Below are 49,077 nucleotides of genomic sequence, written 5' to 3' on the forward strand. Positions count from 1 at the left end.
GGTTAGTCATCAAACATGGGTATTAAAATCATCGCCAGCAATAAGAAGGCCTTCCACGATTTCTTCATCGACGAGGTGTATGAGGCCGGTCTCGTCCTCACCGGGACGGAAGTCAAGTCGCTGCGCCAGACAAAGGTCAACCTGAAGGAGGCTTTCTGCCGGGTCAAGGACGGGGAGGTCTTCATCAACAACATGCATATCAGCCCTTACGAGCAGGGAGGGAGGGAGAATCCCGCCGATCCCACCCGGGTGCGCAAGCTGCTGCTGCATCGCGAAGAGATCGACAAACTGACCCGCAAGGTAGAGGAAAAGGGCCTTTCGCTGGTCCCGACCAAGATCTACTTCAAGAACAGCCGGGCCAAGATTGAGATCGGCGTGGGACGGGGCAAGAAACTTCACGACAAGCGCGAGAGCCTCAAAAGCAAGGAAGCCGACCGGGAAATGGCCAAGGCCCTCAAGAGCGCGAGGCGTGAGGAATAACTCCTCTTTAAACCTTGGATTTTTGGGCTCTGTGTGTCATAATGGGTCTTGCCGTGAGTGGATTCAGAATTATGGATTTACCTCTCACCCCTCACGGTTAACTCCTCACGAATTTAAGGGGGTGCCAAGGTTTCGACGGAGGTTGGAAGCGAAGGTGGCATGCCGGGGACGCCAGTTGGCCTCGTTAAAAAACTGGCACAAATACAAACGCCGACAACGACGTTTCGTACGCACTGGCTGCTTAATTGCAGCCTCGTCCTTTGCCTGATCGCCCGCGTAGGGTAAGGGACGTCAATTTAGTGGGCTAGTCCCGGCAAGAGTCCGTGCTGCCGGGGCGAAATCAAAGCGGAATCGCCTGACGGATATCCTGTCTGTGGGAGCTCCGCCAGGTTAAATCCAATATACAGACTACGCATGTAGAAGCCTTACGTGAAAGACGTTCGGACGCGGGTTCGATTCCCGCCACCTCCACCAGTCTTCGTTCAGCCATCCTCCTGGGATGGCTGAACTTCGCCTTGGCAAGCCTTTTTTGCCGAGGCGAACCTTTTAGGGGAAGACTGCCACGGCGTAGCTCAAAGAGCGAAGCCGGGCTACGCTTTCAGCTTCGCCCTGGCGAGCGGGGCTTTTTGCGAATGAAAGCCCACCCTGGCGAGCCGGGCTTCTCGAGTCTGCTGGCGCGCGGGCTTCTTGCGAAAGAAAGCCCTACTTGTGAGGGCATAGCCGCAGGCGACGCCCCACGCCCTGACAGCCGGGCTTAATCCGCTTGCTTCCCTTCCAGCAAGCCACTTATTTTCAATGAAATGAAGACTCCCTTCCACTACGTCTACATCCTGGTCAGCGAAACCGACAGTAGCCGGCATTACACCGGGCTGACACAGGATCTTGAAGCTCGCCTCCTGGCTCACAATGCAGGACAGGTTTCCCACACCACGAAGTTCCGCCCTTGGTGGATCGAAAACGCCTTTGCCTTCCGTTCCAGGGAAGAAGCCGCCGCCTTCGAGAGATACCTCAAGAGCCATTCCGGCAGAGCATTTGCCATAAAGCACTTCTGGGATCCTCTCCGACTCCGGGCGCGTGTTTGCAGATAAGCGGTTGTGGAGAACCCGGACGAACTGCTCCGGGGGATCGGCGAGAGCGGCTTCTAGTCGCTCCCCGTCACTCCCGGGCATGCCGCCACCCTCATGCGGCTGGCCGACCATCGCAAAGACCCCTTCGACCGGATCCTGCTGGCCCAGGCCATCACCGAGCGCTCTACTTTCTCACCGCCGAGACCTACTCCGACCTGCTGGTGAAGGTTTAGGCGCGATGCTGGCCTTCGTCCTCCACGAACACCACGCCTCTCACCTCCATCGGGGTTTTACCGACCTCGAACCACTGTTTATGAAAATTACCAAGACATATTTTTACAATTAAATTATTGTTGACTGACCGGTATGTCGGTGATATTTTCATAATAAAACTCTTGTTAATCGGTAGAAAATATGGAAACAGCACGACTTCTAGAAATCCTGGCCAGCTACAATCGCTTCTGGACGACCGGCCGTCTCGATGCCGGGATCAGGAGGGATTTGTTGCAGCGCTGCTTGTCGCAGGCGGACACCAAGGAAATCGTGGTCCTGAAAGGGGTGCGGCGCTGCGGCAAGTCGACCCTTCTCGGGCAGGTGATGGACGCGATTCTTGGGCGAGAGGTCAGACCGCAGCAGTTGTTGAGGGTCAACCTCGAGGAGCCTCTTTTTGCCGCCGAGGCGTCGGTGGAATTGCTGGAACAGATCTATCGCACCTGGAGGGAGCGGGTTTGCCCGGAAGGAAAGGGATATCTCTTCCTTGATGAGATCCAGAACATCCCCGGCTGGGAGGGATGGGTTCGCGGACGCAGCGACACCGAGGATGTGAAGATCTTCGTCACCGGCTCCTCGGCACAGATGCTCTCCCGGGAGATCGGCACCAAGCTGACCGGCCGGCAAATTTCTTTCGAGGTCTATCCGCTTTCCTTCAGCGAATTCCTGCGTTTCAAGGAAGTTGAGGTTCATTCGGAACTTGAATATATCTCAAGCAAGACCCTGATCCGACATCATTTTCTCGATTACCTGAAGTACGGCGGTTTTCCCGAGGTAGCGCTCAGGCAGGACGACGCCGACAGGGAACTGCTGCTGAAGAATTATTTCGAGGATATCCTCTACCGGGACATCGTGACCCGTCATGAGATCCGTGACGTGGCCAACCTGCGCAACCTGGCGGTCTTTCTCATGACCAACAACACCCGGCCGACCAGCGTCAACAAACTCAAGGGCAACTTTTCCATCTCCCAGGACAAGACCGAGAATTACCTCTCGGCGATCCTGGAAAGTTATCTGACATTCCAGCTGCAGAAGTTCAGCTGGTCCCTCAAGAGCGTCCAGCGGGCCGGGTTCAAGCCCTACGCCATCGACACGGGCCTGCGCAACCGAGTAGCTTTTTCCTTCTCCGCCGATACCGGGCGGCTGGTCGAGAACGTCGTCCACAACCACCTGCGGCGCTGCCACGAAGAAGTCTACTTTGCCGCCAATGGCGGCGAGACCGATTTCATCGTCAAGGAAGGGATGAGGATCGTCCGGCGCATTCAGGTCTGGTACGAGGATGCACAGCAGGCGGAGATTCCGGATCGCGAACTGGCCGCCTTCGGTAAGTTGCAAGGGGATGACGCGGAGTGCCTGTTGCTCACCAACGACCTGGAGATAGACATCGAGATCGGGGCGAAAAAAGTGAGATGTCTGCCGGTTGTTAAGTACCTGCTTTTGGGTTTAGGACGATGAAATGAGTCCTGGCTTTATCTAGTGAAAACTTCGAGTTATTAGGCACCAGTTTTTCCAACTTCTCCCATATTGTGCCCCGCGATTGAAAGGTACGAATTCAGCTGTAAATAATTCCGACAAGGCTCTGTAAAATAGACCATCGGAAAACTTGAAATGGTCCTCCTCCTCGTCTGAACCTGGGCATAACATCCTGACCAGGCTGTATTAAATCCAACGAAATCTAATAATTTGTTTATTGATGATGCCATAATTGTTTTAGAATCATTGTGAAACCTGCTCCAGGAGTAGCATGATATTTGCATAACTTAAATTGACGCTTTTTCCTCCTTTTTGAAAAGTGACTTGAGATGGAGAACGTTTCAGGGTCCGCCAGCATCAATGATGCCTTGCTTCCGGTCCTTCAGGAGATCTCCAACGCTATCGTTGTCGCCGACAACCTCAGCACCATCTCCCACCTCATGCTCGACCTGGCGATCCGGCACACCGGAGCGGAAAAGGGCTCCCTCATGCTCATTAACGGGCACCAGGAGCTCTATATCCACAGCGCCCAGGGGCTGGATTACCTGCTGGCCAGAAGTTACCGGGTCAAGCTGGGAGAAGGAATCGCCGGCATGGTGGCAAAAAGTGGAGAGCCGATGATGGTGGCGGACATCGAGGCGGACGAACGCTTTCGGGGGATCGGGAGGGACCGGTACGCCACGCGCTCCTTCATCTCCTGCCCCATCAAAGGCATGGAAAAGGTCTTGGGGGTTCTGAACATCAATGACAAGAGGGACGGCGCCCCCTTCACCGCCGATGACTTCGCTCTTGTCCGGATCATCGCCGGCCAGGCGGGGATCGCACTGAAAAAATCCCTCCTGGTCAAAAAGTTCAAGGACAAGACCGCCGATCTTGAAGAGGCCAACCGCAAGCTGATCGACGCCGATATCGGCAGGTCGGAGTTCCTGACCCGTATTTCCCACGAGCTGCGCACCCCGCTCAACGCCATCAAGGGCTCCGTCTATCATCTGCAGAACTCCGGCGAGCTTCAGCCTTTACTGCAGAAGGAATTCTTTGACATCATCGGCCGCGAGACCGGCAAACTGATCGCCATCGTCGAAAAACAGCTCGACTTCCTTCGCTTTGAGGACGAAGACCGCGTTCTGCGCAAAAGCATCATCTATTTGCGGGAAATTTTGACCGGCATTTGCCATTCCAGGACCCTGCGCAACGCATTAAGCAAAAAGAATATTCAGTTGGACCTCGATCTGGGGGAGGAGGCTTTCAATGTCGTTGGTGACAAGGTCATGGTCAATCAGCTTCTCATCAACCTCCTGGAAGGGTTGGCTCATTTTCTCGACCGCGGGAGCCGGATTGTTATTTCCGTACGGGAGACGGGCTCGATAGTGGCCCGCTTCCACGTTTCCTCACGTCTGCCCGAAGATTTTCTTAACCACCATTTCACGTTCAATGACCTGTTCCTGAACGAACAATCGGAAGGGGCGATAAAAATATTCCTGGCCCGGAAGGCCGCGGAGGCACACGGCTGGCAGTTGATCGGCGACAAGCAGCAGGATGATTTCTTCATCACGCTCACCATCCCAATGGTAAAACGCCACCGTGTGGAGGCTGCCATCAACGCCACTCTGGAGATGATCCTTGAGTTCACCTCGGAGCTTTTCGGGGCAAACACCTGCTCCCTGATGCTGGCCGACGAGCTCAGTGGAGATCTGGTGATCAATTGTGCTCGCGGCCTGGATGAGGAGATCATCAGAAGAACAAGGATTAGCGTTCCGAGCCGGATTGCCGGGTGGGTTGCCCAGGAAGGAAAGCCGCTGCTGGTGAAGGACATCGAGACGGATCCGCGCTTCCGCAAGAGGAACCTCGATGCCCAGTACAATACGAAATCTCTCCTCTCATTCCCCCTCAAGGCTGGTGAGCGTATTCTTGGAGTCCTGAACCTCAACAACAAGAAAAGCGGTGAGCCTTTCACGGATCGGGATCTGCGCGTCGGCACCCTCTTGCTCGAGCGGGTCACCGCTTTTGTTGAAAATCTTTACACCGACTCCTGGACCGACGAGGAGCTGGGAAGGCTGCTCCAGTCCCTTGACAGCCTCATCAATGCTGAAAGGAAGTACCCTAAGAAGGATTCCCGCCTGCCCTGGCTGATGGAGAGGCTATTGGAGCAGCTCGAGGTTGGCGAGGAGGAACTGGGGGTGGCGCTCTACATCTCCATGATTTACGACCTGGGGCTGATGCTGGTCGGCAGCGGGGTGCTGGAGAAGATGGCCCCTCTATCGCCCCTGGAAGAATCGAGCCTCAGGGCTCACCCTTACAGCACCCTGGGCCTTCTGGGAGATTTCGAGCCCTCCCAAACCGTCCGCAAGGTCATTCTGCATCATCACGAGCGCTATGACGGAACCGGCTATCCGGACGGTCTCAAGGGGGAGGAAATCCCTTTCCTCTCCCGCGTCATCGCCGTCGTCGACGCATACTGTGCCATGACAGAGGCGCGCCCCTACCGCTCGGTCCTCAGCGAGGAGGAGGCCTTGGGGGAGATTCGCAAGGGGGCCGGGAAGCAGTTCGATCCGCGGGTGGTGGAGGCGTTGGAAAAGGTCCTTTGAGACGGCGGGAGGACCGAAAAAAAAGAAGACCACAGGAAAGGCGGTGCAACTGGCACCGCCTTTCCTGTGGTCTTTCAGTCTTTGGAATAATTCGGATCAGACCTTTTGCAGTTTCCGGTATGCACCCAGGCCAATCAGGCCAGCGCCAAGAAGGATCATTGTCGAGGGTTCGGGGACTGGTGCAGGAGCACCGCCATTATTGGTAACAGTCGCTTGAATTGTCGTATTGGTTCCACAAAAAATATCAACACCACTTTCAAAATCAATCGTCAGTTCATTCCCATCCAGAAGGGTAAAGGTCCTTGGTATGTCAGTCCAGGTCAGGTACCCTCCCGATATAACGCCAAGAACTGTACCCCAAAGCCCATTGCCATTGCCTGTAGTATCCGCATCATCAGGTGTTATGAAGCCCAAGGTCGCTTCAACAGTAAAGTCTCCACCACCGGCTAATACAAACCCATCCAGATCAAGATTGAATTCAAAAAAATCAAAGGAGTAGCTCTCACCCTCTGCCAACGTGAAAGATTCACTTGCGAGTGATGGTGACAGAGTTGCGGTTAATGTCGCTGTTCCAGGCCATCCAGAGGACGTGGTGCCACTCAATGTTACGGCAGATCCTGCGAGGTCCGTTTCGAAATAGACAGGAGTAGCGCAGACAAAATTACTGATACTGAACAAAAGGACGGGAAGTAACAGCAGCACTTTCTTCATGTTTCCCTCCTGGGAAAGTTTTTTACTACTGCCTGTCTATTCTTTTTACGCACTATTTGTGCCAATTAGAAAAACACGCTAAAGTGAAGGGTTTTTTTCGATGGCTGATTTTTGTGTAAAGGATTTCGACAACTTTCTTCGGTCGGGGGCCTCCTGGTCGGGCAAGGAATCAATGGCAGCGGATGAGAACTAACCAATTGTGACAATGATTTCAGCTGGTGTCCACCGGAGGGCTTCGAGTGTAAGTATCATGACCCCGCCGAGAGACCCTAACATTCCTGATGATCTGCCTCGGGAATGATCAGGATTTCTGATCTGTCGGAAAAATTTACAAAGGCCGTAAAATAGAAGTCATGTCAAATAAAGTAACTTAAAAACAAATACTTATGCCTAGGCACGGATTCTGCAAATGAGATCAGGTAAAACGCTTCGGAGGTAAAAATCAGTCGAATCCTCGAACTTCGGAAAGGAGGGGCTCTAAACAGGTAGACCGCACCAATCAAACCCAGAAGAACAACCACCGAACATTGCAGAAAGGAGGCTAAACCAATGAGGAAGATATGTGGCGTATTGTTTGTGCTAGCAACATTTTTGTGGGCGACTCCCTCTGTTCAAGCCACGTCGCTGTTCGATTATCAAGGCTATCTTTCGGATACAAAAACCGTCGACGGGATCACGTCCACTGCTACCACAACCGGAGGCACACTGGCCTTCAATGACGGCTATGGGGTGGATGGGAACGGCTGGCCTGAAATAAATAATAATGAAACCCTTAATATCGAATTCAGTGAATGCGTCTTGGTGGAGGGGCTTCGCTTTACGCATTCAAACGGCACCAATAACGATTACGTTAAAATGTTGGTGGATGGAGTCGAGTTCGACTTTTCCTCAGACTTTGGTAGCAGTCACCCAGAGGAAATGTTCATATTGACACCATCCAGGGTAACCAATCCTGCAGACCAAGTGTTTGACCTAGACTTCACCGGGATTGGCGTTACCGGAACGAATTTCACCTTCCTGATACCAGCCGAATGGCAGGCCTCCGGAACCCTTGGAAGTGAGTACGTCCTTGGCTCCATGACTGTAGCGCTGTGCCCCGTTCCCGAGCCTTCAACCATGCTCCTTCTCGGTGCGGGCCTGGCCGGCCTTGCGGGAGTGACCTGGAGGCGGCGGAAGAACGGGTAAGGTTTGGATCAAAATGTAAAACCTTCCAACATACAAATGATTCTGAAGGCCTATCCGGAGGACGGTTCCTCCGGATTTTTTTTGTCTGTTCGGCTGCTGTAGGAACAGTGCAGATTCCCATCTTTCCAGTGAGGTGCTGAAGCAGTTGCGGCCTGTCGAGAAAATTTACAAATCCTAATAGTTGTGTTTTTTTTCTTAAGATAATGTAGTAAAAACAAATACTTGAAAATTTGGCTTTGCTTATGCACTAAGGTGGTTGTGCATGGAAAGAGAACTCAGAAAAGTCAAGACGGCATTATGGATCTTCGAAAGGAGGTGGTTCTGAGAGAGGAAAAAATGGGAAAAAGGGAGGCGTGATAGAGGGAGATATTCCGGGCAGCATACCATTCAAAGGGAGGACAAAAATGAAAAAAATCTTTTTTGCCGGATTGTTTTTCACACTTATTGGTTTGACTAGTCTTGCCGGAGCGAGCGGCTATCCTTTCGAGGATCTGATTGACACATGGAATGTACTTGGGGTAGACGTTGACGCAGTTCCGATTTTTCAGTTGGCCGGGCCCCTGGAATACACTCATGATATAAATGATTCCGTCAATTTCGGTGCTGGCCACGTGGTGACCGAGGCTTGGCTGGAACTCGACTTCACTAATGATATTAAAGACTTTGTCTATGGTTTTCCACTTTTTACCGAAAATATTACAGTCTATTGGGATGGAAATGAATGGGTTGTTGGAGAAGTGGATAACGGCCAATATACTCTTGGGCTCGACATCAGTTTCTTGAATACGGATGGTCTTCTGGATATCTCCATCGAGGTTTCGAACCCGTATCATATTGCTGAAGCTTGGCTCGATCATTCGCGCCTTTACGGTTGCGCCGTCCCCGAACCCAGTACCTTGCTCCTCCTCGGCGCGGGCCTGGCCGGCCTTGCGGGGGTGGCCTGGAAGCGTCGGAAGAACGGGTAAGTTTTAAAGCTTCGACGAAAAAAAGTGAAATATTCCGACTTCCAACGATTCTGAAGCCTTATCCGGAGACAAGTTCCTCCGGATTTTTTTTGCACCGAATTGAGAGGTTTGTGTTGGACAATATCGCTCGATAGTCTCTTGGTGTCGAATAATTTTACAGTTCTCTTTATAAGGGGGTATTAGCAAATTTTTTGATGTAATAACGGTCACTTAACAATTGGATCGCAATTTGCATAAAAATGAGACTAAGTGCAAAGGCAGATGGCTGATGTCGATCCGATTGGCTATCGCGCTGTCCTGAATAGAACATAACCATGTTGCCAAAGCAGGGGAAAGGAGATCACCATGAAGAGAATGTTTTTAATCTTATCCGGAGTGGCTTTAGTCTTTGGATTGACGGTCAATGCACATGCCTTGATGTTCGATTTCACCGGGTCTCTTGAGACGGGTACCAGCTCAATGGTTTTTTCTGAATCCGGGGTTGAGTTGACTGTGACGGCTGAAAGACAGACCGGAGATAGCATTCTGGTGACTAGGAATCTAACGGGCGGCTTGGGGGCATTAACCGATAGCGTTGACGATCCCCTTCTGGATTCCGTCGGTCCGAACGAAAGACTTATCTTCACTATAACCCAGTTGCCCGTCGGGATCGACGCCCTGATTCTGGAAAGTATCTATTTCAATGCATATAACGCCGGCAATGAAGACTTCGGTATCATTATTGATGGGGTCGACATGCTCGGGAATGAATTCAGTTCACCAACTGATCTTTGGAATGTGGCAAACGATTTGACCATGGAGCAGAGGACGATCAACAGTTTCTTTAGTATCCGGGCGACGGATGCAGGTGGTGAAGAAAACTTTCGCATCGGAAGTATGGAATTTACTCTGTACACCGAGCCAGCGCCGGTTCCCGAGCCTTCCACTCTGCTCCTTCTCGGCGCCGGTTTGACGGGACTTGCCGTCTTCCGGAAGTTTAAGAAGTCTGCCTGACATCTCCAAGCGGCCGGTGAACGGAAAAAGGGATGCGAGAGAGCTCGCATCCCTTTTTCTGTGATTGTCGGTTTTTTCAATCACCAGAAACGCCACTGCCCCGTCTGCAGCACATAGATCCCCAAGGCCAGGTTGGCCACCGCATGAGCCAGGATGCACTGGGAGATGCTTCTTGTGTAATAAAGGAGCAGGTTGAAGGCCGCTCCCGCCATCATGCCGGCGAGAAAGTAATTGTGCTCAAGCCCGAACAGGACGACCGTTGCCAGGAATGAGGCCCAGGAAAAAGTTCCGATCGGGACCCTCGAAAATTTCCCGTCGATGATGTAACGCAGCAGAAACGAACGCCAGAAAAGCTCTTCCATCACCGGCACGACCAGAACGGCTCCGGCGAGGCGCACCGCCGTCATTCCCGTTCGTGAAGTGTCGTCGAAAACATTCGGATTGAAACCTGACGGCGCCCCCTGCGTGCCGAAGCTCCAGTCCATGTTGACCCACAGCCAGAAAACCCCCAAACCCACAAGCAGGCTTGCGACTGTCTGGGTAGGCCTTCCTAGGTCGCCAAGGCGCATCTCCCGGTAGTGCTTGCGAAAGAAGATCAGGACTGCCCCCACCGCAACCGCTTTCACCGGATAGATCCAGTAGATGGCGTGGGTTCCCACCTGGAGGATATCCTTGCCCTGCAGGAAGCGGGCGAACTCCTCCAGGCCGATGAAAAGCATGAACAGGGCAAAAGGGAAGACGCGGGAAAAGGTTTCTTTTTTCAACAGGGGCCTCCTGGTCGGGCATGGGATCGAATGCCAGCGGATGGGATTGAGCCAATAATGACATGATATTCACTGATTTCCACCGGACGGATGAAACATCCCGACAAATGATTTCCCCTCCCCTGGTGGGAGGGGATTAAGGGGAGGGGGCAGGCCAATCACCCTCTCCCCCCTCTCTCATCGAGGGAGGAGTGAGATGGTCGGAAGTCCTGCTTCAGGGATGATTCCAACCTGTCGGGAAAATTTACAAGGGCCTGCAGAGGGATGGTGTTATTGAATAAAACACATTAAAAACAGATAGTTATCTCCGGGGCACAGGTTATGCATTAGGATTTGTCAAAACGCTTTCGAGCAGGTTAACCATTGGACTTCGAAAGGAGGTGGAATGAGTAAATATAGAAGAAAGAGGGCGGGAGCACTCTAAATGGCAACAAGCCGAGAACGAGAATTTCATTTCCGAAAGGAGGACAGTGTATGAAAAAAGCAATCTTATCAGTTGCTTTGCTGGCGGCAGGATTGTTTCTGTACAGCATGCCGGCTCAAGCCGTTCAGTTGTTGAGCGAGGATTTTACAGGGGTAACGATCGCCGACAGTCTGAGCGTCAACCTTGTCACCGCAACCACCACTGACGACAACCTGAATACGTGGATCGATTTCCCTAATTCAGATCGATGGGCCATAAATACCACGAATCCGTATGGAACGGGTGATATTGCCCAGCATTTGGTTCAGGATCCGGACCAAACCAATATTATGTTCTACGCCTTCGAGAACCCTTGCACCGATGGGGGAACGCTAACCCTGGATTTCGACTATATCCTAACTTCCGCCAGGGGGACCGTCACAATCCTGGGCATGAATTACGGTACGCATGACCTTCAGCCTTTTCTCCCGATTGTGGACGGCGTAGACGGGGTCTTCCTCCTTAATGAAACGCTGAGTACCACGACTAATTCCCTCACCTCTGCCCATTTCGAAACGTTCGTTGCCGGCTTGGGCGATTACGATGTCCTTGCCTTTGGAATCACCATGGGAGGAGGAGGCGGATATCGCTTCATCGATAACATTGAGCTGAACTGCGCCCCCGTCCCCGAACCCAGCACGCTGCTCCTCCTCGGCGCAGGCCTGGCCGGCCTTGCGGGGGTGACCTGGAGACGGCGTAGGAATGGGTAAGGTCCCGACTTGCATTTCAGATCCTCGGGGCAAAATGTAAAATATCCCGACGGAAACTTTCCTTGAAGATCGATACTGAATGCTTATCCGGAGAGCCGTTTCTCCGGATTTTTCTTTGTCTGATTATGACTGTAAAAAATTCCGACAGAAACTGAATTCCTCTCTCCACGGGAGGCTTGATCCCGGGCAAGCGATGTTTCATCCGCGGGTATGTTGCTTTTTTATTGATTTATAGTATCCATTTACATGCAGGGTGTTTTTGGGAAAGAAAAACTAAAAAAGTACGAATTATCCGGGTTTTATGCCGGTCATTGTCTCCAATTTTGAAATATTTTACGGAGTCCCGATTAATATCAGATACTTAGCCTTAGACGGTGATCATTAAGCTCTCTTTTTGTTGTGGCATGGTCCATTTTCCAGCTTGCCTTTCCCGTTTATTCATCATGGGAAAAGCGAACCAGGGATAATTGGAAATATACAGGCAGGGTCGTTTTATTTTAAAATTCGGTACGTTCGAGGACTTGGGGGCATTGTGAGTTCTTTTGATTTTACCGTTGACCGGCAATTACGGGTTGTCGGCATAAACAGGGGGTTGGAAATAGCCAGGACCGATTCTTCGGAGTCGTTTCTGGGACATCTCTATCACGAAGTACTGCCCCTGATTTTTTACGACGGCGCCGAGGCGGTCGGCCAAGTTGTTCTCAACGGCCAAGCTCTCACCTTGAAGGACCACCGCATCGCCTGTTGGCACCAACATTCCTATGCCGATATCGACATCAGCCCTCTTCTCGACGGCGCCGGCAAGACCACCGGTGCCTGTGTGAACATCACGCTGCGTGAAGGTTGCAGCCTGGTTGCCCACCTTAAAAAATCCCAGCACCTGATCGAAATCGGCAAGAACGCCGCCATTCTTTCACACGGTGTAAGGAATCCGCTTAATGCCATCAAGGGAGCGGTGGTTTATTTAAAGAACCGCTACAGCCAGGAAGCTACCCTGCTCGAGTTCACCCGGATCATGGAGGAAGAGATCTCCCAACTCGACCGCTTCATCACCGGTTTTCTCAGCGGCTCGGCCGGCGAAGCGGAGAAACGGAGCACCGACCTCAATGAACTGCTGAAGAAGATCGAAAAACTCATCTCCCTGCAAGCCAGGACCTCCGGCATCGAACTCGCCTTCCGTTATGGAAAAACCCTCCCCTTGAAGATCGATTCCTTTCAGATCGAGCACGCGATCCTCAACGTGATCAATAACGCCCTCAATGCCCTCTCCCCCGGCGGCAGGATCATGGTTGAGAGTCGCGCCGAGGTGACGGAGGGAGCTTCTTTCATGGCGGTGGAGATCTCCGACAACGGCCCCGGGATTTCTGGAGGGACCGATGAGAACTACCTGTCCCCGCTGCAGGAGTCGGCGCGTAGCCGTGGAAAGGGGTTCGGGTTGTTCATTACTCGTGAGATCCTTCAGCATCACGGAGGGAAGCTGGAATTAACGAGCCGGAAAAATCAAGGTACCACGGTCAGGCTGGTGCTGCCGGCAGCAGAGGGGAATCACATATTATGAGCGAACCTGGCGGCGGGAAGGTACTGCTGGTCGATGATGAGCCCAACGCGCTGCGAGTTCTGTCCGCCATCCTGAGTCAGGAGGGCTATGAGACCTGTCAGGCTAAAAGCGTCGCGGAGGCGATGAAAAGGCTCTCCAGCGACCTGGATGCCGCCATCACAGACATGCGGATGCCGGACAGGGACGGGATGCAGTTTTTCGAGTACGTGAACCAGCATTTCCCCGATCTGCCGGTCATTTTCCTGACCGCCTACGGCACGGTCGACTCGGCGGTCCAGGCCATGACCCGGGGGGCATTCTACTATGTCATCAAGCCCCCAGACTATGCCGCTCTCAAGGGGATCCTGGCCCGGGCGGTGACGCAGCGGCGTCTGAAGCGGGAGGTGGAGCAGCTGAAAAGCCGCCTTGCGGCCCAAGACAGAATATCCCCGATCAACGGCAAGACCCCGGCCATGCAGAGGGTTCTCAAGCAGGTCGTCGCGATCCGCGATTCCGAGTGCAGCGTCCTCGTCTGCGGCGATACCGGAACCGGCAAGGAGCTGATCGCTCGGGCCCTGCATTTTCAAAGTTCCCGGAAAAGCCAGCCCTTCGTCGCGGTAAACTGCGCCGCCATTCCCGGACAGCTGATCGAGTCGGAGTTGTTCGGCTACGAGAAGGGGGCCTTTACCGGCGCACTGAGGAACCGAATCGGCCGGGTGGAGGAAGCCTCCGGCGGCACCCTCTTTCTCGACGAGATCGGCGAACTGGAACTATCGGTACAGGCCAAGCTCCTCCGGGTTCTGCAGGAGAAGGAGATCGTGCGGCTTGGCAGCAATCGGAAGGTCAAGGTCGACTTCCGCCTCATCTCCTCCACCAATCGGGACCTCGCTTTCGAGGTGCAGTCGGGCAACTTCCGGGAGGATCTCTTCTACCGGCTCAACGTGGTGAAGATCGATCTTCCCCCCCTGCGCGAGCGCCGGGACGACATTCCCTTCCTGGTCTCTGAGTTTCTAAGCGAGTTCTGTGCCCGGGAAAACAAAACGCTCACCATTTCCGGGGAGGTTCTGCAGGTCATTCAAGATCACTCCTGGCCGGGGAACATACGCCAGCTTCGCAATATCGTCGAACGGGCGGTTGTTCTTGCTCAGGGGCCGGAGATCACGATACAGGAGCTGCCACAGGAGTTCTCTCTCACGTCCCCGAGGAGACCCTCTTCCGAGCAGGTCAGAACTCTGAAGGAAATGGAGGTCCAGGCCGTTCGGCAAGCCCTGGAACAGTGCGGCGGCAACAAGTCGAATGCTGCCAAGATGCTCGGCTTCTCCCGCAAATCCTTATATAAAAGGCTTCGGGAATTCGGAATATCGTAAAGCCGTCACCTTACTCCCCAGTCCCCAGCCCCCAGCCCCTCGTCCCTCGTCCCTCGTCCCATGCACTTTGACACACCTGTCTCCATTGGAAACACATAATTGACTGGACTTGTTTCTCCTGGAAACGATCCCCGTGCCCCATGGGACGAATAATCTTCTTTCCTCTGACGGATCGAGGGGTTACAGCATTGGCATGCCGTTTGCCTATATTGAGAGCGAGTTAACATTCAGCACCTGCAAAGGGGGATAGGAATGGTGTCGGAGCGAAGCAAGATTCCGATAAAAAAGATCCTGATTGTCGATGAGGAGCGGTTCTGTCGAGTCTGCACAGCTCTTCTGGGTTTGGTGGGAATCGAACCGGCCCGGATCGTCTGCCGTACACGCTTCGACTCCGACCATAGCCTCGAAGGCTACGAGCTCGTCATTACGAGTTTTCCCTATGATTCGTGCCTGCTCGAACGATTGCAGGTGCAGGATATACCGGCAATGGTCTTTTCCGACTGTCTCAGCGGGGAACTTCTCGACAACCTCAAGAAGTCAGCCAACATAGGGTGCATGATCAAGCCCATCGATTTTGAGAGGTTCAAAGAACTGCTGGGCAAACTCCTGCAATCCGTCAACAGCTTAGGAGGGTGCCAAATTGTCTAAAATCAAATCGTTTAAAAAAGTCTTCTGCCTGGCTCTGTTGCTGCTCCTCGTGTCCGGCTGCCGCAGCCAAACCAAGGAGGAACTTCTGCGGGAGGGGATGAACCTCATCAAAGAGGGAAACCTGAAAGGTTCGGTGGTTTTGCTCAAGAACGCCCTCGAGAAGGATCCCAACTACATCGAGGCCAGATACGAGCTGGCCAAGGTCTATCTGCGCAGCGGCATTTACGAAAGGGCGGAGAGGGAATTCCTGAAGGTCCAGATGCAGGGAGCGACTCTTCCCGATCTCCCGCTGGAGATGGCCGAGCTCTACCTGCAGACCCAAAAGCCGGACCAGGCCATTGCCCAGGTGTTGGAATTCCTGGAAAGCCGTTCCGAAACGGCCGTGGCCGCCGACCTGCTCGGTCAGGCTCATCTCCAGAGGCAGGAAATCAAATCGGCCGAGCAATGCTTCCGGCGTGCGATGCAGCTTGATCCGAACGACGCTTCGCCACGGCTTCACCTCGCCGGCCTGCTGATCCATCAGGATGTGGCTGCGGCTCGGAACCTGTTGGAGGAACTCCTGCAGCAGGACGACAGGAACAAGGGTGCTCACTACCTGCTCGCGCAGCTCGAAACTTCGGTGGGTGACTACGGCCGTGCCCTGCAACTCTATCAACGGCTGTGTGAGATCGACCCTGAGGACCCTCAGGCTGTCTATATGACCGGCCTGTTCAAGCTCCAGCGCGGAGAACTGGACGAGGGGGAAAAGATTGCCGACGACATGCTCAAGCGCTGGCCCAAGCTCTTTCACGGCCCCCTGCTCAAAGGCATGGCACGCTTTCAGCGAGGCGACTTGAACGGGGCGGTCGCCGATCTGCAGACCTCGCTTCAGACCGGTCAAAGCCTGCTTGCCTACTACTTTCTAGGCCTCAGCTACTACCAACTGGACAAACTGGAGCTGGCTCTGAGCCAATTTCAGAAGATGATCGACCTGCGGCCCGACGCCATCAAGGCTCGGATGATGGTGGCCACCACCCTTCTCAGGCAGCAGCGGGAAGACGACGCCATCACCGAGGTGAAGAGGGTTCTGCAGCTTGACCCTGAAAACGGGGCCGCCTACAGCCTTCTCGGCAGCGCCTTGATGACCCAAGGGAAGGTGGTTGAGGCGATGAGCGCCTTCGAGCGGGCTACCGAACTCGATCCGGCCCTGATCGACGCCCACATCAAGAAAGGCCTGTTCCATGCTTCCCGAGGTGATCTTCCGGAAGCGGAGGAGGAGATCGCCGCCGCACTGGACGCGGCGCCCGAGATCCTCGATACCAGGATGCTTCTCGCCACCAATTACCTGCGGCAGAAAAACTTCACCGCCGCCGAAAAGACTCTCAAGGAAGGACTGGATGGCAAGAGTTCCGACGCCATCCTCTATAACTATCTCGCCGCTTCCTCCTTCGCCCGAAAAGATCCGGAGGCGGCCGTCGATTACCTGCAGAAAGCAAAGAAGGCAAATCCGGATTTCTTCGCCGCCTATTACAATCTGGCCTCCTACTACGCCGCACAGAGAAAATACGACAGCGCGCTGGAAGAGTATGGCGCTGTTCTCGAGAAGAACCCCGGCGACCTGAAAGCTCTCATCCAGTCGGGACTTCTCTATGAGTTGAGCGGCAAGGAGGAGCAGGCCCTGACTGCCTTCCTGAAGGCAAGGGAAATCGGGAAGGCAGAGGGGGCCATGGCTCTTGCCCAATACCATCTCGGCAAGAAGAGGAACGAGTTGGCTTTACAGGTCCTGGATGAAGCGCGGAAGTCGTATCCGGCCGAGCTCGGAATCCTGGAGTACCGTGGGAAGGTCCTGTTGAATCTGAACAGATACGAAGAGGCGGAGAGGATCTTCGGTGAGCTTGAAAAAGTGGCGCCGGGCAGGTGGGTGCCGTTTATGGTGGAAACCTACCTGCGCAGCGGCAACCTGAGCCGGGCGGAATCGCTGGCCCGGGAGATGACGGAAAGAGAGCCCGCCTCGCCCCAGGGGTTCCTCCTTCTGGCCCAGACCCATGAGCGGCAGAAGGACCTGGACAAAGCCCTGGAGGTTCTGCGGAAGGGGCTTTCCGGCAACCCGGGGGATCCTCAGATTCCGCTGCGGATCGGGGGCATCCATGAGAGAAAAGGGGAACTCGAGCGGGCCCGGAAGGTCTATGAAGATATCCTCGAGAAATTCCCCCGCTATCATCCCTCTCTCTTCGCCCTTGGCGCCATCGATGATCGTCTGGGAAACCGGCAGCTGGCGGAACGGCGGTACAGGGAGGTGCTGAAGGTCGCGGCCAATTTCACGCCGGCTCTCAACAACCTCGCTTATGTTCTGGCCGAAAACGGCAGCAGTGAGGAGGCCCTGGAGCTGGCAATGCGTGCCTATCGAAACGAGCCTGGAAATCCCGGGATTGCCGATACTCTGGGCTTTGTCCTGCTGAAGAACGGCCGGGCCGAGGAGGCATGCCAGCTGCTGGAGAAGGCGGCGGCCGGACTTCCGGATAACCCCACGGTCTGCTACCACCTGGCCCTCTCCTATCAGGAAGTCGGCAAAAGGGGAGAGGCGGTCGAGTGGCTGAAGAAGGCCCTGACCCTGGGGGATTTCCCGGAGATGAAGCAGGCTCAAGCCCTGCTCAAGAAAACGCATCTCCTGGTCGAGGGGAGTTGAAACATCTGGAAGGGCCGCCCCCGCTTTGGGAGCACCCCGTCGCCGCAGATTCCGCTGTTTTAACCGAGACGGCTGCCATGCGGCCCTACTGATCGAAGGGAAGTTCTGAGGAGGACCATGAGCAAGACATTAATCATCCTGCTGGTCGGGGACTTTCTGTTGGCGCTCCTTACCAACTCCTGCTTTCTGCTGCCAGGCATCCAATCCGGCGGCGGGGAAATTTCGACAGCCGGTGTCCTGAGCCTTTCCGCCTTTGCCTCGGTCCCGGTTCTCACCACCTACTTTTCCGGTCTCTACAGCGACGATAAGGGCTTTCAGGTCAAGGAAATCCTGTTGCGGATCGCTGCCTCACTATCAGCTGCGTACATCCTGCTTCTCCTCATCTTCCACCTTTTCCTCTCGGCAACGATTACGCCGGAGTCGCTGCTTCTTGTCCTGGCCGCTTTCGGAGTCTTCCAGTTCATCTGGCACAACCGCTTTTTCCTGCTCCTCCGAATCCCGGGAGTGGCGCGAAAGGTCCTGGTAATCGGGGTGGGGCCCCAGGCCCTCAATATTGAAAAGATGCTCTGGGAGACCAACCACAATTTCGTTCTGGCCGGCTTCATCCAACTGGCCGGGGAGGCGTCGGTCATTCCCGCCGCTCATATCCTCGGCCAGGGGGAGGATCTGGTGGAGACCGCCATCCGGGAGCGGATCCACAAGATCGTCGTCTCCCTCTCCGAGCGGCGCGGGGTCCTGCCGGTGCGCGACGTCCTCAAATGCAAGCTGAACGGTATCGCCGTCGTCGACGGCCTCTCCTTCTACGAGCAGGTGACCGGCAAGCTGATGATCGAGAACATTAACCCGAGTTGGTTCATTTTCTCCGACGGTTTCCGCATGAGCCCTTTCATGCACTTCTACAAGCGGGGCTTCGACCTCTTATTCGCCCTCTTCGGAATTCTCATCTTTCTGCCGCTCCTTCCCCTCCTGGCATTGCTGATCAGGCTCGACTCGCCCGGGCCCGTTCTCTTCCGTCAGACCAGGGTCGGGGAGAAGGACCGGCATTTCACCCTGTATAAGTTCCGTACCATGCGCGAGGATGCCGAAAGGCTGACCGGCGCAGTCTGGGCGCAGAAGGATGATCCCCGGGTCACCAGCGTGGGGCGAATCATCCGCAAGACCCGTCTCGATGAGCTTCCCCAGCTCTTCAACGTCCTAAAGGGTGATATGAGCTTCGTCGGCCCCCGGCCGGAACGACCGGAGTTCGTCGATGCGCTCATGGAGAAAATCCCCTACTACTCAAGCCGTCACTGCGTCAAGCCCGGCATCACCGGCTGGGCCCAGGTCCGCTACCCCTACGGAGCTTCGGAAGAGGACGCCCTGGAGAAGCTGCGGTACGACCTTTACTACATCAAAAATTATTCCCTGTGGCTGGAGTTTCTGATCATCCTCGAAACGGTCAAGGTGGTCCTTTTCGCCAAGGGAGGGAGGTAAGGCCATGCGGTTTCTATCGGTTCTTGTTTTTGTTCTGTTCCTCAGCGTTACCGCCGCGGCCGGCGACTATCTGATCGGTGACGGCGATATTTTACATGTTTCGGTCTGGGGGGTGCCGGAGCTGAGCGGCGCGGTGACCGTCCGCCCGGACGGGAAGATCACTCTGCCCGCGGCGGGGGATGTTCAGGCCACCGGCCTGGCGCCTTCAAAACTTGGCGAAAAGCTCACCGATGTGCTTGGAGACTTCGTCAAGAAGCCGATTGTCACGGTGACAGTCAATGGCATCACCAACAACCGGGTCTACGTCTCCGGCGGCGGAGTTCCCGCCGGCGTGCACAGCCTCCCCGGGCGCACCACGCTGTTCAAGTTTCTCTGCAGCTTGGGATCGCTGGAAGATGCCGATCTGCACCACGCCTATCTCCTGAGGGACATGAAGAAGCTGGAGGTCGATTTCTACACCCTTTTCCTCGAGGGGGACTTTGCTCAAGACGTCGAACTTCGATCCGAAGACATTCTCTTCATTCCGGAGGACCGGTTCAACAACGTCTATATTTTGGGGGCGGTCAAGGAGCCGAAGTTCCTCCTGTTCCGGGAAGGGATGCGAATCCTCGACGCCATCCTTGAGGCTGGTGGGTTCACTGAATACGCCAAGGAGAACGCGGTGACAATCCTCCGCAAGGACGGAAGTCGTGTGCGGGTCAAGGTTGGCGACCTGATGAAGGGGAAGGATGTCGCCTTTAACCTGCACCTGAAGCCGGGAGACTACGTGACAGTCGAGGAAGGGCTTTTCTGAGGATGACAGCGCCAGATCGACTTATAGCCGATAGTTCATGGCTCAAAGGTTTTTGAATCTGTCAAGAGCCGGGAGTCGGGGGCTGAAAGGGGAAAATCGATGGACCAGGGCTTCAATGAACTTTTCAAATATCTGCAGATCGTCTACACGCGGAGGTACCTCTGTCTGCTCATAGCGTTGACGGTCATGACCGGTATCATCGCCTACAGTTATTCCCTGCCGAGGAAATACGAGGCGGACAGCACCGTCTTCATCGAAGAGAACGTCATCAAGAATCTGGTCAAGGGAATTGCGGTCACCCCCGAGATGGAGGACCGGGTCCGCGTACTCAAGTACGCGCTGGTGAGCCGGGACATCATCTCCAAGGTTCTCGCAGAGCTGGAGATCGACAGTACGACCCACAACGATTCCGAACTACAGGCTCTCATCACCAGCCTGCAGGAACGGATTCAGATCAGCGTCAAGGAAAGAAATGGCCTCTTTACAGTCTCCATCGTCGACGATAACCCCCGTTTTGCCCAGGGATTTATCAATCGGCTGATCAACCGCTACCTGGAGGAGAATCTCTCCGCCAAGCGGGAGGAGTCATATGGTGCGAGCCGGTTTCTCCACGAACAGCTGGCCCTCCAAAAGGAAAAGCTCGACAAGGCGGAGGATACCATTATCGAGTTCCGCAAGAGCCAGGGGATCTTCCTGTCAAGGGATGAGAAATCCCTGCTCGAGGACATCAATCAGTATCAGAAGGAAATCGTGATGCTTCGGTTGAGCAGCGATACGCTGAAAGCCAGACGGCAGCAGCTGTCCGGTCAGCTCAAGAGTCTGGACCCGACGGTGGCGATCTTCAGCGAGAAGCAGGTCGAAGACCGGATCGCTACACTGGAGAGGCGGCTTGGGCAGCTCCTTCTGGCCTATACCGAAAACTATCCCGAGGTGATCAGGGTAAAAGCCGAGATCGACGCGTTGCGCCAGGGGGGCGAAAAAGGCGAGGAAGGGTTGACGGAAAGTCGGCTGACGGCAGTCAATCCGCTCCACCAGGAAATCCAGCAGCAGAGACTGACTGTCGAGGCTGAGATCAGCTCCTTGGTAGCCAGGCAACGGTTGCTGAAGGAACTGATCATCGCCAGGGAAGGCGAATTGAAACACATTCCCGAGAACCGCAAGCAGTTGGCAGTCCTTGAGCAGGAGCGGGACTCCCATCGAAAACTATATGAAGATCTGCTTGCCCGCCTGGGGCAGTCGGAGGTCTCCAAGCAGATGGAGATCGGCGGCAAGACCACCAACTTCCGGGTCGTCGATCCGGCGGTTTTCCCCACTGTACCTGTTTCCCCCGACATGGTTCGAATGATCCTCCTGGCAATCGCGGGTGGTCTCGCCGCAGGAGTGGGGGCGGCTATTTTTAGGGATTTCCTCGACGGGTCGGTCAAGAACGTCTCGCAGTTGCAGGAGTTGGGCGTCGAGGTCCTGGCGGTGATCCCCCGCGTCATCATCCCACAGGCCGAAGCCAGACGTCGACGAAAGGACATCCTCGTCTTCAGCGCAGCCTCCGTCTACCTGGTCGGAGTCGTCTGTTTGCTCGCCTTCGAGGCAGCCAAGAGGATTGCGTAATTAGGGACGCGGAACGTGGGATGAGGAACGAGGTTTAGGTTCAAGATTCAAGAGGCGTGGCAATTGACAAGTGACAAGTGACTCGGGCTAGCCAGGGCATAGCCACAGGCGACGCCTGGACCGGGACTTATATAAAGGACATTCCATGAGCCGAATCGAACAGGCCATAGAAAAGGCCGCCCGACTGCGGAAGGAGGGGGATGTAGTGCATCCCCTTCCGGAGTGGTCGGAGCGGCCGCAGGATCGGGATCAGCTTCTGCGGGCGGAACCGATTCCAATCACCAGTCCTTATCTGGTTGCGACCAATGGCCATGTCGCGGCCGAGGAATATAGAAAGCTGAAGTCGCTGCTGCTCAGACTCAACCCCCGTGAGCAGACCGGAAAAACCCTGGCGGTGACAAGCGCGGTGGCGGAGGAGGGGAAATCAATCACCTCTCTGAATCTCGCCCTCGCATTGGCACAGGATTATGACCACACCGTGCTGTTGGTCGACACCGACCTGCGCCATCCCTCCCTGCATCGATATCTGGGGCTCAAGCCCGAAGTCGGGCTGGTGCACTGCCTCAAGGAAGGGAAGGATCTCGGCAAGGTGTTGATCAAAACCGGCCTCGGAAAACTGGTTTTGCTGCCCGCCGGCGGCACGGTGGATGATCCAGTGGAGCATTTCGCCTCCGGCCGGATGAAGGACCTCATCCGAGAGATGAAGCATCGTTATCCGGACCGCTATGTCATTTTCGACACCCCCCCGGCTCTCCCTTTTGCCGATGCCCAGGTTCTCGCAGCGGCGCTGGACGGGGTGATCTTCGTGGTCCGGGAGGGGCATGCCCGGCCCGGTCAGGTCAAGGAAGCTCTCGGCAACCTGAAAGGAGCCACTCTGCTCGGCACGGTCTTCAATGATGTCAGCTCCGCCCCGGGTCAGGGGGCCTATTACTACAATTACCGTTGAAGTGGCGGGGAAAGGTCGGTTTTGAGGCGCCCATTGCTCTGTATTCTTCTGATGCTCATCGTGACATTGGTCGGCGCCGTTCAGGTCTCGGCAAGGATGAAGCTGAGTCCGAGTCTCACATTGAGGGAGGAGTACAACGACAACGTTTTCCTGCAGGAAGACGAGGAGGATGACTTCATCACTACAGTGGCACCTTACCTTTCCATTTTCCTCGACAGGAAGAGCATAGACCTTGAGGCGAGATACGGGTTCGAGTTTCGGCTGTACAGCGATCGGTCGGAACTCGACGAAACCGACCCGAGCACTGCGCAGCGGGCGTTACTGAAGGCGGACCTTTTCCCTGAGAATGATTTCACGGTGAATGTTCTGGACGAGTTCCGGCGGGTGGTGGTGGATGAACGCCGCCCTTCGACTGAGGAGAACGTGGTGGTCAACAGGACCAACTCAAACAGATTCCGGGTCAATCCGCGCTACCGCTACCGGCGATGGAAGACCTTTACCGCCACGGCGACCTTCCACTATGAGAAGCTTTCCTATGACGATCCTGTTGAAAACGATGACAGTGCAGGAAACGACTCCGATCGATATGGCGGCGGTTTGGAGCTGGAGAAGCGAATCTCGGAGAAGCTCACCATCTCCTCCGGGTATGACCATAGTACCTACCGCTCGGACACTGCAGCCGATTACCGGAGGGATGACTTTTATGCCGGCTTCGTTCACCGTTCTAGTCCCAAGCTGACGTTGAACGCCCGGGGCGGAGTGGCAGTCATCGACCAGACCGAAGACGACGAAATGACGGTGCAGTTGCTCAACATCGCGGCGAATTACGCCCTGACCGAGGAGATTGGCTTCGGTCTGGGCTATGAAGAGACGGTTGACGACTCGGTCGACTCCGGACTCGTCAATATCCGAACGGTAAAGGCAACCCTTAAGAACAACCGGCGCATCCCGACGATTGCAACCCTGACCTTGGAAGAGGATGAATATCTCGATTCGGACCGGGAGGACCTCTCCATCGGCTTGGTCGTTCAGATGAACGTGCTTCTCCGGAACCGCATCAGCATACAGGCCATACCCTACGTCACCTGGTTCGAGTTCAAGCCCGAAGAAGACCAGTCGCTTCGTTATGGGATTGGACTCAGCGCTCAGAGGGATTTCAAATACGGGCACCTGCGCTGCGGCTACAACTACCATGCGAGCCAGGACAGCGAAATCTCGGATGATTACCGGAACAATGTTGTATTTCTGGAGGTGGCGGTCAGGTTCTAGGTTCAAGGTTCAGGTAAATGCGTGAGGAGTGAGGAGTGACCTGGGACGAGGGCTTGCCAGCCATAGCTGCAAGGCGACGGCTGGACCCGGGACGAATGCCAAATAACCAATAACTAATAACGGAACCCAAGATGTACGAATCCTTCTTCGGTCTGCATTCCAAGCCCTTCGATCTTGTGCCGGATCCGCGGTTTCTCTACCTTGGCCGGGCGCACCAGAAGGCCTTGAATTACCTCCGGTACGGCATCGAGGAGGGGGCCGGATTCGTGCTACTGACCGGCGAGGTCGGCTCCGGGAAGACGACCATCATCCGCAACCTGATCGGCGAGCTGGACACCGGCGTCTGCCTGGCCATGGTCTTCAATACCCGAGTGAGCGGCGAGCAGCTGCTCTCGCTGATCAACGACGACTTCGGACTGGAGACCGTGGGGAAAGACAAGGTTACCCTGCTTCGCGATCTCAATGATTTTCTCATCGCCCGCCATGCCGAAGGCTGCCGCTCCATTCTCATCATCGATGAAGCACAGAACCTCTCTCCGGAGACCCTGGAGGAGGTCAGGCTCCTTTCCAATCTCGAAGCCGCTCACAGCAAACTGCTGCAGATCATCCTGGTCGGACAGCCGGAGCTGCAGAAAGTCCTCGCCCGCTCCGACCTTCGCCAGCTTCGGCAGCGGATCAGCATCAACTGCAACCTCGACCCCCTGAACCGCCAGGAAACCGAAAACTACATCCTGCACCGCCTGGAACTGGCCGGCAATCGGGAGGCGGTTCGTTTTGCCGAGGGCGCCTTCGACGTCATTTTCAAACACAGCCGCGGGACCCCCCGACTGATCAACATCTTCTGCGACTTCCTGCTGCTGGCCGCCTTCGCGGAGTCGACGACCGTCCTCCATCCGGAGCTGGTGGAGGAGGTGGCGGGCGAGTTCTCGACCAGGGAAGCCTCGATCCGGGAGAAGGACCCGACTGCTTCGGGTCCGCCCATGGGGGCGGAAGAGAACGGATCCTGGAAAGACATCCTGTCGCTGATCGAGGATTTGCAGGATCGTCAACAGAAGCTGATGGGGCGCTTCGTCCTTCAGGAGAAGATGATCAAATCCCTGATAGACGGCCAGCGGGAGGTCGCCAAGCAGAAGGCGGAAAACCTCCGGATGGAGGAGACTCTGAGCGGGATCTCACGGCAACTTTCGGATCTGCGGACGGGCCTGCGCTTCAGTTCCGGGATAAGAAGTGAGCTCCCGGAAAAGGAGCCGGAGAAGAAGGGATTCCTGGAGCGGCTCTTCGGAGTGTGAACGCATGGAGACAAATATGATCAACCTTCTCACCATCGACGTGGAGGACTACTTCCATGTCAGCGCCTTCGAGGCGGTATCGCCGCCATCAATGTGGGAGAGCTGCGAATTCCGGGTCGACCGAAACACCGTGAAGGTTCTGGCGATTCTGGCGGAGTCGGAGGTCAAGGCGACGTTCTTCGTCCTCGGCTGGGTGGCCAGAAGGTTTCCTGAGCTGGTGCGGCGGATCGCGGCGGAAGGCCATGAGATAGCCAGCCACGGGTATGGTCACCGCCGGGTCGGTACCCAGAGCCGAGCTGAGTTCCGTGAAGACGTCTACAGCAGCAAGACCCTGCTGGAGGACCTGAGCGGGCAGGAAATCCTCGGTTATCGGGCGCCCAGTTACTCCATCGGTCTTAATTCCCTCTGGGCTTACGACGAGCTCATGGAAGCGGGGTATCTCTACGATTCCAGCGTGTTCCCGGTAGCACACGACTTCTACGGGATTCCCGACTGGCCGCGTTTTCCCTTCTGTGTGGTCCGTGGCGGCGAAGGACAATGGGCTCCCGATGAAAGTGGGGCGGAGGCTCCTTTTCCAGACTCCGGCTGCCGGATGCTGGAGATTCCCATCACCACCCTGAACCTTTGCGGCCGCAACCTGCCCATTGCCGGCGGCGGCTATTTCCGCCTTTTCCCCTATGAAGTGACCCGCTGGGGATTGCGGCGCATCAACCGTCATGAGGGGCTGCCATTCGTCTTTTACATCCACCCCTGGGAACTCGACCCGGAGCAACCGCGGATGGCGGGAGCGAGTTGGAAGAGCCGGATGCGGCATTATCTGAATTTGGGGCAGACTGAGGGACGGTTCCGGAAGTTGCTTGAAGATTTTTCCTTTGTGCCGGTTCGGAAATCGCTGGCTGCAGCAGAAGACAGAGGAGAGGATTGTCTGCCCGTCAAGATGCCGCGGGTTCCAGTCCCACATCCCATTCGTGCTGCATTAGGCAATAGTTGAAAGATCAGTTTCATATCATTTTAAATTGCAAAGGAGATTGCTTATGAAGGTCGGAATACTTGCCGGAGGTGTAGGGTCGCGATTGTCAGAAGAAACCCAGTTAAAACCCAAGCCATTGGTTGAAATCGGAGGGATTCCCATTTTATGGCACATCATGCAGCATTATGCCCATTATGGATTTAAAGAATTTTACATTGCGCTTGGCTATAAAGGCGAAATGATCAAAAAGTATATGGTGGATTATTGTCATTTAAATAGCAATCTTACAGTCGATTTAGAAAATGGTGAGGTGTCGATGCATGATGGCGATCGTTGTAGTTGGAAAGTTCATCTGATCGATACCGGCATCGATACCAATACCGGTGGCAGAATAAAGCGTCTGGAGCCTTATTTGGGCGATAGCACCTTCATGCTGACATGGGGGGATGGCGTGTCGGACGTCAATCTTCATGATCTTCTCTCATTTCATCGGACTCACGGGAAATTCGCTACGATGACGGCGGTACGGCCACCGGCCCGCTTTGGACATATCGAAATGGAAGCGGATAACAGGGTGGTTGAATTCTCGGAAAAACCTCAGACCGCCGAAGGCTGGATCAACGGGGCTTTCTTCGTCCTGGAGCCGGAGATATTCGATTATATCGAGGGAGACAGCACCCCGTGGGAAAAGTCACCCATGGAGAATTTGGCCCGGGACGGTCAGTTGATGGCATTCCAACACACCTCTTTCTGGCAGTGCATGGACACCCTGCGCGACAAGGTATTGCTGGAGAGCCTGTGGAATTCTGGTAACACCCCTTGGATGAGGAGGTAGGAAATGAAAGTCCTGGTAACGGGTTCCCATGGCTACATAGGCACAATATTGGTCCCCATGCTGCTGGCCGAAGGGCATGAGGTGACGGGCCTTGATTCCGATCTATACCAGCGGTGCACCTTCTGCGGCGACATCCCCCGGATCCCCGTCCTCAAAAAGGATGTGCGAGATGTCGAGAAGGCCGATGTGGAAGGGTTTGAGGCGATTATCCATCTGGCCGGTCTCTCCAATGATCCCCTTGGTGATTTTCGCCCGGAGTTGACACAGGATATCAATGAAAGGGGTTCTGTCAGGTTGGCAGAAAAAGCAAAGGAGGCGAAGGTGAAGCGCTTCCTGTTCGCATCTTCCTGCAGCAACTATGGTGCCGGTGGCTCTGATTTTCTCACCGAGAAGACGACCTTCAATCCGGTGACCCCCTACGGTTGGTCGAAAGTCCGGGTAGAGGCCGCGCTGTCCCGGATGGCCGATGAAGACTTCAGTCCCACTTATCTGCGGGCCTCCACCGCCTATGGTGTCTCCCCCCGCCTGCGTTTCGATTTGGTGGCGAACAACCTCACCGCCTGGGCCTTTACAACAGGCCGTGTTTACCTGAAAAGTGACGGAACCCCATGGCGTCCCATCGTCCATATTGAGGATATCTCCAGAGCATATATTGCGGTCCTTCATGCGCCGAGGGAAGTTGTCCATAATGAGGCGTTCAACGTCGGTCTGACGACCGAAAACTATCAGATATGTGAAATTGCCGAGTTGGTGCGGGAGACCGTGCCGGGGTGTTGCATCGAGTACGCCCCGGAAGCCGGTGCAGACAAGCGTTGTTACCGGGTGGACTGTAACAAGATCGCCCATACTTTGCACGGGTTCAAACCCCAATGGACGGCACGACGCGCCATCGAGCAGTTATATGAGGAATACAAAAGCGTCGGATTGACGCTTGAGGAGTTCGAGGGGCCTCGATACATGCGAATCGGTCACATCAAGTATCTGCTTGGAGAGGGGCTCCTGGATGAGAATTTTCGCTGGACAGGGCAGCAATATGCTGAAGCCGTCGGAGGGGAACAATGAAAGAAATTTCTTTGAAATGCCGTTCCTGCGAAGCTGTGGACCTTCATCCTATTCTCGACCTGGGCATCACTCCGTTGGCCGACCGCCTGGTGCCGGCCCAACTGCTCCATGAAGCTGAACCGGTCTACCCTTTGGAGGTCGCTTTTTGTTCCTCGTGCGGATTGATGCAAATTCTGGAAACCGTTCCCCCCGAAGTATTGTTTTGCAACGACTATCCCTATTATTCCTCGATTTCCGAATACCTGCTGAAGCATACCCGGGACAACGTGCTCGAAATGATCGAAAAAAGAAATCTCGGGAATAAAAGCCTGGTCATCGAACTGGCGAGCAATGACGGATATCTGCTCAAGAATTACGTCCAGCAGGGGATTCCCGTACTGGGGATCGATCCGGCGGACGGACCCGCCAGGGTCGCGGTGGAAAACGGTGTCACCACTCTAAACACCTTCTTTACGCGGGATCTGGCCATCGAACTGAAAGGGGCGGGCAAGCTGGCTGATGTTATCCATGCCAACAACGTCCTGGCCCATGTGGCCGACACCAACGGTTTTGTGGAAGGGATCGCGCTCCTGCTCAAGGGAGACGGAATGGCTGTCGTCGAAGTCCCGTACGTCAGAGACCTGGTCGACCACTCCGAATTTGACACCATCTATCATCAGCACCTCTGCTACTTTTCGGTCACCGCGCTTGACCGGCTTTTCCGTCGGCACGCCCTGTTCCTGAATGATGTGCGGCGAATCGACATCCATGGCGGCTCCCTCAGGCTGTATGTGGAAAAACAGGATAGACCCGGTCCGATGGTGCAGCAACTGCTGGGCGAAGAGAAGGCTCTGGGTATAGACCGGGTCGACTACTACAGCGAGTTTTCCAAACGGGTTCAGGAGATCAGGGATTCGCTGCTGGCCCTGCTGAAAGACCTTAAAGGAAAAGGCAGCCGTATTGTTTGCTATGGGGCGGCTGCCAAGGCTTGCACCTTGATCAATTATGCCGGCATCGGCACCGACCTGGTGGATTATGTCGTGGATCGCAATGTGTACAAGCATGGCCGCTACATGCCCGGGCACCATCTTCCCATCTTCGGCACCGAAAAACTGCTCGACGAGATGCCGGAATACGTGTTGCTGCTTTCCTGGAACTTTGCCGACGAAGTCCTCGAGCAGCAGGCCGAATACCGCCGACGGGGAGGGAGGTTCATCGTACCGATTCCTGCTCCGAAGATCGTGTAGGTCTCCGCTGGAAAACTGCAGTTGCAAGATTTTTCAATCTTTTCAAAGAAGGAAGAAGTCCATGGCTGCAGAGCATCTTTGCCCCAGTTGCGGTGAAAAGAAAATGAAGGTTTTCCACCAGGCGTCTCAAGTGCCCTCCAACAGCTGCATCCTTCTCGGCTCCCGTGAGGAAGCGATCAGCTACCCCAAAGGAGACATCAATCTGGGCTTTTGCCTTGAATGCGGGTTTGCCGCCAACACCTCTTTTGACCCGGGCCTCACCGAGTACTCCGGTCGATACGAGGAAACCCAGGGATTCTCTGCGACTTTCAATGCGTTTCACCGAACCCTGGCCCGCCAACTGATCGACCGACATCAACTGTGCAATAAACACATCCTCGAGATTGGCTGCGGAAAGGGGGAGTTCCTGCTTCTTCTGTGCGAGCTGGGCAATAACCGCGGCACCGGTTTCGATCCGGGTTATCACGAAGGGCGCCTGACCGGTCCGGCAGCCTCCAGGGTCACCTTCATCAAGGACTTTTATTCCGAGAAGTATGCCGACATCCAGGCGGATTTAGTCGTCTGCAAGATGACCCTGGAACATATCGGGCCGACCGGTGAGTTCGTCCGGATGATCCGCCGTGCCATCGGCGACCGGCTGGAGACGACCGTATATTTCCAGGTGCCCGATACGACCCGGATTCTTCACCAATGCGCCTTCGAAGATATTTACTACGAGCATTGCTCTTATTTCAGCTCGGGTTCCCTGGCCCGTCTCTTCAGGGCCAGCGGTTTCAATATCATCAGTCTCGATACCCAGTATGACGGTCAATATCTGACTGTCGAAGTCCGTCCCGCGCGAGAGAATTCCGAAAGACCGATTTCTCCGAGAGAGCGGGATCTGGCTCAGATCAAGAAACACGTTTCAACCTTTCCCATCCGCTTCGAAGAAAAAGTCCGGCGGTGGCGGCAGAAACTTGATTGGAACAAGCTCAATGGGCGCAAAGTGGTCCTTTGGGGGTCGGGCTCAAAGGGGGTGGCCTTTCTGACCACCCTCGGGATTACCGATGAAGTTCAATACGTGGTCGATGTCAATCCGTATCGTCATGGGTATTTCATGCCCGGGAGCGGACAGGAAATTGTGGCCCCGGAGTTTCTCCGGGAGTACCGACCCGACCTGGTGGTGGTCATGAACGCCATCTACTGTGACGAGATCCGCGGGCAGCTGCAGTCCATGGGGCTCGAGCCCGACATGATGGCAGTCTAGAGAGAGGATGATCCGATGCCAAGCCCTGATCCGACATCTTGTCCGGTATGCCGCTCCCGGCGGGTTTTTGAAGTTATCAGGATCGACCGGGTTCCGGTCTGCTGTAACGTGCTCTGGAAGACCCGGGAGGAGGCGCTGCGGGCGCCGAAGGGAGATATCCATCTCCACTTCTGCCAGGAATGCGGTCACCTGTTCAATTCGGCTTTCGACCCCGCCCTGATGGAGTACGACAGCGGTTATGAGAATTCCCTCCATTTCTCCCCACGATTTCAACACTATGCCGAAGCTCTTGCCGCCGATCTGGTAGAAAGGCATTCCCTGAAGGGGAAGAACATCGTGGAGATTGCCTGCGGCAAAGGGGACTTTCTCCATCTATTGTGCAGGCTTGGGGATAATCGAGGATTCGGTTTCGACCCGAGCTATGAATTCGACCGGCATGAGCCTGCAGGGGACGTGACGATCTTCCGGGACTACTTCGGGAAAAACGCGTTTCCGTGGACGGCCGATCTGGTCTGTTGCCGGCAGGCTCTGGAGCACATCCGGTTCCCAACCGACTTTCTTGCCGAAATTCGGAAAGCTATCGGAGAAAAGACCGGAACGGCGGTTTTTTTCGAAGTGCCCAACTCCCTGTACACCCTCCGGGACCTCGGGATCTGGGACATCATCTACGAGCACTGTTCCTTCTTCTGGGCCGGCTCACTGCGGCAAAGCTTCGAGCTGGCAGGATTCAAGGTGACTCAGGTTGGGGAGGCCTTCGACGAACAATTCCTTTGCATCGAGGGTTTTCCAGCCAAAGACCAAACCCCTTTCCCGGTGCGGTCACCGGATCTCGATGAAGTACGAAAATGGGCCGCGATATTTGAGGGGGCTCACCGGAAAAAAGTCAGTCTCTGGAAAGAGCGCCTCAACGATATGGCAAAAGCCGGAAAGAGGGCCGTTGTATGGGGCGGAGGGTCCAAGGGGATTGCCTTCCTCAACCTGTTTGAAAACCAGGGAACCATTGAGTATGTGGTCGATGTAAATCCTCAAAAACAGGGAAAGTTTGTTCCTGGAACGGGGCACGAGATCGTATCTCCGAAAATGCTCATCAAGGACGAACCGGAGGTGGTTGTTTTGATGAACCCGATCTACCGGGAAGAGGTCTTCGCGATGCTTCGGCAGTTTAGGGTTAGTGCGCAAATCATTGTCGCCTGAGAAAGCTTCTGAGGCAGAGGTTGGCGTACAGCACAGGCAGTTTTCTTGAAGGAGGCGCAAGGTGAGTGAAAGTTACGGATCAAGGTTTCGAAATCTGCCGGAATTATTATCCTTGTTCATCATCGTTATAGCGATGGGTGTTTTCCCTGTTCCGTCTTTCGCTTTGACATCTGATGATTTCAATCACCCCAATCTCGATATCGGTCTCTGGAATTTCGTCGACCCGCTCGGGGATGCGACCTTGATGGTCGACGGGGCGGGTTCGGGTGACGCTCATTTGCTGATTTCGGTTCCCGCAGGGCAGTCTCATGATGTATGGACCGCGGGCAATCTGGCCCCAAGGATGATGCAGGCTACAGAGGACGAGGATTTTTCCGCCGAGGTCAAATTCGGATCGGGGGTCACCATCCCCTATCAGATGCAGGGGATTCTTGTCGAAGAAGACAGCGGAAATTTTATCCGGTTTGATTTTGTATCCGGCACCTCCGGAAGCAGGCTTTTCGCAGCGGTTTTTATCAATGGGAAACCCAGCGTCAAGTTGGACAAGATAATTCCAGGGGATCCCCCTCTTTATCTGCGGGTGGAGCGCTCAGGCGACACCTGGTACCCCTATTATTCTTACGACGGATTCAACTGGCAACTTGGGAAGAGCTTTACCCATCCGATGGTTGTGAACGGTATCGGGATATTTACCGGTAACGCCGGAAGCAATCCACCTGCCCATACTGCCGTGATCGATTATTTTTTCAATTCGGAAAGCCCTGTTGGCAGCGAAGACGGGGTAACTGATCCAGATACCGTTCCCCCTCTCCAATATGGCATAGTCGCTGTTCCCCGCGATACGATGTTCCAGCTTGCCTGGAAAACGGACGAATCCGCTCAAGGGATCGTGGAGTATGGAGTTACCGACAGTTACGAACTCGGGTCGGTTGTCGATCCTGCCTTTTCTTATTCACACGATCTGATCATTTCGGGGTTAAATCCTGACACCAATTATTATTATAGGATTATTTCACGAGATTCATCAGGTAATGAGAGTTATTCTCCAAACTTTATTATCAAAACAGAAAAAGATCCTCATAATTGTAATATTGAAATATGGTATGGCAAACAACAATCATTTGGAATGCTAGGTTTTCCACAAAGATGGGTCAACATATTGGGTAATGTCAATGGCTGTACAGATAATATAGATCTTGGGTATAGCCTTAATGATGGTCCGTTATATCCTCTATCCATGGGTCCTGATAGTTACAGACTAGCTTCACCAGGAGACTTCAATGTCGAAATAGCAATCGAAGACCTTTTGACCGGTGATAATCAGCTCATGATTGAGGCAATCGAGGAGTTCGGATATTCATTTTCTGAAACCATCTCAATTTATCGGCATCATGGCAATATCTGGCCTCAGGTCTACGCCATTGATTGGAGTTCAACGGGCAATATCCAGGATGTCGCTCAAGTTGTGGATGGCTTGTGGGCGTTGAAAGAGAGCAGCATCCATCCAGTGGTGCTCGATTATGACCGGCTGGTGGCGATCGGCGATATGACGTGGCGGGATTACGAAGTCACCGTCCCTGTCACCATCCATGGGATCGATCCTTCCGGTTACAGTGCGCCGAGTTATGGGCCTGGAGTCGGTATCCTGATGCGATGGAATGGTCACTATGATTGGGGCGGGTGGCAGCCGAACATCGGCTGGTGGCCCATGGGTGCTCTGGGTTGGTATCGCTGGCAAGGAGAGCGCTTGCAAATCATTGGCAGCAAGGGCGGTTTAATCGCCGAGGATACCAGCGGAAAGAAACTGAATTTCGAAGTCCGATACCTCTTTAAAATGAGGGTTGAATCATTGCCGGAGGGGGGCTCGCGGTACAGTTTGAAAGTCTGGCCGGAGGGGGAGGTGGAACCCCCGGGTTGGGATCTCATGCCCATAAACAACAGTCCAGCTGATCCCGGCAGGGGCTCTTTTCTGCTGGTAGCCCATCATGTAGACGCAAGTTTCGGCAATCTTTCCGTGACTCCGTTATTGCCGATGAATGATGGAACCCCTCCGGAGATTAGCAATGTAAAAAGCGTCTCGGGCACCACCCAGGCGACCATCAACTGGAGCACGGACGAGCCGGCAACTTCCTGGGTGAGCTACGGGCCGACTGCGGGATACGAAGAAGGCGACGCGGGCAACGATGTTCTGACGACGCTGCACGCGGTCACCCTGAGCGGGCTGACCCCCGGCGCCGAGTATCACTACCGGGTCCGCTCCGTCGACGCAGCGGGCAACGCCGCAACCTCCGGGGATCTGGTCTTCACCACCGCCGTTGAGGGGGGGGGCGGAGGCTCGGCTATCGTCTCGGACGATTTCAGCGCTTCGACCCTGGACACAGGGGTATGGACCCTGGTGGATCCGGTGGGGGATGCCGGCCTGGCGATGACCGGCGCCCAGGCGTCCCTGTCGGTACCGTCCGGCGTCTCGCACGATCTCTGGACGAGCGGCAATTTTGCGCCTCGACTCATGCAGGCAGCCGTCGATACGGATTTCGAGGTAGAGGTGAAATTCGAATCGGCCGTGTCATCGAAGTACCAGATGCAGGGGATTATTGTCGAGACCGACAGCGATCACTATCTTCGGTTTTGCCATTACTCGGACGGCAGCGCTACCCGGATCTTCGCGGCGAGTCTCTGGGGAGGGGCGGCCACCGTACACAAGAGCATGGTCATCCCCGGCGGCGCTCCGCTGTATATGCGGGTGAAACGCAGTGGTGACCAGTGGACGCAGTCCTACTCCCGGGATGGGATGAACTGGTCGAATGGAGCCGCTTTTGCGCGTGCCATGGCCGTCACGGGTGTGGGCGTCTATGCGGGTAATGCCGGCGGCAGCGCTCCGGCCCATACCGCGGTGATCGACTATTTCTTCAATACCGCCTCTCCCATCGTCCCTGAAGATCCAAATGGCGCCGTCCTTCTGATCATCGACATCACCGGAGGCGGCAGCGTGCAGAGAAATCCCGATCGGGCGTCGTACTCTCCAGGCGAAACGGTGGAATTGACCGCGGTGCCAGATCCTGGCTGGAGTTTTGTCGGGTGGGGCGGGGCGGCGTCCGGCAGCCAGAACCCTCTTCAGGTGGTCATTTCCGAAAACTTGAATATTACGGCGACATTCGAAGTGGAGGACGATACGACCCCGCCGGCCCTGAGCAACATCTCCTCAGGCGCTCCGGCAGCCAGCCAGGCGACCATCAGCTGGAGCACGGACGAGCCGGCAACCACCTGGGTGAGTTACGGGCTGACTGCGGGATACGAAGAAGGCGACGCGGGCAACGATGTTCTGACGACGCTGCACGCGGTCACCCTGAGTGGGCTGACCCCCGACACCGAGTATCACTACCGGGTCCGTTCATTCGACGCTGCCGGCAACGCCGCAACCTCCGGGGATCTGGTTTTCACCACCGTCATGGAGGGGGGCTCCGGGGGCTCGGTCATTGCCTCGGATGAATTCAGCGCTTCGACCCTGGACACGGGGGTTTGGACTCTGGTGGATCCTGTGGGGGATGCCGGCCTGACGATGACCGGCACCCAGGTGTCCCTGTCGGTACCGGCCGGCGTCTCGCACGACCTCTGGACGAGCGGCAATCAGGCTCCGCGCCTGCTGCAGGCCGCGCCCGACAGCGACTTCGAGGTCGAGGTGAAATTCGACCGGATGGCGAGCCAGAAATACCAGATGCAGGGGATCCTGGTCGAACAGGACGCCGATCACTATCTGCGTTTCGGCAGTTATTTCGACGGAAGCGCTGTTCGCCTGTTCACCGCCAGCCTGTGGGCAGGGACGGCCCAGGTCCGGGGCAGCAGGGTGATTGGCGGGTCGGCCCCGCTGTATATGCGTGTGAAACGTTCAGGGTCGCAGTGGACGCATTCCTACTCCTTCGACGGGATCAACTGGCAGAGTCCCCACACGTTCAGTTTTCCGATGACGGTGACGGCTGCCGGGGTGTATGCCGGCAACGCCGGATCCAGTCCGCCGGCCTTCACGGCACTGATCGATTATTTCAAAAATGTCACGTCCGCGCCATGACAATGTCGTCCTGCCCGCATTTCGCGAAGAGGGGATTATGCCGATAATTACCGTGGGTATGCCGGTTTACAATGGGGAGGAATTCATAAGGGATGCTCTCGACTCCATTCTTTCCCAGACGTTCCCGGATTTCGAGTTGATCATTTCTGACAATGCATCTACGGATGGCATGCAGAAAATCTGCCGTGAATATGCTGAATCCGACGCCAGGATTCGTTACGTCAGAAATCCGGAAAACATAGGTGCAGCCAGGAACTACAACCAGGTCTTCCGAATGGCCCGAGGGAAATATTTTCACTGGGCCGCCCATGACGATGCCTTCAGGCCGGAATACCTTGCAAGATGTCTCGAAGTTCTTGAGAAAAACCCTGATCTTGTTCTTTGCTTTACCCAGGAGGTCGGCATTGATGAGCGGGGTAACACTCTGGCTGAACGGCCATACCGACTGGACACTTCTCTGGCCCTGCCTGAGGACCGATTCCTTGAACTTTTGAAAATGCATCGAGGCTCACCCCCGATCTTTGGTTTGATGCGGGCAGATATTCTGCGCCAAACATCGCTGATTGGATCTTATGACGGTTCGGATCAGGTTCTTCTTGCCGAACTGGCTCTTCATGGCCGGTTCCGGCAAATTGGGGAAAACCTTTTTCTACATCGGGAACACGCCGGACGATCCGTTCACCGGCACCGCGGCCGTCATTCCGTCACCGTCTGGTTCGATACGGCCAATGCCGGGAAAATCGTTTTTCCCCGGTGGCGATGGTTCTGGGAATATTTCCGGGTGATTCGGAAATCTCCGATAACTCTGCATCAGCAGTGGCGCTGTGCCCTGCATGTGCTTCGCTGGGTTCGATTCAGGGATAATGTGGAGAAAATGATAGAAGATATCCGAATAGGCAGCAGAAGTTTCGCAGCGCTTCTCCGTTACAAACTCTGGAGTTGATCCTCGTCGAAAACAATAAATCTAATAAGTGAAGAGACACAAATGAGCAGTAAGCCGGTCCACGAATGAACAATATTTTAAAAGGATCAACGTGAGTAGAGCTGCAACCATATTGCGCAACGTTTCCAGTAACTGGGTGGGGTTCGCTGTCAATGCGCTGGTGACCCTGTTGCTGACCCCTTTCGTGCTTCGTGAGCTGGGAGAGGCGCGTTACGGTGTGTGGATACTGACGTCGAGCGTGATCGGTTACTACGGGTTTCTGGATCTTGGATTCAGGGGTGGGGTGACTCAATATCTTACCCGCTATCTGGCTGTTCGTGACCATCGCAGGGCAAACGAGTGCCTCAGCAGTGCAGTCGTGGCTTTTTCCTTGTTCGGCGCCTTTCTGGTTTTTCTCAGCATGGGAGCGGCCCACGTTGCGCCTCACGTATTCAATTTTCCCCGGGAACTGGAATCCGAGTCGTTCTGGTGCATCCTGATTGTCGGTTTGAGCAGTGCCATTCAATTTACGTTTTTCCCTTTCGCGGCGGTTTTCCCGGCCACGCAACGCTTCGATCTGGCCAATCTCATCGGGATAGGAACACGGCTTTTGACGGCGGGAGGCATTTTTGTTGCGCTCATAAAAGATTATGGGCTCATCGGAGTCAGTTTGGCGACCTGCGGAGCCAGTTTGGTCGACTATCTTATTCGCTGGCGTGTAGCGCTCCGGCTCGTCCCCGGTTTGAAAATTTCCTGGCGACTGGCACGGCTGGATCGGTTAAGGGAAATCGCTTCATTCGGTGCCTGGAATTTTCTGATTTCCGTCAACACCTACGCTTATGAGCACATGCCCGCTATTTTGATTGGCGCATTCATGCCTATCGCAGCCGTGGGTCACTACGCCCTCGCGACAGGTCTCCTTAGAAGTGTAAATTCAGTACTGTCTCCAGTGGGGCGAGTGCTCTATCCAGCGGCAGTCGAATTACATGCCATGGGGGATAGCGACGGGCTTCAACGCCTTTATCACAAAGGCTCCCGCCTTTTGATTCTGGTTATGATTCCTGTCGTCCTTACAGCCATGTTCTGGGCAGAAGATTTTTACCGGCTATGGATCGGGGAGAAATATTTGGGAGGGACCGATTTTCATTCCGTGGCTTTACTTCTGCAGATTTTATTGATCAGTACAATAACTGGACATACCTCTAATATCGCTGCACAGGTTTTGTCAGGATCCGGGTATATACGCGTTTTATCCATCGTTTTAATGGGTGGTTCCATCATCAACCTGACGATCAGTTTGATCTTGATTCATTATTATGGGCTTGCAGGGGTGGCCGCATCGACGGCCATTGCCTCAATCATTGTGAATTTTTTTATAATTCCAATGCTGGCGCAAAAGCTTGTGAGTCTTTCCATAAAGGATTTCTTCTGCAGCGCTTGCGTGCGACCCGTGGCGGTGGCTGTCTTGTTGGTGGTCCTTATGACGTGTATCCGGCTTGCAGGAAAGCCTTCAAGCTGGTTCGATCTGATTTTCCAGGGGGTGGGTGCTGTTATGGGGTCAATAGTTGTGGTTCTTGGAGTGGGAGTCACTACCGACGAGCGACACCGCTTTTTAGTACATCCCCTGGCACGCCTCAGGGATAAAGTGAGAGCAGGGCTGGAGGCCACAGGATATTGATACGAGCATCGGAGATGACCCGTGCCATCCATAGTGAATCATGTAGGTCAAAGGGGATCTTTCCATGTCATATGCACAAACGAGTGATGCAGCTTCCGTGAAGCCGAGTGTCGCGCCCGTCCTGATTGTGACACCTTGGTATAAGCCTACACTCGGTGGAGTTGCTGAAGTAGCCGATCGCTTACATCGTCTTTTAGCATTGAAAGGGGTTAGAACGCACCTGTTTGTGTGTGACCATACAAAGTCTCAGAAGTTCATTGAGTCTGTTCCCGGTTGTGAAAAGGCCTGGTATGTAAAGATGCCAAGCTATATCTTTGACAACCCGAGTTTGAAGTCCGCTCTGGCCTCAATAGTGCGGGGGATATCAGCCCTTCGGCTACTTTCCAGATTTGTTCGTGAAAATGAGATACGGACGATAATCCTTTTGTTCCCCGGGGGGTATGCCTGGCCGTTTCTTGTTTTGAGGCGATTCTCACCGGTTCGGATCATTGCCTCATATCATGGCAATGACCTCACCAGATATGAATCCTTCTCGCCATTATTGCGATGGCTTAATCGCAAGATTTTACTGTCTTCCGACGCCATAACCGTCTGTGCCGAGCATTTGGCCGAGCATGCCCGGAAAATAGCGACTCCTCATAAATTAGAAATCCAGCTGATAACAAATTGTGTCGACACGGAATTTTTTACACCTTCCGCAGATTATCTTGAGCATCGTGCCAATCCGGTCACCTTGATCCATGTTTCGAATTTCAATCCGAAAAAAAGGACCAAGGATATTGTTCGAGCTTTCGCAATGGCCTCCATTCCTGCGGAAACCCGCCTTGTTATGGTAGGAACGGGACCCGACCATGAAGCCGTCCGCGAGTTGTCGAGATCCCTGGGCGTCGCGGACCGCATTGAGTTCGCAGGCACAAAGAAGGATGTAAGGCCCTTTCTGTGGAAGGCGGATATTTTTGTTCTGGCTTCCGATGACGAAGGTGCTCCATTGGTTCTTCTGGAGGCGATGGCTTCTTGTCTGCCGTGGATATCGACACCGTGGGGGGCCGCGGCGATTCTGCCTCCGGGAGAATGTGGTCTTGTGGTGCCGCCCGGGTCCCCTGAAAAATTGGCAACGGCAATGGAAGAATTGGTCAGGGACCACGAAAGAAGGCAGGTTATGGGCATGTGCGGTAGAAGTCGTGCCGAGGCGGATTTCAGCGTCAATGCCTACCTCGAAAGACATTGTCAATTGATTCGAACGGTCGAGGGTGCCGTATAAAGAAGGAGCGTCCCTGGACATACGGGAGCGGGATTGTAATCATGCGAATCCGTCAGGCCAAAGACATTGATCATACTTCCTGGGACGCCTTCGTTCTGGATCATCCGGAAGGTTTGCCGTACCAGCTTTATGCCTGGAAAAAGGCTGTGGAGAAGGCTTACGGATTTCGGGGAGTCTATTTGCTGGCGGAAGAGCATGGGCGGATTTGCGGCGTCCTGCCATTGGTGTGGATGAATGTTCCCCTGCTGGGTCGGAAGCTGATTTCGCTCCCTTACTGCGATGTCGGGGGCGCCCTCGCATACGAGTCGGCGGTGGCGGCGGCACTGTTTGCCGAAGCGAGGAAGCTGGCCAGCTTGATCAAGTTCAGAGCTGTCGAGATCAGGTCGGCTGTTCCCACCTCTCTGGGTTGCGTTCGAAATTCTTTTCCGATCAAGAAGGTCCGGATGGTCCTTGAACTCCCCGGCGACTCAAGGACTCTGCTCGCCGGTCTGAAGTCGAAGCTCCGCAGTCAGGTCAACAAGCCGTTGCGAGACGGCTTGAAAGTCCGCCTCGGCGGCCTTGAACTGGTAGGAGATTTCTACCGGACTTTTACTGAAAACATGCGTGATCTTGGCTCTCCCGTGCACAGCCGGGAATGGATCGAGGCGGTGGTGGGATTCTTCGGGGAAAGGGCGAGGGTCGGCGTGGTGTACACGCCGGGTGGGCTGCCGGCCGCGGGCGGCATCATCCTTCTGCACAGGAAGACTGTTTCCATCCCCTGGGCCTCCTCCCTGCGCCGGCTGAATCACTTAAATCCCAATATGCTTCTTTACTGGGCGTTCCTTGCCTTCGCCGCGGATAACGGCCATTCCCGGTTCGATTTCGGCAGGTCCACTCCGGGCGAAGGGACTTACAAATTCAAGGAACAATGGGGGGCTCGGCCCCAGCCCCTTTTCTGGTCTGATCTTTTGACGGCGGGTGGAAAAGAAATCGCCAAGTTGGCGGTTAAACGAGGCCGGATGGAGGCGTTGTGGCGCAGATTGCCTTTGGAGATCTGCAATTCCCTGGGTCCGAAAGTTCGACGGTGGATAAGTCTTTGAGGAAATACACAAAAGGGGAGATATGGACCTGTCCTTTGTCATTTTGACCTGGAATTCCAGCGCGTATATCAGCCGTTGTCTGGATTCAATCTTTACCAGTCTCGATACTGCAGGATTGTCCTATGAAATCCTGGCCGTCGACAACGGCTCAAAGGACGACTCTCCCCGGATTCTGAGGGGGTATGAAAAAAAGAACCCGGGAGTTCTTGTCCCGATTTTTCTGCGGGAAAACGTCGGGACCACTGTATCCCGCAACATGGCCTTGCGAAAGGCCCGTGGTACGTATTTATGCGTGATGGACTCCGACGTCGAGGTTGCGCCTGGAGTTTTCCCTGCTCTGATGGAGGTGCTTGAGGCGGATTCCAGGGTTGGGATGGTTGTGCCTAAGGTCCTCTATCCGAGCGGCAACTGGCAGAAGTCGATAGATCGTTTCCCGACCCTGGTGCATAAGCTCAACCGGTTTCTTCGGTTACGGCAGATTGAAGCCGCCGAAGGCATCGGAACTGTTGGTGAAGTGGAGAGGCGGGAAGTGGATTATGCGATCTCGGCCTTTTGGTTGTTGCGACGAGAAGTCATGGAGATGGTTGGATTGCTGGATGAGAGGATCTTCTATGCGCCTGAGGATGTTGATTATTGTCTTAGAATATGGAAGGCAGGATATCAAATTAATTATGTACCTTCTGTGTCAATTATTCATCATGCACAGGAAATATCTCGTGGTTTTGAGATAAATATGGCTAAAATTAACCATTTTAAAGGTTTGATCTATTTATATAAAAAACATAGTTTTTTGTTCAAAACACCTATTGTAAAAGCTATGTAGTTTATTTGTAAGTCTTGTTTATACATTTGATAAAAACTTATGAATCAGAGGATAGAATGGAATTAAAAATTAAGCTACCAGAAAACAGAACTTACGACCAAGTTCGTCATCACTATGAAGTCGAAAAAAATATTGCAAATAGAATCAAGAAATCAAGCAGATCAGAGAGAAAAAGCATTTATATGAGTATGTATGGTGAATTGTTCGCATCTGTTTCGGATCACCCTCGGCTGATTAAAAGATCCTGCAAAGAACACATTGATGATTCGAATAAAACCAAATGGAAATTTTTCAAAAAGTTCATAAGGCAGGATAGCGATGTTGTTGAATTTGCATCGGGTGATTGCGAATTTTGCTACTTTATCGCAGATAAGTGCAAAAATATTATTGGTGTTGATATCTCTGACCAAAGAACTGATGATATAAAAAGTGTAAAAAACTTTAAGTTGGTTATATATGATGGTTATGAATTATATTTGTCTGATTCATCTATTGATTGTTGTTTTAGTGATCAACTTGTTGAACATATTCACTTCGATGATCTAAAAACTCATCTTGGACATGCCTATAAAATTTTGAGAAATGGTGGAATTTATGCATTCAGAACGCCACATAAATATGCTGGTCCACACGATGTTTCAAAGTTTTTTTCCGATACATCTGAGGGATTTCACTTAAAGGAGTATAATTATATTGAAGTATGGAATATTCTTAAGGATGCGGGATTCAATAAGATTAAGGCATTTCTGGAAGTGAAAGGAAATTATTTGGAAACTCCGAAATTACTTGTTTTTCTCTTAGAGAAAATTCTCGGTTCTTTCCCTACGACGTTAAGGCGAAGGGTATGCGGTAAATTATTTCAATCCGTTTCGATTGCTTGTTGGAAAGATTGAATTATAAAAAAGGAGTTGATAGAGCTTGAAAAACAAAGTTCTCTTCATAGCCTATCAAATGCCGCCGATTGCCGGGGCTGCGACACAAAGACACCTGAGGTTCTTGAGGAGGTTTTACTCATTCGGTTGGCAGCCAATTGTATTGACCAGTAACCCCAGGTTTGTCACCGATTATTACCTTAAAGATCCATCTCTCTCGGAAAAGATACCGCAACAATGCGTTCTGGTCCGAGCCCTCGACTTTCACCCAATAGAATATCTCCTGGAAAAAAGACCAGGTTCCGGTAATTCGGAGAAAATTGATCGGGCTAGACGATGCGTGGTTACTACCAGAAAAACCTGGGCAAGGCGTTCGGTGACCCTTTGCAAAGAAGGCATGGATTTACTCATCGAAATGTTTCGAATACCCGATAGGCAAGTTGGTTGGCTGCCTTTTGCTTTCGTCAAGGGGGCATTCTCTGCTTTTCGATCGGGCTGTCAGGTAGTTTATTCCTCTGGAAGTCCATGGACGGCTCATCTTGTGGGGATGTTGATCTCCTTGGTCCTTGGGCGTCCTTTGATTGTGGACTTTCGCGACCCTTGGATCCAGAATCCATATCGAAACATCAAGCATCCACTTGTTGAAAAAATAGAGACTTTATTAGAAAGAAAAATAATTTCAGTTGCATCCTACGTTGTTGCAAATACAAAGCGTGCATGCAGTGAATTTGCTTCATTTTACTCTTGGGAAAATAAAGAAAAATTTGTTTGGATCAGCAACGGATTTTCTGATGATGATTTTAGAATCCTATTTACTGAAAATAACAAATCTAAAGACAATAAACTGAAAATAAGTCATGTCGGTTCATTGTATGGCCCTAGATCACCGATAAACCTTTTTAAGGCCATTGTAAATTTGAAACAAAAAGGAATTATTCATTCGGCAAATTTCAATCTTAAATTTGTAGGAAAGTTTGATTCATCAATTTGTGATATTGCGAGAAGTACTGAATTCGACATTGATGATCTGGTTACATTTGTGCCGCCTGTGGATCACTGTAAAGCACTTGAGGAGATATTTATTTCAGATATCCAGTTGATCATTCAACCGAATACCTCACTTCAAATCCCTGGCAAGTTGTTCGAATGCATTGCTGCCAAAAAGATGGTGTTGGCTTTGACTCACGATGGAGCGACTGCTGATCTGGTGCATGAAGAGAGGATAGGAATGGTTGTTGATCCAGAGTCTGAATCAGAGATAGAGGCATCTCTCGAAAAACTTATCATTATGAAAGAAAATAATGAAATTTTTGACTATGGAACTACTTTCCAACGGGATAAATTTGAGAGTCGGAATCTGACCAAAAAATTGGTGGATCTTTTTGAAAAGTGTATCCTATGACGCCTCAAACTAAACGTCATGCCATCTGTCATGTCATACACTCGTTTTCACATATTGGTGGTGCTGAGAACGGTATCATCAATATTGTCAATAGATTGGTAGACCAATCTGTTTTTCATGTTATATGCTCGCTTACAAACATAGGGGATATAAAAAAAAGAGTTAAATCAGATAATGTCATTTTTCATGAATTAAACAAAAGAGAAGGGAATGATATAATGGTCCCTTTTAAGCTTGCAAAGATTTTTATGAAAGAGAAGATTTCAGTCGTACATCTGCGGGGATGGGCTACGATGGCGGAAGGGATTTTGGGGGCAAGAATGGCTGGTGTAAATAAGGTGATCTATTCAGAACACGGTCGTCATTTTGACGATGTCTGGCAGCATAAAAAATTGAAGTACACAATAAAAAGATTCCTCTTTTCCCGTGTTGACTCCGTCATGGCCGTTTCCCGCGAGTTGGGGAGGGAGATCACCGAACTGTACCGCCTTTGCCGGCCGGTTGAAGTTGTGACTAACGGTGTAGATCTGTCGCGGTTCTGTCCGAAAGAACGTGGAGAATTACGAGCGAGATTAGGGTGGGGGGAAGAGGAAAAAGTCGTCGGTGTCGTTGGTCGTCTCTGCGAGGGAAAAGGCATTGAACGGATGGTGGGCGAGTTCCTTGATACAAGATTGTCAGCTCGTCTAGTAATTGTCGGTGATGGTCCGCTAAGGGAATGTGTTGAAAGCATTTTGTGCAAACATGATTACAAAAGCAATGTTTCTCTGTTAGGCCCACGCGACGATGTTGCCGAATTGCTTAATTGCTTTAATGTCCTGGCGCTGCCTTCTGCCAGTGAGGGGATGTCGAATGTGCTTTTGGAAGGCATGGCAAGCGGGGTATCTGTCGTTGCTTTCCGAGTAGGAGGCAACCATGAGCTGATCGATTCTGGCCATGGAGGATTTCTTGTTGAACATGATGACTGGAAGGGATTTTTCTCAAGTATTCGATGTCTTATCGACGATCCCTGTCTTGCTGATAAAATGGGGATTTACAATAGACATAAAACAGTAAATCAGTTTTCTCTCGAACAAATGATTTCGAACTACAAGAAGCTCTATGGAATTTCTATCTAAAGGTAGATTCGAATGAGTATTCGCCTTTTAATATATCTGGTAATATGCCTTTGTTTTGTTGTCAAGTCCTTTAGAACTACGCCTGTAGTTTTAGCTGCTTTAATCATAGGAATGTATTTTATATATCCTGAAAAATACATTTGGGGATTAACTGAATATAGAATTGTAATGGTTCTAAATGTTATCTTATTAGTTGTCATACTTCATAAGGGACTGAAACTACATATATTTGGCGATATTTTTTCTAAGTTGATGGTTTGCTTACTAAGTTCATTCGTTTTATCTGCTTTTTTTGCAAAAGGAGATATTGCCCTCAGCAGAGAATATGCAGTTATGTTTCTAAAGATTGGATTATTCTGGTTTATGTTAAAAGCCTGTCTGAATGGAGAGCGTGATCTTGGAATATTTTATTGGACATGTTTGTTGTCCATTACTTTCCTTGCTGCATGGGGCGTTGAACAATATCTTCTCGGAAATGTACGTCTTGAAGGATTTGGGGGCGGGCAGATCCTTGGTTCAAATCAGATAGCCGCAGCCATGGTCTGGGCTCTGCCGGTCGCTTATTTTAAATTCATCCAGAAACAGGGGGCACCGCGATGGATAGCCCTGGCGTGTTTTTGCCTGCTGATTGCAGGTTTGGTCTGTACACAGTCTCGGCAAGCTGTTGTGGCGGTTTTGGTTTGTTTGCCATGGTATTTCATTTATGTCAAAAGAAAACTCATCTTTATCGGAGGGGCATTGGTTTTTATTTTGGCAGGAAGCTTCATGGTCCCTTCCGAGTTTTTTCAACGAATTAAAACTATGGAAGAATACGAGGAAGATGCTTCGGCCATGGGACGAATTGAGCAATGGCGTGGGGCGACGAAGATGTTTCTTGACAATCCGATAATTGGCGTGGGCGGAAAAAACTACTATGTCCTTGCACATAAATATGTGGAACACCCCAGGGTTACCCATAATACTTTTTTCCAGATTCTGTCTGAAGAAGGAATAATTGGCATAACTACTTTTCTACTTTTGTTTTTCATTACTTTGAAAAAATTATCGGCGTTGGCGAAATGGGAGGGTCAGTACGAGAAACCACAATATATCCCACATTATGCAATGATAGCCAAAATAAGCATAATGGGTCTGCTTGTCGTCTGTATGTTTCAAAATAAAGCAGAGCATGAATTTCTTTATTGGCCAATTGCGGTTGCGGCTGCGTTGACTGCGCAAGCTCGCCGGTGGGAGACCGAGTCCCCTGAGGTTTCCCCTCAGTCAGTTGCGATTTCCCGAGATGCTAACCTGAAGTGATAATTATGTGCGGTATAGCTGGAATCTTATCATTTACTGACCCACCCCGCGCGGCGGAGATTGCCGCCATGACCGACCGCATGCCCTGGCGCGGGCCCGACGGGCAGGGGTGTCTGGTGCTCGAAAACGACGGCATTGGCCTGGGACACCGGCGTCTAAGTATCATCGATCTGAGCAGTGCGGGGGCTCAGCCGATGCAAAGTGCGGATGGGCGCTATGTCATCGTTTTCAATGGTGAGATATACAATTACCTGGAGATCCGCCGCGAGTTGCTGACCCGCGGCCATGTCTTTCGCTCCCATTCGGATACCGAGGTCTTGCTACAAGCATATATCTGCTGGGGGCCCCAGTGTCTGGAGCGATTTGTCGGAATGTTCGCTTTCGCCATCTGGAATCGCCAGACCAGAGAGCTGTTCGCAGCCAGAGACCGGTTGGGGATTAAGCCTTTCTATTATTTTTATGACGGGAAACGCCTGATCTTTGCCTCGGAGATTAAATCCATTTTTGCGGTCAGCCCACCCGCCGGAATCGACCCCTCCTTGATCGATGCCTACATGGAGTTCGGTTACCTGCCTGGCGAGGAGACTCTGCACCGCGGGGTCAAACGTCTTCTTCCCGGGCATTATTTTACCTGCGCCGAAGGTTCTTTTAAAACCATTCGATACTGGGACCTTTCATTTGCTGATCAGAATGACGCCGGTCTCGAACGGCACAAGGAAGCTGTCGAAGAACTCCTCACTGATGCCGTGGCTCTTCGCCTGCGCAGCGATGTACCGCTTGGGGTGTTTCTCAGTGGGGGACTGGATTCCAGCGCGGTGGTTGCACTACTGGCGCCCGGCGCCGGCAGCGGGCTGAAGACCTTTTCGGTCGCCTACGATTTTGGGTCTGAGTATAACGAAACCCCATATGCCCGCGAAGTGGCCGCTCGCTTCCAAACCGACCACCACGAGATTTTCGTTTCGCCCCGTCAGTTCCTTGATTTTATACCCCACTACTGTTGGCACATGGACGAACCCGTCACCGAGGCCGCAGCTATCTCCTTGTTTCAGGTCTCGCGTCTGGCTCGTGACCATGTGGTCGTTTGTCTCAGCGGTGAGGGGGCCGATGAGCTGTTTGCCGGTTATGATTTCTACAATTATAACTTGGCCATTGATCGAGCCAGAGACGTTTTGGGCGATCAGGGCAGCCGGGCGCTCAGTTCGATAGGTCGAAGACTAATCCGGGTAAAGAAATTGCGCAAATATCTCGCTCTCGCCGGCGAGTCCCTGGAAAAACGCTATCGTGGGATTTCCAGCTACGAGAGCGAACTTAAATTCAGTCTCTACGATCCCGATTTTGGGGAGGTTGCGCGCCAAGGCAGCGAGTCCTTGGCGGGTTTTCTGGAAAACATCTTTAAAGACTCCAAAGGTTGGGATCCGCTCAGCCGCATGCTGCACTTCGATACCAAGACCTGGCTGGTCGATGATCTGCTGATCAAGGCCGACCGTATGAGCATGGCCACCTCCATCGAGCTGCGTGTGCCTTTTCTGGATCACCGCCTGGTGGAATATGCGGCCAGGGTACCTTCCAGGTATAAAATCCACCATGGCGAAACCAAGTTCCTGCTGAAGCAGGTTTTGCAAAACCGGTTGCCCGCCTCGGTGCTCAAGCGCAAGAAGATGGGGTTTCCAACACCCTTGGAACTCATGTTTCGTGGAGAGTTGTTTTCCTATGCCCATGATCTGCTGCTGTCTCAGAAGGCGATGCGAGGATATTTTGATCGCCGGGAGGTTGAACGGATATTGTTGGCACATCGCAGTGGAGTTGAAAGCAACCATCGTGAGCTTTGGCAACTGGTAGTGCTGGAAGAGTGGCACAGGCAATTCGGCTATTAAGTCTGAATTAGTGGGTTGTTTTGCGGGAAGGTTAAAATTCCGAAGATGAAAATCAAGGTGCTGGCAATCAGTCATTTGTTCCCCAACGCGGAGGCGCGGGAGTATGGCGTTTTTGTGTTCAACAGACTGCAGGCGGTCAACCGCTTGTGTCACGTCAAGGTGATCTCGCCGGTTCAGTGGTTCCCTTTCATGGGATGGATGGGCCGAGGGTTTGGGAGCAGGCTTGCCATTCGGGAAAAATGGAGGGGAATTGATGTTCAGCGGCCACGATTCCCCGTCATTCCCCGCTATCTGAAAATCCTGGATGCTTTCTCTTTTCTGGCCTCTGCCTTTCCGGCAGCACTGCGGCTGCGCAATCGGGAGAGTTTCGACTATGACATTGTGGACGTCCACTGGACTTACCCGGATCTTTTGACAGGGTTTGTGCTTGCAAGGCTTCTCAAAAAGAAACTCATCGTCACCATCCGGGGTCGTGAGGCGCTTTACCTCGGCGAGTTGACTCTGCGCCGGAAGCTTTTAGAGTACCTGTTGCGGCAGGCGGACTTCGTGATCACCCTCAGCGCAGAACTGCAGGATTTGGTGGTCGATCTGGGGGTGCCGCCGGAAAAGGTCCGGGTGATTTTGAATGGAGTCGATATCGACCAGTTTCGGTATCGAGACCAGGAGACTTGCCGGAGGAATCTTGGATTGGCCCAAGAGGGTAAAATCATGGTTTCGGTGGGCTCCTTGATCGAACGCAAAGGGCACCATGAACTGATTCGCATTATGTCAGAGTTGACAAGGTTACATCCGGTCGCCCTTTACATTATCGGCGGCATCAACCCCGAAGGGGATTTTAGCCCTGCATTGCGCCGCATGATCCAGGAGTTGGGCCTGAACAATGTTCACATGATCGACA

General features: G+C 53.3%; 38 protein-coding genes and 1 other RNA gene. 37 read left to right on the forward strand and 2 right to left on the reverse strand.

Annotation, left to right across the window (positions count from 1 at the left end; translation table 11 throughout):
* Positions 1 to 15 precede the first annotated feature (15 nt).
* The 5 genes from smpB to DTF_RS22915 all read left to right on the forward strand — a co-directional run bounded on the left by smpB (position 16) and on the right by DTF_RS22915 (position 5,875).
* Positions 16 to 480: an SsrA-binding protein SmpB gene (gene smpB / locus DTF_RS0109640; protein WP_027715155.1), complete on the forward strand. Its 465-nt coding sequence runs from the start codon at positions 16 to 18 to the stop codon at positions 478 to 480.
* Between the two features lie 117 nt (positions 481 to 597).
* Positions 598 to 954, forward strand: a transfer-messenger RNA (tmRNA) gene (ssrA, locus tag DTF_RS26080).
* Positions 955 to 1,280: 326 nt separating this feature from the next.
* Complete coding sequence (locus DTF_RS27770; RefSeq protein WP_081702894.1) at positions 1,281 to 1,568, forward strand: GIY-YIG nuclease family protein; 288 nt, start codon at positions 1,281 to 1,283, stop codon at positions 1,566 to 1,568.
* Positions 1,569 to 1,961: 393 nt separating this feature from the next.
* The gene (locus tag DTF_RS0109655) at positions 1,962 to 3,272 is read left to right on the forward strand and encodes an ATP-binding protein (RefSeq protein ID WP_027715157.1); all 1,311 of its coding nucleotides are present in this window, start codon (positions 1,962 to 1,964) and stop codon (positions 3,270 to 3,272) included.
* A 347-nt stretch (positions 3,273 to 3,619) separates the two neighbouring features.
* The gene (locus DTF_RS22915; RefSeq protein WP_035056446.1) at positions 3,620 to 5,875 is read left to right on the forward strand and encodes an HD family phosphohydrolase; all 2,256 of its coding nucleotides are present in this window, start codon (positions 3,620 to 3,622) and stop codon (positions 5,873 to 5,875) included.
* Positions 5,876 to 5,971: 96 nt separating this feature from the next.
* On the opposite strand, the gene DTF_RS0109665 is transcribed toward DTF_RS22915, so the two are convergent.
* Positions 5,972 to 6,586, reverse strand: a complete 615-nt coding sequence (locus DTF_RS0109665; protein ID WP_027715158.1) for a PEP-CTERM sorting domain-containing protein — start codon at positions 6,584 to 6,586, stop codon at positions 5,972 to 5,974.
* A 549-nt stretch (positions 6,587 to 7,135) separates the two neighbouring features.
* Between DTF_RS0109665 and DTF_RS0109670 the strand changes: the two genes are divergently transcribed.
* From DTF_RS0109670 to DTF_RS0109680, 3 genes are all read left to right on the forward strand, one after another.
* Complete coding sequence (locus DTF_RS0109670; RefSeq protein ID WP_027715159.1) at positions 7,136 to 7,771, forward strand: PEP-CTERM sorting domain-containing protein; 636 nt, start codon at positions 7,136 to 7,138, stop codon at positions 7,769 to 7,771.
* Positions 7,772 to 8,175: 404 nt separating this feature from the next.
* Entirely contained in the window at positions 8,176 to 8,736 is a 561-nt protein-coding gene (locus tag DTF_RS27185; protein WP_027715160.1) for a PEP-CTERM sorting domain-containing protein, read from the forward strand.
* Between the two features lie 345 nt (positions 8,737 to 9,081).
* Entirely contained in the window at positions 9,082 to 9,729 is a 648-nt protein-coding gene (locus tag DTF_RS0109680) for a PEP-CTERM sorting domain-containing protein (protein ID WP_027715161.1), read from the forward strand.
* An 80-nt stretch (positions 9,730 to 9,809) separates the two neighbouring features.
* Here DTF_RS0109680 and DTF_RS0109685 read toward each other — a convergent pair whose 3' ends face one another.
* The gene (locus tag DTF_RS0109685) at positions 9,810 to 10,493 is read right to left on the reverse strand and encodes a CAAX prenyl protease-related protein (RefSeq protein ID WP_304412859.1); all 684 of its coding nucleotides are present in this window, start codon (positions 10,491 to 10,493) and stop codon (positions 9,810 to 9,812) included.
* Between the two features lie 474 nt (positions 10,494 to 10,967).
* Here DTF_RS0109685 and DTF_RS27190 point away from each other — a divergent pair, with 474 nt between their 5' ends.
* From DTF_RS27190 to DTF_RS22945, 29 genes are all read left to right on the forward strand, one after another.
* Positions 10,968 to 11,666, forward strand: a complete 699-nt coding sequence (locus DTF_RS27190) for a PEP-CTERM sorting domain-containing protein (RefSeq protein WP_027715163.1) — start codon at positions 10,968 to 10,970, stop codon at positions 11,664 to 11,666.
* A 532-nt stretch (positions 11,667 to 12,198) separates the two neighbouring features.
* Complete coding sequence (locus DTF_RS0109695) at positions 12,199 to 13,224, forward strand: nitrogen regulation protein NR(II) (RefSeq protein ID WP_155890773.1); 1,026 nt, start codon at positions 12,199 to 12,201, stop codon at positions 13,222 to 13,224.
* Complete coding sequence (locus tag DTF_RS0109700; protein WP_027715165.1) at positions 13,221 to 14,570, forward strand: sigma-54 dependent transcriptional regulator; 1,350 nt, start codon at positions 13,221 to 13,223, stop codon at positions 14,568 to 14,570. Before DTF_RS0109695 ends, DTF_RS0109700 begins: the two co-directional genes overlap by 4 nt.
* A gap of 252 nt (positions 14,571 to 14,822) precedes the next feature.
* The gene (locus DTF_RS0109705) at positions 14,823 to 15,218 is read left to right on the forward strand and encodes a hypothetical protein (protein WP_027715166.1); all 396 of its coding nucleotides are present in this window, start codon (positions 14,823 to 14,825) and stop codon (positions 15,216 to 15,218) included.
* Entirely contained in the window at positions 15,211 to 17,883 is a 2,673-nt protein-coding gene (prsT, locus tag DTF_RS0109710) for an XrtA/PEP-CTERM system TPR-repeat protein PrsT (RefSeq protein WP_027715167.1), read from the forward strand. The genes DTF_RS0109705 and prsT overlap by 8 nt, the downstream gene beginning before the upstream one ends.
* A gap of 117 nt (positions 17,884 to 18,000) precedes the next feature.
* Entirely contained in the window at positions 18,001 to 19,356 is a 1,356-nt protein-coding gene (locus DTF_RS0109715) for a TIGR03013 family XrtA/PEP-CTERM system glycosyltransferase (RefSeq protein WP_027715168.1), read from the forward strand.
* Positions 19,357 to 19,360: 4 nt separating this feature from the next.
* On the forward strand, positions 19,361 to 20,149 hold the full coding sequence (locus DTF_RS0109720) for a polysaccharide biosynthesis/export family protein (protein WP_027715169.1): 789 nt from the start codon (positions 19,361 to 19,363) through the stop codon (positions 20,147 to 20,149).
* A 99-nt stretch (positions 20,150 to 20,248) separates the two neighbouring features.
* Complete coding sequence (locus tag DTF_RS22920) at positions 20,249 to 21,754, forward strand: XrtA system polysaccharide chain length determinant (protein WP_051361200.1); 1,506 nt, start codon at positions 20,249 to 20,251, stop codon at positions 21,752 to 21,754.
* A gap of 145 nt (positions 21,755 to 21,899) precedes the next feature.
* Positions 21,900 to 22,700, forward strand: a complete 801-nt coding sequence (locus tag DTF_RS0109730) for a polysaccharide biosynthesis tyrosine autokinase (RefSeq protein ID WP_027715170.1) — start codon at positions 21,900 to 21,902, stop codon at positions 22,698 to 22,700.
* A gap of 33 nt (positions 22,701 to 22,733) precedes the next feature.
* Positions 22,734 to 23,969 (forward strand): outer membrane beta-barrel protein, encoded by a 1,236-nt coding sequence (locus DTF_RS0109735; RefSeq protein WP_027715171.1) that lies wholly within the window; start codon positions 22,734 to 22,736, stop codon positions 23,967 to 23,969.
* Between the two features lie 131 nt (positions 23,970 to 24,100).
* Positions 24,101 to 25,258 carry an XrtA/PEP-CTERM system-associated ATPase gene (locus tag DTF_RS0109740; RefSeq protein ID WP_027715172.1) on the forward strand — a complete coding sequence of 386 codons (1,158 nt, stop codon included), beginning with the start codon at positions 24,101 to 24,103 and terminating at the stop codon, positions 25,256 to 25,258.
* A 16-nt stretch (positions 25,259 to 25,274) separates the two neighbouring features.
* Positions 25,275 to 26,249, forward strand: a complete 975-nt coding sequence (locus DTF_RS22925) for an XrtA system polysaccharide deacetylase (protein WP_081702895.1) — start codon at positions 25,275 to 25,277, stop codon at positions 26,247 to 26,249.
* Between the two features lie 43 nt (positions 26,250 to 26,292).
* On the forward strand, positions 26,293 to 27,063 hold the full coding sequence (rfbF, locus tag DTF_RS0109750; RefSeq protein WP_027715173.1) for a glucose-1-phosphate cytidylyltransferase: 771 nt from the start codon (positions 26,293 to 26,295) through the stop codon (positions 27,061 to 27,063).
* Positions 27,064 to 27,066: 3 nt separating this feature from the next.
* Entirely contained in the window at positions 27,067 to 28,125 is a 1,059-nt protein-coding gene (locus DTF_RS0109755; protein ID WP_027715174.1) for an NAD(P)-dependent oxidoreductase, read from the forward strand.
* A complete protein-coding gene (locus DTF_RS0109760) occupies positions 28,122 to 29,351 on the forward strand; it encodes a class I SAM-dependent methyltransferase (RefSeq protein ID WP_027715175.1) in 1,230 nt (409 codons plus the stop codon). The genes DTF_RS0109755 and DTF_RS0109760 overlap by 4 nt, the downstream gene beginning before the upstream one ends.
* Before the next feature lie 61 nt (positions 29,352 to 29,412).
* Positions 29,413 to 30,597, forward strand: a complete 1,185-nt coding sequence (locus tag DTF_RS0109765) for a class I SAM-dependent methyltransferase (protein ID WP_027715176.1) — start codon at positions 29,413 to 29,415, stop codon at positions 30,595 to 30,597.
* A gap of 15 nt (positions 30,598 to 30,612) precedes the next feature.
* A complete protein-coding gene (locus DTF_RS22930; protein ID WP_035056452.1) occupies positions 30,613 to 31,791 on the forward strand; it encodes a class I SAM-dependent methyltransferase in 1,179 nt (392 codons plus the stop codon).
* Positions 31,792 to 31,852: 61 nt separating this feature from the next.
* Entirely contained in the window at positions 31,853 to 35,857 is a 4,005-nt protein-coding gene (locus DTF_RS26090; RefSeq protein WP_155890774.1) for a DUF1349 domain-containing protein, read from the forward strand.
* Positions 35,858 to 35,894: 37 nt separating this feature from the next.
* A complete protein-coding gene (locus tag DTF_RS0109790; protein WP_027715178.1) occupies positions 35,895 to 36,800 on the forward strand; it encodes a glycosyltransferase family 2 protein in 906 nt (301 codons plus the stop codon).
* A gap of 91 nt (positions 36,801 to 36,891) precedes the next feature.
* Positions 36,892 to 38,457 carry a flippase gene (locus DTF_RS0109795; RefSeq protein WP_027715179.1) on the forward strand — a complete coding sequence of 522 codons (1,566 nt, stop codon included), beginning with the start codon at positions 36,892 to 36,894 and terminating at the stop codon, positions 38,455 to 38,457.
* Positions 38,458 to 38,521: 64 nt separating this feature from the next.
* Entirely contained in the window at positions 38,522 to 39,718 is a 1,197-nt protein-coding gene (locus DTF_RS0109800) for a glycosyltransferase family 4 protein (RefSeq protein ID WP_027715180.1), read from the forward strand.
* Between the two features lie 41 nt (positions 39,719 to 39,759).
* Positions 39,760 to 40,797: a FemAB family XrtA/PEP-CTERM system-associated protein gene (locus tag DTF_RS0109805; RefSeq protein ID WP_035056459.1), complete on the forward strand. Its 1,038-nt coding sequence runs from the start codon at positions 39,760 to 39,762 to the stop codon at positions 40,795 to 40,797.
* A 22-nt stretch (positions 40,798 to 40,819) separates the two neighbouring features.
* Positions 40,820 to 41,620, forward strand: a complete 801-nt coding sequence (locus DTF_RS22935; protein WP_035056462.1) for a glycosyltransferase family 2 protein — start codon at positions 40,820 to 40,822, stop codon at positions 41,618 to 41,620.
* Positions 41,621 to 41,676: 56 nt separating this feature from the next.
* Positions 41,677 to 42,513 (forward strand): class I SAM-dependent methyltransferase, encoded by an 837-nt coding sequence (locus tag DTF_RS26095; RefSeq protein ID WP_081702897.1) that lies wholly within the window; start codon positions 41,677 to 41,679, stop codon positions 42,511 to 42,513.
* Positions 42,514 to 42,538: 25 nt separating this feature from the next.
* Positions 42,539 to 43,894: a hypothetical protein gene (locus DTF_RS0109815; RefSeq protein WP_027715182.1), complete on the forward strand. Its 1,356-nt coding sequence runs from the start codon at positions 42,539 to 42,541 to the stop codon at positions 43,892 to 43,894.
* Positions 43,891 to 45,009, forward strand: coding sequence for a glycosyltransferase (locus DTF_RS25455; RefSeq protein WP_081702898.1), 1,119 nt, complete (start codon positions 43,891 to 43,893; stop codon positions 45,007 to 45,009). Before DTF_RS0109815 ends, DTF_RS25455 begins: the two co-directional genes overlap by 4 nt.
* Positions 45,010 to 45,021: 12 nt before the next feature.
* On the forward strand, positions 45,022 to 46,305 hold the full coding sequence (locus DTF_RS0109825; protein WP_081702899.1) for an O-antigen ligase family protein: 1,284 nt from the start codon (positions 45,022 to 45,024) through the stop codon (positions 46,303 to 46,305).
* Positions 46,306 to 46,310: 5 nt separating this feature from the next.
* On the forward strand, positions 46,311 to 48,179 hold the full coding sequence (gene asnB, locus DTF_RS0109830) for an asparagine synthase (glutamine-hydrolyzing) (protein ID WP_027715185.1): 1,869 nt from the start codon (positions 46,311 to 46,313) through the stop codon (positions 48,177 to 48,179).
* A gap of 45 nt (positions 48,180 to 48,224) precedes the next feature.
* A partial coding sequence (locus tag DTF_RS22945) for a glycosyltransferase (protein WP_193352695.1) occupies positions 48,225 to 49,077 on the forward strand: 853 nt, incomplete at its 3' end.

Origin of the sequence: Desulfuromonas sp. TF (assembly GCF_000472285.1) — a bacterium.
Taxonomy (GTDB): Bacteria; Desulfobacterota; Desulfuromonadia; order Desulfuromonadales; family ATBO01; genus ATBO01.

Bases quoted from the DNA above. Each gene is read 5' to 3' on its own strand.
- smpB (WP_027715155.1), top strand. From the start codon at position 16: ATGGGTATTAAAATCATCGCCAGCAATAAGAAGGCCTTCCACGATTTC.
- DTF_RS27770 (WP_081702894.1), top strand. From the start codon at position 1,281: ATGAAGACTCCCTTCCACTACGTCTACATCCTGGTCAGCGAAACCGAC.
- DTF_RS0109655 (WP_027715157.1), top strand. From the start codon at position 1,962: ATGGAAACAGCACGACTTCTAGAAATCCTGGCCAGCTACAATCGCTTC.
- DTF_RS22915 (WP_035056446.1), top strand. From the start codon at position 3,620: ATGGAGAACGTTTCAGGGTCCGCCAGCATCAATGATGCCTTGCTTCCG.
- DTF_RS0109665 (WP_027715158.1), bottom strand. From the start codon at position 6,586: ATGAAGAAAGTGCTGCTGTTACTTCCCGTCCTTTTGTTCAGTATCAGT.
- DTF_RS0109670 (WP_027715159.1), top strand. From the start codon at position 7,136: ATGAGGAAGATATGTGGCGTATTGTTTGTGCTAGCAACATTTTTGTGG.
- DTF_RS27185 (WP_027715160.1), top strand. From the start codon at position 8,176: ATGAAAAAAATCTTTTTTGCCGGATTGTTTTTCACACTTATTGGTTTG.
- DTF_RS0109680 (WP_027715161.1), top strand. From the start codon at position 9,082: ATGAAGAGAATGTTTTTAATCTTATCCGGAGTGGCTTTAGTCTTTGGA.
- DTF_RS27190 (WP_027715163.1), top strand. From the start codon at position 10,968: ATGAAAAAAGCAATCTTATCAGTTGCTTTGCTGGCGGCAGGATTGTTT.
- DTF_RS0109700 (WP_027715165.1), top strand. From the start codon at position 13,221: ATGAGCGAACCTGGCGGCGGGAAGGTACTGCTGGTCGATGATGAGCCC.
- DTF_RS0109705 (WP_027715166.1), top strand. From the start codon at position 14,823: ATGGTGTCGGAGCGAAGCAAGATTCCGATAAAAAAGATCCTGATTGTC.
- DTF_RS0109715 (WP_027715168.1), top strand. From the start codon at position 18,001: ATGAGCAAGACATTAATCATCCTGCTGGTCGGGGACTTTCTGTTGGCG.
- DTF_RS0109720 (WP_027715169.1), top strand. From the start codon at position 19,361: ATGCGGTTTCTATCGGTTCTTGTTTTTGTTCTGTTCCTCAGCGTTACC.
- DTF_RS22920 (WP_051361200.1), top strand. From the start codon at position 20,249: ATGGACCAGGGCTTCAATGAACTTTTCAAATATCTGCAGATCGTCTAC.
- DTF_RS0109730 (WP_027715170.1), top strand. From the start codon at position 21,900: ATGAGCCGAATCGAACAGGCCATAGAAAAGGCCGCCCGACTGCGGAAG.
- DTF_RS0109740 (WP_027715172.1), top strand. From the start codon at position 24,101: ATGTACGAATCCTTCTTCGGTCTGCATTCCAAGCCCTTCGATCTTGTG.
- DTF_RS22925 (WP_081702895.1), top strand. From the start codon at position 25,275: ATGATCAACCTTCTCACCATCGACGTGGAGGACTACTTCCATGTCAGC.
- rfbF (WP_027715173.1), top strand. From the start codon at position 26,293: ATGAAGGTCGGAATACTTGCCGGAGGTGTAGGGTCGCGATTGTCAGAA.
- DTF_RS0109755 (WP_027715174.1), top strand. From the start codon at position 27,067: ATGAAAGTCCTGGTAACGGGTTCCCATGGCTACATAGGCACAATATTG.
- DTF_RS0109760 (WP_027715175.1), top strand. From the start codon at position 28,122: ATGAAAGAAATTTCTTTGAAATGCCGTTCCTGCGAAGCTGTGGACCTT.
- DTF_RS0109765 (WP_027715176.1), top strand. From the start codon at position 29,413: ATGGCTGCAGAGCATCTTTGCCCCAGTTGCGGTGAAAAGAAAATGAAG.
- DTF_RS22930 (WP_035056452.1), top strand. From the start codon at position 30,613: ATGCCAAGCCCTGATCCGACATCTTGTCCGGTATGCCGCTCCCGGCGG.
- DTF_RS0109790 (WP_027715178.1), top strand. From the start codon at position 35,895: ATGCCGATAATTACCGTGGGTATGCCGGTTTACAATGGGGAGGAATTC.
- DTF_RS0109800 (WP_027715180.1), top strand. From the start codon at position 38,522: ATGTCATATGCACAAACGAGTGATGCAGCTTCCGTGAAGCCGAGTGTC.
- DTF_RS0109805 (WP_035056459.1), top strand. From the start codon at position 39,760: ATGCGAATCCGTCAGGCCAAAGACATTGATCATACTTCCTGGGACGCC.
- DTF_RS22935 (WP_035056462.1), top strand. From the start codon at position 40,820: ATGGACCTGTCCTTTGTCATTTTGACCTGGAATTCCAGCGCGTATATC.
- DTF_RS26095 (WP_081702897.1), top strand. From the start codon at position 41,677: ATGGAATTAAAAATTAAGCTACCAGAAAACAGAACTTACGACCAAGTT.
- DTF_RS25455 (WP_081702898.1), top strand. From the start codon at position 43,891: ATGACGCCTCAAACTAAACGTCATGCCATCTGTCATGTCATACACTCG.
- DTF_RS0109825 (WP_081702899.1), top strand. From the start codon at position 45,022: ATGAGTATTCGCCTTTTAATATATCTGGTAATATGCCTTTGTTTTGTT.
- asnB (WP_027715185.1), top strand. From the start codon at position 46,311: ATGTGCGGTATAGCTGGAATCTTATCATTTACTGACCCACCCCGCGCG.